The following is a 56,845-nucleotide window of genomic DNA, read 5'->3' as shown; positions in this document are numbered from 1 at the left end:
GACATAGATTTCATCGCGGCCCGGAGATGAGCCGCAATAGACGCAAACGGATCGAATCGTGTTCATGCCGATGATTGGTGATTGGGTCTGAAAGCGCGGTCAAGCCCTAGGGTTGAGAAGGCCGGGCTTTTTCTTGTCGGTCATGGCAAAACACGCTAGACCGGCGTTAGGTGGCTAAGGGGCAGGGAAATACATGGCAATCAATCCATTGAAGGCGTTCTTGTTCGCGGCGGGTGGGACCGTAGCGGCCGCGGGAACCGCCTATGTATCGGGCGCACTCGACCCGTATCTTCATCGCACACCGCCGGCGGAAGTCGCGGCGTTGACGCCGCCCGCGGCGCCGAAGCCGGCCGATCCTGGCACGGAAGGGCGCCTGCCGGCTCCGACGATGCCGGCCACGCCGGGCGCGGCACCTCAGGCGACGGCCCCGGCAGCACCTGCAACCGACGCTGCGGCGCCTGCGGCGCCCGCGACGGCGGGTCCGATCGCGCCGACTTTCGATGTCGTACGGGTCGAGAGCAACGGCTCGATCGTCGTTGCCGGCAACGCGGCGCCCAACTCGAAGGTCGAAATTCTCAACGGCGCGACGGTGATCGGCTCCACGGTTGCTGGTCCCGATGGCGCCTTTGTCATCGTGCTCGAAGACCCGCTGAAGCCCGGCGACTATACGATCGCCCTGCGTTCGACGGTTGGCGCGGTCGTGACCGCCTCGGCGCAGACCGCAGTCGTCTCGGTGCCCACGAATGCGGCTGGCCAGGTGCTGGCCATGGTCGAGGAGCCGGGCAAGCCGGCCGAACTGCTGACGGTTCCGGCATCTGAGCCAAAGCCGGCGCCGGCAACCGGCGACCAGGCTGCCGCTCCTGCTGCTGAAGCGCCCGCCGCGCCGGCGACGGCCACGCCAGCCGTGGTTGAAGCAAAACCCACTCCGGCGGCACCGGCCGCGCCCGCGGCAGCCGTGGCCGAACCAAAGATCGTGGTCGAGGCAGTCGAGATCGACGGCAACAAGATCTTTGTCGCCGGCCTCGCCGATCCGGGCCGCAAGGTGCGCGCCTACGCCAACGACATCCTGCTCGGCGACGCGCAGACCTCGTCGGACGGCCATTTCCTGGTCGAGGCGACGCGCGATATTCCGGTCGGCAGCTATACCATCCATGTCGACGGCCTCGATGCCGATGGCGTGAAGGTGGTGGCCCGCGCCGCGGTGCCCTTCGAGCGCGAACCGGGCGAGGCGGTCGCCGCCGTTGCCCCCGCCGAGACCAAGCCCACCGAGACCAAGCCCGCCGAGGCCAAGCCCGCGGCGCCCGCTGTTGCCGCCGCTGCTCCGGGCGAGACCGCGCCGGCTCCCGCCGCGCCAGCCACCGAGGCTCCGGCTAACGTCGCAGCAGCCACGCCGCCAAGCGACGTGCCCGAAATCGTGTCGCCCAAGCTCGAACATGCCGACAGCGCGATCATCATTCGGCGCAACGACACACTGTGGCGGATCTCACGGCGCGTCTATGGTCACGGCGTGCGCTACTCCACCATATACCTCGCCAACCAGGACCAGATCAGGAATCCGAACCGCATCTGGCCGGGGCAGGTGTTCAAGGTTCCGGAAAAGTCGAAGGAAGGCGAAGCCGCCGACCTCAAGGCAATGGGCGAGCAGGCGACGACCGCACCGATGAAGACGGAATAGGGATAGACCGGCAATTCCGGCGATCTACCCATCGGCCTAGCTTGCCCTGTCATCGTTCATCGTCTATCGCCGATGAACGATGACAGAATGCGTTCCCTTACCAGACCATGCCGCCTCGGCACTGCCTGGCTGCATGCCGGACAGCCGCGCTGTCGCGGCGCGGTTCGCAGCACTTTCGCATCCGGCGCGGATCGAGATACTGAGGCATCTGTCGGCCAGCAATTCCTGCTGCTGCCGTGAGGTCGTCGACCGTTTCGCTCTGGCCCAGTCGACGATCTCCCAGCATCTGAAAATATTGGTCGAGGCGGGCCTCGTCCGGTTTGAGCCCGACCGTCAGCGATCGCGCTATGCGGTCGATCGCGCGGCACTTGCCGACGTATCGGCATCGCTGGGCGCGCTCATCAATTCCTGCTGCTCCGGCCGCTGACCCTCTCACCCAAAAGGCAAGAAAAGTGGCCGAAAAAACCGTCTCCGCCGACACCTCGACACTCACGACACTGCGCAATCTCTGGCCCTATATGTGGCCGGCCGACCGCGCCGATCTCAGGGCGCGGGTGACCTGGGCGACGCTGCTGCTGGTCGTCGCCAAGGTGACGCTGGTCGCCGGTCCCTATTTCTTCAAATGGGCGACCGATGCGCTGGCGGGCGGCTTCAAAACGCCACCGCCGCTGCCATCGTTCATGCTTGCCCCGGTGATGCTGGTCATTGCCTACAATGTGCTGAGGCTCGTCCAGCTCGGCTTCAACCAGCTGCGCGATGCGCTGTTTGCCCGGGTCGGCCAGCATGCGGTTCGCCAGCTTGCCTTCCGCACCTTCGTGCACATGCATCAGCTGTCGCTGCGCTTCCACCTGGAGCGCCGCACCGGCGGCCTGTCGCGCATCATCGAGCGCGGCACCAAGGGCATCGAAACGATCGTCCGCTTCATCATGCTCAACACCGCGCCGACGATCCTCGAATTCGCGCTGACCGCGGGCATATTCGGTTTCACCTATGGCTGGAAATATGTGGCCGTGGTGGCGGTCACCGTCTGCCTCTACGTCTGGTTCACGGTCAAGGCCAGCGACTGGCGCATCTCGATCCGCCGCGACATGAACGACAGCGACACCGACGCCAACACCAAGGCAATCGACTCGCTCCTCAACTTCGAGACGGTCAAGTATTTCACCAATGAGCGCATGGAGGCCGAGCGCTTCGACCGCTCGATGGCGCGTTACGAGATCGCCGCAACCAAGACCTGGACCTCGCTCGGCTGGCTGAACTTCGGCCAGGGCTTCATCTTCGGCGTCGGCACGGTCGTCGTCATGTGCATGTCGGCGCTGGAGGTGCAGGCCGGCACCCAGAGCGTCGGCGATTTCGTTTTCATCAATGCCATGCTGGTACAGCTTTCCGTGCCGCTCAACTTCATCGGCTTCATCTATCGCGAAATCCGCCAGGGCCTCACCGACATCGAGCACATGTTCGACCTCCTCGACGTGCCGCAGGAGATCGTCGACAAGCCCAACGCCAAGCCGCTGGCGGTCAGCGCCGGCAAGGTCGAGTTCCGCGACGTCCACTTTTCCTATGATCCGAACCGCAAGATCCTGAAGGGCGTCTCCTTCGAGGTGCCGGCCGGCAAGACCGTTGCCATTGTCGGGCCGTCGGGTGCGGGCAAGTCGACCATCTCGCGGTTGCTGTTCCGCTTCTACGACGTGCAGGGTGGCCAGGTTCTGATCGACGGTCAGGACGTGAGGGACGTGACGCAGGACAGCCTGCGCGCGGTGCTCGGCATGGTGCCGCAGGACACGGTGCTGTTCAACGACACCATCGCCTACAACATCCGCTACGGCCGTGTCGGCGCCGGCGAGGAGGAGGTGCGCAAGGCCGCCGAACTCGCCCAGATCGGGCCGTTCATCGAGAAGCTGCCCGACGGCTACAAGTCGATGGTCGGCGAGCGCGGGCTGAAACTTTCCGGCGGCGAGAAGCAGCGCGTGGCGATCGCCCGCACCATCCTGAAGGCACCGCCGATCCTGATGCTCGACGAAGCGACCTCCGCACTGGACAGTCATACAGAGCAGGAGATCCAGGCCGCGCTCGACCTCGTCAGCAAGGGCCGCACCACCATCGTCATCGCCCACCGCCTGTCGACGGTGATTGCCGCCGACGAGATCATCGTGCTGAAGGACGGCCAGATCGCCGAGCGCGGCACTCATGTCGAGCTGATGCGAAAGCACGGCCTCTATGCCTCGATGTGGGACCGCCAGCGCGAGGCGACCGAAGCCGAGGAGCGGCTGCGCATTGCCCGCGAAAGCGACGAACTGGGTGTCGTCGTACGCCGGCGCACATCGGAGATGTCGTAGCTCAAAAAAGTCTCTTGACCTCAACTTAGGTTGAGATTGTAGACCGTCGCCCGAGAGCCGCAAAACAGCATCGTCGAGGACGGAATCAAATGGATATGAGCCTTACGAATCAGGATGTTAACGGCGGCAGCGTGTTCAGGGTCGACAAGTTCGTCGTGCCCGCCAATGCCCGCGATGAAATCCTCGCAAAGGTGAAGATGACGCACGAGTTGCTGCGTCTGCAGCAAGGCTTCGTCCAGGACTTTCTGCTCGAGCAATTCTCAGGACCGGGCGAATTCAACCTCGTCACCATCGTCGAATGGGAAAGCCAGGCTGCGGTCGACAACGTGGTGCCGATCGTCAAGGCTGCGCACGAGCGCATAGCCTTCAACCCGCAGGAGACGATCGCCCGGCTCGGAGTGCGAGCTGATATCGCCAATTATCAGCGCGTGCCGGGACTCTAGCCAGGCCACCCCACACCCGGTGCCGGCGCTTTAATGCCGAGCACCTTGCCGGTGCGGGCCTCGCTTGTCATATGCTCGAAGCCGCGCCACTCGGCGGCGGTGATGAACAGCGTTTTCCGGTCCGCAGCGCCCAGCATGCAGGCAAAGCAGCCGCGATCGGCGGTGACGGTCTGCAAGACGTCACCGCCTTCGCGCACCCGCACGCAGTGCTTGTTGGGAACGTCGGCATACCAGACCGCCCCGTCCGCATCGAGGCAGATGCCGTCGGGATATCCGTCGAGATCGGCCCAGGTGCGTCTGTTGGACAAGGAACCGTCGGCGGCAATGTCAAACGCGCTCAGCCGGTTGGCATGGGATTCGGCAATGATCAGCGTCTTGTTGTCCGGGGTCACCGCCATGCCGTTCGCAAAGGCGATAGTGTCCGCCACTTGCCTGACCGCGCCATCCGGTGTGACCAGCACGATGGTGCCGGGACCGAAATGCTGGCCGGCCGCCGGCGCCGGCCCGCCGCCATTGACGTAGATGTTGCCGCCCGTCGACGACGATCTCATTCCACGGGCTTTTCGACAGGCCGCGCAGGTCGGCGTGGATGACGAGCGAGCCATCGGCTTCCTGCCGCAACAGCAGGCCCTCGCGGCCTGAGACAACCAGCAGACGACCATCCGGCAGCCAGTCGATTGAGTAGGGCAGGACAGCCGGAATCGTGAGCATGATCTTGCGGCTGCCGCCGGCATCGACGGCGATGATCTCGCCGGTGCCCCAATTGCAGACCCACAGGCGTCCGTCATGCCAGCGTGGCGATTCCCCGAAGGCGAGACCTTCCATGACGATGTACGGTTTGTCGCCGGACGATATTCGCATGATCAGGAGCCTCCGTTGCGCGCGTCATCGGCCCTTGCGATGAAGCGCTTCCCACCAAGGACGGGCGAGATGAGAGTCTCCCGACAGCGGACCGCTGTATTTTCGCGCAGGAAGAACGCCGCATCGGTGTGACGTTGACGCCACAGGTGCCGGTCTGCGCAAGGGCGGCGTCGGCGCAGATAGGTTTTTCGGCCATTCTGGCTGCCTTGGCGCAGTCAAGGGATGGCTTTTGACGGCACGACAGGCATGCGACCCGGTATCCATTTCACGACACACGGAGCGCCAGGCTATCCGCGGTCACAGGCCCGCACTTGCCCGTTCATCCGCGCCGGCGATTGTCGCGTTGCGGGCAGGGGGTGTTTCGGCTATTGAGGCCGGACCTGAAACAGGGACCGCCCCCAGCCCATGAGCCTTGTCGACACGGTCAAGAACGCGTTCGTACCGATCCATCGCGAAGGCTATCCCTTCATCGCGGCGTTTGGCGCGGCGACGCTGTTCCTCGGCTATTTCTCCTCGATCCTGTTCTGGATCGGCCTGATCCTGACCGCCTGGTGCGTCTATTTCTTCCGTGACCCCGAGCGCGTCACGCCTGTTGACGATCGCCTGGTGGTAAGCCCCGCCGATGGCATCGTCTCGGCGGTCGGGCCGGCCGTGCCACCGCGCGAGCTTGGCCTCGGCAATGTCGAGATGACCCGCATCTCCGTGTTCATGAACGTCTTTTCCTGTCACGTGAACCGCTCTCCGGTGCGCGGCCGCATCGCCAGGATCGAACATCGGCCGGGAAAATTCCTCAATGCCGAGTTGGACAAGGCGAGCACGGAAAACGAGCGCAACGGCCTCGTCATCGAGAGCCCCAACGGCACGGTGGCGGCAGTCCAGATCGCCGGCCTGGTGGCGCGCCGCATTGTCTGCTGGACCGAGGCCGGCGCTTCGATCGGCACCGGCGAGCGTTTCGGCCTGATCCGCTTCGGCTCGCGCGTCGACGTGTTCCTGCCCTTGACCGCCACGCCGCGCGTCGCCGTTGGCCAGACGGCGGTCGGCGGCGAAACCGTGCTCGCCGAATTCGGCGGTGTCGCCGGCACGCCCCTCGTGCGGATTTCCTGACGGTGGGCACGCAATATAAAAAATTCGAGGCCCATGCCAGCGGCGGTCCGCGCATCCGCGAGATCCCCATGCGCATGGTGCTGCCCAATCTGGTCACCGTGCTTGCCATCTGCGCCGGCCTGTCCGGCATCCGCTTCGGCTTCGAGGGGCGTTTCGAGCCGGCGGTGGTAATGGTGCTGCTGGCCGCTTTTCTCGACGGCATTGACGGCCGCCTGGCGCGGATGCTGAAGGCGACCTCCAAATTCGGCGCGCAGATGGATTCCCTGGCCGACATCGTCAATTTCGGCGTTGCGCCGGCACTAGTGCTCTATGCCTTCCTGCTCGACCGCGCCGGCTCGCCAGGCTGGATCGCGGCACTGCTGTTTGCGATCGCTTGCGGGCTGCGGCTGGCGCGTTTCAACGTGCTCGACGACGAGAAGGCCGACCGCCCGATATGGCAGACCGAATATTTCGTCGGTGTGCCGGCGCCGGCAGGCGCCGTTCTGGTGATGCTGCCGCTCTATCTCTATTTCCTGCGGCTTGGGGTGGAGCCCAGCCGGCCGGCCGCCTTCGTCGCCACCGGCTTCACCATCCTGGTGGCCTTCCTGCTGGTCAGCCGCTTGCCAGTCTATTCAGGCAAGAGCATCAAGATCCCCGGCGACAGGGTGCTGCCGGTCATCCTCGCCGTCGTCCTCTACATTCTCTTGCTGATGACCTATCCCTGGTACACGCTGACGGCATCGGTCGCGGGCTACCTGATCTTTCTCCCATTCAGCGTGCGCGCCTACTCCAAGCGGGCCAAGCTGGAAGGCGAGAAAGTGCCGCCTTCGGACATAGGTTAGAAAGTCGGCCGAAGTCCTTGATCCGACTCAGGCCGCCACGCCAAGCCCGAGCCGGTCGATCGCCAGCTTTCTCGTCGACACATAGTCGGTCTTGCCGGAACCGAGCACCGGGATCTCCTCGACCTTGACGATGTCGTTAGGCACCATCAGTTCGGCCGCTCCGGCCTTTTTGCCGAACTGACGCAACTCCTCGGCGCTGGCATCGTCGGCGGTGGTGACCAGCACGATGCGCTCGCCCCGCCTCTTGTCCGGCACCGCCACCGCCGCATGGCGTTCTTCCGGCCAAAGCGACTGCACCAGCATCTCGACCGCACCCAGCGACACCATCTCGCCAGCGATCTTGGCGAAGCGCTTGGCGCGGCCGCGAATGCTGATGAAGCCTTCGCGGTCGACGGCGACGATATCGCCCGTGTCGTGCCAGCCGGTCAGCGGCTGGAGCTCGCCGGGGCGGTCCGCGGTCATGTAGCCCATCATCATGTTCGGCCCGTCGAGCCACAACTGGCCGGCATCGTTGATGCCTTCGACTGGCTCCAGTTTCATGCGAATGGCCGGCAGAAGCCGGCCGACCGTGCCGTCGCGGCCGTGGATCGCGGTGTTGACGGCAACCACGGGCGCCGCCTCGGTCAGTCCGAAGCCCTCGATGATCTCGGCGTGGAAGCGTTCGCGATAAACGCGGCGGGTATCCGGCTTCACCGCCTCGGCGCCGGCGACGACGAAGCGCAGACTGGAGAAATCCCCGTCCTTGGCGGTACGCGCATAGTTGGCGAGGAACGTGTCGGTGCCGAACATGATGGTCGGTTTCACCTTGCGCGCGATCTCGGGGATGAGCTTGTAGTGGAGAGGCGAGGGATAGAGGAACAGCTTTACCCCGGTGACCAGTGGCAGGATGGTGCCGCCCGTCAGGCCGAACGAATGGAACACCGGCAACACGTTGAGCAGGATGTCCGCCGGCGAAATGGTGATCCGCGCCTCGGCCTGCATGGCATTGGCGAGGAGATTCTTTTGCGACAGAACAACGGCCTTCGGCGTGCCTTCGGAGCCCGAGGTGAACAGGATCACGCCGGGCTTTGCCGCGTCCTGTCGCTGCAGCGGCAGGCGCCACAGCAAGGCGGCTGCAAGCTTGTCCAGCGTGGTGACGCTTTCGCGTACATCTTCCAGCCACAGCAGCCTGGCGCCGCCCTTCTCGACCGCGGCGACGATATCGGCGAGATCGGCCTTCTCGACGAAGGCACGCGAAGAGACAACGGTGCGGATGACGGCGGTGCGGACAGCCGCGGTGACGCTTGCCGGCCCGGCCGTGTAGTTGATCATCGCCGCCACACGGCCCGCCGAGAGCAGGCCGACGAGCGACAGCACGACGCCGTTGGCGTTGGGCAGCATCACCCCCACAGCTTCGCCCGGCGCCGTCACCGCCTCGAAGCGCCTGCCCAGCACCCGCGCGCCGATGAACATCTTGCGGTAGCTCAGCGCCCCGGAAATGACGTCCTCGATGATCGCATGCGAAGCGCCGATCCTGGTTGCGGCGTCGCGCATGGCAAGGAACAGGCCGCGGTCGAGGTCGGTGCCAAAAAGCCGGGCCTCCGCGACGCGGTCGAACAGCGCATTGGTGTTGGAAGCCTGGTCCGGATTGCGCGCCACCAGTTCGGCGATCGTCATCGGCTCCAGGACACTGACCGACAGCCGTGGAAACCAGTGACGCGGTGCCTTGTCCGCCGACGTCAGCGACACCGGCAGGTTGCGGGCGCCGGCGACGAAGATCGGCACGATGCGGGCGTCGGCCTGCATGGCGATGCGGGTGACGGCGCGGAACAGCCGAAACGTCTTGACGTCGGGCTCGACCGCGTCCGGCAGATAGACGGCCAGCCGGCCCTTGCCCTTCAGCACGCGCACCAGCCGGCGGCTGACGAAGACATGTTCGGCGTTGAAGGCAATGGTGCGGCCGAGTTCGCGCCATGGTTCGAGCCAAGGCGAACGCGCCGAGACCTCGTCGAGTATATGCAGCGTGTCGTCGGGCAGCAGCGACAGCATCAGCGCCGGCTCGAAGCGCGACTGGTGCGAGATGACATAGATGACCGGCACCTGCGCCTTGCGAGCGATCTTGATGCGATTGTCGCTGATCCGGTAGGCGAGCTTGAACGGTGCGTAGAGCAGCGCTTGGGTGAAGCGCAGGCCGAGGCGGAATTTTTCCACCACGCCGATCAGCAACCAGGCCACAACCAGACCCGCAAGCAGCGCCAGTGTCAGGATCATGCCGCGTCTCTCCCAACGATTTTGTCATTGCGGCTCTTGTGCGGCCGCTTCGGGGGCAGAGCCTAGCGGAAGTCGAGGCAAGGTCAATGCGGAAGGGGCGCCCTCACGCCGCGTTCAGCCGCCCGCTGATGAAACGGAACTCCTGCGTCTTGCCGCCGTAGCCATAGGCCGCTGCCGGAACCTCATGCACGAAAGCATAGCTCTCCTGGTGCACGCCGCTTAGCAGGCGGCCAAAGGCATCGAAGATCGCCTCGAGATAGGCCTCCAGTTCGAGCTTTGTGTTGGTGCCATCGACCACCTTGATGTCGAGCCAGAACGTGTTGGTGCCGTGCTCGGCGAGCGACTTGCCGCCGGCGAACCAGTGCTGCGGATCGAGATAGGACACGGCAACTGCGGTGATCGTCGGATCCTTGCGCAGATGCGTGGCGGTGATCTCGGTTATTTCCCTGGCGATGCTGGCCGACAGGGTGGCGTCGGGCTTGCCGGTGACGCTGACATTGATGATGGGCATTTTGCTCTCCTTGGTTTTTTAGCGGCGTGGGCGCCGTTGAAGACCATGCCATCATCTTTTGATCGAAAAAACTGAATTGTTTTCAACTGATGATTTGATAAAATCGAATTATGGAAACGCTTGATCCCGACCTGCTCAGAACCTTCCTTGCTTTCGTCGACAGCGGTTCGCTGGCGCAGGCGGCGGCCAATGTCGGCCGCTCACCCTCGGCGGTGACGGCGCAGATGCAGCGCTTGGAAGAGATCGTCGGTGAGCCACTTCTGGCGCCGCAGGGCAGGGGGCGCGGCCTGACGCCGGCAGGCGAGGATCTTGTCGGGCACGCCAGGCGTATTCTTGCCGTGCATCGCCAGGCCTGGCTGGCGCTGAAGGGCGCGCGCGCTGCCGGGCGCGTCGCCATCGGCACGACGCAGGATTTCGCCGATAGCGGCCTGCCGGACCTGCTGCGTGCCTTCGCCTCCAGCCATCCCCGCGTCAGGATCGAATTGCGTGTCGGCCGCTCCGCCGAACTGGCGCAGGCGTTACAAGCTGGCAGCCTCGATCTGGCGATCGTCATGCGCCAGGCTGCCGTGCCGGACGAGGTCGGCGTGTTGCGCGAGCCGATGACATGGCTGTGTTCGCAGAAGGGACTGGCCTCGCGGCAGGAAGAATTGCCGCTGGCGCTGCTCGACCCCTATTGCGGGTTTCGCGAGGCGGCGCTCGCCGCGCTCGACGCCGCCGGCCGCCGCTATCGCATCGCTGCCGGCAGCGCCAGCCTGGCCGGTCTGCGCACTGCGGTAAATGCCGGTGTTGCGCTGACCTTGCGAACCCCGCGCTTTGCCCATTCCGGCATTGTCGAAGCGCCCCGCGAACTTGGCTTGCCGCCGGTTCCGATGGCTGAGTTCGCGATCCGCCTGCGCGCCGGTGCCGATGCGCCCGCGGGCGATCTGGCGACGCTGCTCGGCGGTAGCCTCGCTTTGTCCGGACCGCTTGGTTGATTTGACTAGGCGCGAAGTTCCGTCGCCGGTCTATTGGCTGGAAAGCCGACTTGCGGTCGACCCGTCTGTTGCAAAGCAAAAGCTGTCGCAAAGAAAAAGCCGACCTTGCGGTCGGCTTGGAGTAGGACGGGCCGAGGGGTTTGGGGGGACTTGGGGGGTGGCCCGTCGCACTAATAATGTCCGGGCACGGTGATGGTTCCGTGACTTGGAAAATTTTTTACGAAATATTTGAAGACGCTTGCCGGGAGCGTGCCTTCAGCCAGTCACGGCCGGCATGGGCAAAGACGGCGCCGAGTACGATGGCACCGCCGACCATGCTGGCCAGCGGCGGGATTTCGGCCAGGAACAGAAATGCAAACAGGATCGCGAACGGCACTTCCGCCGAACCGAGCAGGCCCGATTCAGGCGCCGGGATCAGCCGCGAGCCTTCCGTCCACAGAATGGAAGCCAGTGCGAAGGACGCGCCGAAGGTGGCAAGCAGGATAGCGTCCCTTGATGAGACCGCCAGGGGATCGGTGACGAACCATCCGAGTATGAACAGCAGGAAGGCCGAAACCGCGCCGGCCCACACAACGGGCGTGTCACGGAACGCGCGAACCATGATCATGTACAGCGCGCTGCCGGCCGTCATCAGCAGCGCCAGCCCGTCGCCGAACAAATTGCCGGTGGCAAAACCCGACCACACCATGATGGCGACCCCGCACAGCGACACCGCCGCCGCCACCATCGTCTGCAGCCGGAAAGGCTCGCGCACGAGCATCCAGGCCAGTACGGCGGCAATGAAGGGCGACGTCGCGTAGATGACCGCGACATTGGCGACGAAAGTGAACTTGAAAGCGGAAATGAAGGCGATGCTGGCCAGTGCGCCTTCGATGGCCAGCAGCCAGCCGCGCCAGCCAAGCCGCAGCGGTTCACGGTTGCCGGCACGGCGGCGGCGCCACAATACGTAGAGGCTGATCAGGATCGCGCCGACAAAGCCGCGCCAGCAGGTGATCGTCAGCGGATCGGCATGGATCGACTTGGTCAGAACGCCGGTCAGCCCGAATACAGCCGCCGAGGATGATACCAGCAGGATACCCAGCGTGCGTTCGGCGGTTTCCGCGGTGGCCGTGATCTCAGTCATGCCGGCAGCCTACCTTGCCTCGTCCTGACATCGTCGTGTCGGGAGTAATGACCATCCACGTCAAAGCCGCTTGCGGAAATGTTCGCCGCCGACGATCAGCAGGCCGGCGGCGACGATAAGGGCGGCACCCAGGAACACTTCGCGGCGCGGCACGTCGCCCCAGATCGCGAAGCCGAGCGCGAACGCCCACAACAGCGAGGTGTACTCGAGCGGCGCCAGGATCGATGCCGGCGTACGCTTCATGCCCTCGAAGAGAAGATATTGCGCCAGGCCGCCGAGCGCACCGACGCTGGCAAGAAGCAGCAATTGTGCCGGGTCCGGCGTATGCCACCACGACAGCGCCGGCACCGCCGAAAAAACCAGGAAATAGAAATTGTTGAGGAGGAGCTGGATCGTCGAGCGCTCGGCAAGCGCCGTCTTGCGCAGAAGCACGATGGCGATGCCCCAAAGGCAGGCCGCCGTCAGTACCAGCAACACGGGCACGGACAGGCCAAGATGGGCGGGATCGCAGGCGACAAAGACGCCGGCAAAGCCGATCAGAACCGCCAGCCAGCGCAGAACGGGCACCTTTTCGCCGAGCAAGACCACCGATAGCACGGTGACGATGATCGGAGCCGCGTAATAGACGGTGGTCAGTTCGGCGAGTTGCAGGCTGCGGGCGGCATTGTAGTAACAGAGCCAGGCGGCGAGCGTGAAGGCGCTGCGCACCAGCATCGGCCGCACGATCGGCGAGCGCACCGTATCGGCGAACAGCGGCCGCCCGCCGATCACCGCGCAGGCGCCAAGAATGGTGATGCTGCGGAAGAACATGATCTGCCAGACGGTCATGCCGGTGACCAGCAGTTTGATCGAGGCGTCCTGCGTCGAAAACAGCAAATAGGCGGCGCCCGTCAGCAGGATTCCGGCGAAGACCCTTTCGCGTGTATCGAGAATGGCGATATCGGCCATAAGGCGTGCGCCTGCTTGAGTGAAGGCGGCCCCAGCCCCCGGCGGCTCCGCACCTGCCAGCTATACGGGCGAAATCCCGCACGGCGCTGCTCCAGCACCGCGCTTGCTTTTGGGGCAGGCGGCAGTGGTGCGAAATGCAGCTTGTCCCGGATGCGGCTTCTGGCGCGGCACGGTCGATTGGTTTAGCATCATCTTATAAAGCCGGAGACGAAGGCAGGCGCGCAGAACGCCGGGGGACGGACATCGAATTGGCGCTCAGCTCATGCCAGATGTAGCTTGTGCGGGCGCGGCGTGACGGGCCGCTTCTGCTAGAGCGGATATTGCGGGGAGAAGGCCGATGCAGAAACTGCAGTCGCAAGGCGTCCATCACATCACGCTGGTCGGTGCCGGTCGCCAGACCTCGATCGATTTCTGGGAAGGGGTGCTGGGCATGCCTTTCATCTTCGAGCAGCCCAATCTCGACAAGCCGAGCGAAAGCCATCTTTATTTCGATCCGGGCGACGGCCGGCTGATCACCATCTTCACCGACGAGACCCGCACGGCCGTGCAGCGCCGCACCCCGACCGACCCGGGCTGCGTGCATCACATCGCCTTTTCGGTGTCCCGCGTCACTTTCCTGCAGGCGGTCGCCCGGCTCGACGAGCGCGCCATCAAACACAGTGGCGTCAAGGATCGCGGCTTCATGGATTCAATCTATTTCGAGGATCCGCTCGGCCTTCTGATCGAGCTTGCCTCTTATCGTTTCGAGCCGCCTGCAGGCTTCACCCATGCCGATGTGCTGATGGAGGCGCATAAGCTTCGCGTCACGCGTGGCGACTACAACATCGCCGAGGTGCATCTGGCTGATGCGATCCAGGCGCTGGTGGAACGCGCGCGCGCGACATTGTCGGCGGACCGGGCGCCCAAAAATCCATACTGAAGGCTGAACAGGCAAGGGAGGAACACGTGGCAAAAGCAGTGGCGAAAAGCGCAGGGAAACCGGCCGCCAAACCAGCGGCAAAAACGACCGCGAAGCCGGCAGCAAAAGCTGCGACCAAGACGGCGTCAAAGGCCGCCGGCAAGACCGCGGCCAAGGCCAAGGCGAAACCGGCAAGGAAATCGGCGCTGACCATCAGCATGCTGAAGCCGAGCGTCAACAACATGACCGTTCGCGTCTTTGCCCGCGCCGCCGGGCTCGACCATGCGGAGACCGATGCGTGGGGGCACACGCGCTCGCCCGAATACATGGCGCGCAATCCGGCCCATCTGACGCCGATGATCGAGGACAAGGGCCTGCCGCGTGGCGTGCTGTGGGAGAGCTGCGCCATCATGCAATATCTTTCCAACAAGCATGGGCTGGAGAAATTCTACCCCAAGGCGCCAGCCAAGCGGGCGATGATAGACAGCGCCATGTTCTATCTGATCGGCACGCTCTATCCCTATGTCGCGCGCGCCACCTATCCGGCGCTCGGCTTCCCGCAATATGCCGGCGAAGTCGGTCACAGCGACGCCCACCCGGATAGGAAATCGGAGGCGCAGAAGGCCGCGGTCGCCGCCATTGCCGAGCCTCTCGAGGTCTTCCACTCCTTCTTCCGCGACGGCAAGCCGTTCATCGGCGGCAAGAACCCGTCGATCGCCGACATCCGTCTTGCGGCGACGCTCGAATTCCTCGCCGTCATCGACTACGCCCTGCCCAAATGGGCGAAGGAATACATGGCTGCGATGGAGAAGAAGCTCGGCAAGGCCTATGCTGGTCCGGCCGGCGACGTGCGCGGCTACATCGCCCATGTGAGGTCGCAGGCCAAGGCGTGAGTCCAACCAGTCGATGGGGCGATGAGCTGCGGAAGCGGCCACGGGATTGATCTCACCGGCGACGTCGCGTTCCCCGCCAGCTTGAAGTTGGCGGGGCTTGCTTTAGTCTGGGCGCGGATGCAGTCGATTTTTTCTCTCGACCGGCTTGAACGCTGGAGTGGTGGCGTGGCCGCCGCGGCCCTGGCGGCAACGCCCGAAGACTTGTCGGCCCGCTTCAGCGCGGCGGCGAGGGTGCTGCTTGGCTCGGATCGTGTCTATGTTGGCTTCTATCGTCGCGACATAACATCCCTGACCATCGACGATGCCGGACCCGATCGCTGGAACCGGGACTATGATGCGCGCGTCTATCGCCAGGATCCGTTCTTCCAGAGGTTCGCCAGCACCAGACAGGATTTCCTGCTGCCGTTGTCGGCTCTCAGCCAAGGCGATTTCCAGCGCACGCCGTATTACCGCGAATTCTACGGGCCCTCCGGCAGCTTCGATGAAATAACCGGCGTGTTCAACCTCGACGGACTGACCGCCGGCTATGTAACCTTTCTTCGCCGGGAAGGCGCACCGCGTTTTGGCGAGCATGATCTGGCCGTGGCCGGCGCGGCGAGCAGCGCGACAAAGCTCATTCTGCAAAGGCTGCTTCATTTGTGCCGTCTTCGCGACAAGGGTTCCGCAATCGAAGCCGCGGGGTCGCAACTCAGCGCCCGGGAAAGGCAGATCGCGCGGCTCCTGATCGAGGGTGGCAGCGCCAAGACGATTTCGCGAAACCTGTCGATTTCACCCGGCACCGTGCGCAACCACATCAAGCAGGTCTACCGCAAGCTCGGTGTGCACTCCCAGGTCGAGCTGTTGGCCATAGGCTGGAAGGCCTCGCCCAACTGATGGTTCGCCAGCTTCACTGTCCCGTCACGACGCGTGTCCACATGCGGTTTTGCAGTCGCAGCAGCTTTGCGTCGTTGTTCTCGACCACGAACAGCTTGGCCTTTACATCGTCGGATGGGAAAACGCCGGGATCCTTTGCGACGGCCTGATCCATCAGTGGCAGGGATTCCGGGATCGCATTGGCATAGGAAACATAACTGGAATTGGCCGCTGCGATATCGGGCCGCAAGTTGAAATCGATCCAGGCTTGGGCATTCTCCGGATGCGGCGCATCCTTCGGCACGGCCATCGTATCGAAGTTTATCAGCGTGCCTTCCCTTGGAATGGAATATGCAATCTCCAGCTTCTTCGCGGATTCCGCCGCACGGGTCTTGGCCTGCAATATGTCGCCCGACCAGCCCAGCACGACACAGATGTCGCCATTCGCCAGGTCGTTGATGTATTTCGACGAGTGGAAGTAACGGATATAGGGACGCACCTTGCCCATCAGCTCTTCGACCTTGGCGAGGTCGTCCGGACTGGTCGACCTGGGATCGATGTGGAGATAGTTCATAGCCATAGGAATGATCTCCGCCGGAGCATCGATCATGGCGACGCCGCAATCGGAGAATTTCTTGACGACGTCGACGTCGAAGACCATGGCGAAGGAACCTGTCGGCGCATCCGGCATCCGTTGCTTGACGGCAGCGACATTGTAGCCGATCCCGTCTGTGACGGCCATATAAGGCACGGCGTACAGGTTCTGCGGATCCGCACCCGCGATCAGCGACAAGGCTTGCGGATCGATTTTCGAGTGGTTTGAAAGCTTCGATCTGTCGAGCCGCAGGAAAGCGCCTGCCTTCACCTGGTTCTTCAGGAACGGAAAGGCCGAGGGATAGACCACGTCATATCCCGAGCCGCCGGTGAGCAGTTTCGTCTCAAGGACCTCGTTGCCGTCATAGACATCGTAGCGGACCTTGATGCCCGTCTCCTTCTCGAATTTCTCAGCTGTGTCCGGGGCGATGTAGTCGGACCAGTTGTAGACGTTGACCACCTTCTCATCGTCCGCCCGGGCGACGCCGAAACTGATGCCGCAGGCAAGCGCGGCGGTCAGGATTGGGAAGAGCAGAGCGCGCATGGGTATCTCCTTTTGCCTGGCGGGCCGACGCGGCGCACCGTTCTGATTTCACTTCGGCACGCTTGCCGCTCAACGCCGGTGGGGCGCATAAACGGGTAACGTGATACAGGCGACATTGCCGCCTCCGAGCAGAATTTCGCGGGAGTTCTCGATGCCGACGAGCTTGTGATCGGGAAACAGCGTGGCCAGCTGTTGCTTTGCCTTCCCGTCGAGATTGCAGCCGAATTCCGGCACGACCACGACGCTGTTGCCCGGATAATAGTTGATGTAACTCGCCGCGATCCGGTTGCCGGTCGGCCGTGCCCAGGTCGAATCGACCCGGTCCACGCTCTCGCTTTCTTCCATCGTCATCTCGATCGGCAGGGGATGGTGCAGCCGATGAACCTCCAGGCGACGGCCACGCGCGTCGCGGGCCGAGCGCAGCACCTCTTCGGCTTCGCGTACGATCTCATATTGCGGATCGTCCCGCTCGTCGGTCCAGCTCAGCGCCACAACGCCCGGACGAACGAAGCAGCAGAGGTCGTCGACATGGCCATCCGTCTCGTCGAAAGCAAAACCGCGCGGCAGCCAGATGATTTTGTCGACGCCGAGATAGTCGCCAAGCTGTTGTTCCACCTTCGCCTTTCCGAGATGGGCATTACGGTTGCGATTGAGCAGGCACTGCTCGGTCGTGATGAGCGTGCCTTGGCCGTCGCATTGCAGTCCGCCGCCCTCGGCGATCAGCGGTGCGCGATAACGGTCCATCCTCTCGATCTCGAGGACCTTTTGCGCCACGAGGTCGTCGAGATCCCAAGGCGAGTAGAGGCCGCCGTCGAAACCGCCATAAGCGTTGAAGATCCAATCGACGCCGCGCACTTCGCCTCGATCATTGACGACGAAATTGGGGCCACTGTCGCGGAGCCAGGAATCATTGGTCGACATTTCCACGACGCGCACATGGCTGGGCAATCGCGCTCTTGCGTTCTGCCACTGGCGGCTGGACGCCGCCACCGTCATCGGCTCGCTTTGTGCGATCGCCGCAGCGACATTGGCGAACAGCCTCTGCGCGGGCTTGGCGCCCAGCCGCCAGGTGTCCGGCCGTTCTGGCCAGATCAGCCAACAGCCCGATTTGGGTTCGAATTCGCCAGGGGCGCGAAACCCATCCTGCCTCGGTGTGGTCGGGAGCGTATGTGACATTGTGGGACCACCGGAAAATGGAATGACGAAACCTTGCCCGATCAGACGGTTTTGGGGCCTTGTCCGTCAATGTCCCATTTGGGACAGCTTGATCACTGCGCCCGCCACCGGGCCTGCATCGGCGCCTTGGTTGCCCGGGGACTCGATGTCCTGTCGTTTACTGGGTTGCCTGGTAAAGCTGTGAAGCGGCCTGCTTCAGCGCGCGCCGTCCATCCGGTTCGAGATACATCATGTGCCCACCTTCAACGACGTCGAGGCGGATCGGCCTGGCGCCGGCGAGCGACGGGATCTGGCTGACCAGATAACGCGACGCCAGATAGGGAGTGACGAGATCGGTGTAGCCATTGACGATGACGACGCCCAGCGCGGGATTCAAGGACCGCGCCCGTTGCAGGTCATCCATCACGCCGGCATAGCCCTGGCGCGAGGCGCTCGTCCCATAGTCCCAGTTGTGGCTGATATCGCCGTTCAGCAAGCGGTAGCTGACATCGGTGCGAAAGTTCAGCTCGTCGCGCGCGTAAGCGACAAAGGCTGAGGTCAGCGCCGGCACACTACGGTCCAGCACCGGATCGGGGCCAGCGATACGGGCGCTCTGGGGAGCGATGTCCGCCGTCGCGATCATGCCGTCATAGGGGCTGAGCACCTTACGCATGGCACGGCCAAACTCCCTTGCGAAGAGCGAGGTCGGGACGCGGGCGAAGTTGCGGTGAACGAGGTCGAGAGGCAGGCCGGTGATCTCGGCCACGCGATCACCCGCCAGCCGTCCGCCTTGCTCCAGCCCACTGGTGAGCGCACTGAGGTACTCGCCAAGTGCATAATGCTCGACCTCGGCGAGCTTTTTCCGCAAAGTGTCGCCGCTGACACCTTCACTGCGCAGGCGAACCGCGGCGAGGGAGGGTAGTTCGAGAGCCCAATGCAGCGGCTCGAATTCGTCGGGCTGCACCAGGGTGAATTCCAGCGCCGGCGAGATCAGCACGATGCCGCTCGGGCTGATGCCGATATCTTCCTGCAGCGTCCTGGCAAGCAGTGCCGCCCGGAACCCGCCATAGCTCTCACCGGCGAGGAACAGCGGAGATCCCATGCGGCCGTTTTGGGCGAGATAGAGCCTGATGAAGGCGCCGACCGAACTGGCGTCCTGGCTGACGCCCCAGAAGTCGTGCGTATCGTGGCCGGGCGCCTCGCGGCTGTAGCCGGTTCCCACCGGGTCGACGAAGACGAGGTCGGTCATGTCGAGCCAACTGTCGGGATTGTCGATGAGCTTTTGCGGCGAGGGGAGGAATTCCCCGCCGGCTCCGGTCGCCACGACGCGCGGTCCGAGCGCGCCGAGATGCAGATAGGCTGAAGCGGCGCCCGGGCCGCCGTTGAACACGAAGGTGATTGGCCGCGGTGCTTCCGTCGCCACGCTCTCCCGCGGCTTCAGCGTATAGGCAACATAGAAGATCTCCGCCGTGATCTCGCCCTTGCCGGAGAGCAGCGGAAGCGTGCCGGCCTTTGCCTGATACCGCAGGCTGCGTCCGCCAATGGTGATCGAATGGTCGGTGATCTCAGGTGACGGCAGCAGTGAAAGCACGCCGCCCGCGGGTGCCGGCCGCTCCGCCGTTTCGGCCAGGAGAGGCTGCGCGAAACCGGCAAGCATGAAGAGGACAAGGGAGACGAGTTTCAGCTTGGAACGCATGAGACCTCCGCGGAAAAGACTCCCGCATAGCTATGGCCGAGGCGGATGAAGTCAAAGGGATCAGACGATGGCGCGCCCACTGCTGTTGTTTCGGCCGAACCAGTTCCTGACAGCTTGGGTCGTCATGTTTGGATTGCCTCACACGTCTCGCAGGACCATGCTATCAAGGCAGAAAGCCTGTCGGAGGAACGAAAATGGACGCAACCGAGCTGAAGGCCATGCAGGCGCCGCTGAAGCAGGCCTACCGCGACGACGCCACGCAAGCACTGATCACGCTAAGGGCAAAGGGCTCGATCGACGAACAGTCGGTGGCCTGCAAGGTGGAGACGGGCAGGGCGTTGGCAATCGCCGGCCTTCATCCGGCAACAGGCGGCTCGGGGCTCGAACTGTGCTCCGGCGACATGCTGCTCGAGGCGCTGGTGGCGTGCGCCGGGGTGACGCTGAAGGCGGTGGCGACGGCGCTCGAATTCAAGCTCGGCGCCGCTACCGTTGAAGCCGAAGGCGATCTTGATTTTCGCGGCACGCTTGGTGTCGCCAAGGATGCGCCGGTCGGCTTTCGCGCCATTCGGCTCAATTTCAATCTCGACACGGCGGAGCCTCCGGAGCGCATTGATTCGCTGCTGAAGCTGACCGAGCGCTATTGCGTGGTGTTCCAGACCATCAAACAAAAGCCGGAACTGACGGTGAGCGCGCGGTGATGAATCGCAAGGCCCGCGGCAGCGGTCGGGGGCCTTGCGATCTGATGCTTACTGAGCTGCCGGCTCTTCGGCGTCGCCTTCGTCGGTGAAGGGCGAGGCGCTCGGCACGCACTGCACGGACCAGCCGGCGGGTGTCGGCTGCTTCTGATACTCGGTGATGGCGGCGGTGCACTGTTCGCGCTTGTCGAAGGTGCTGGGCAGCACGACCATGCCGCCCTGCGGGCCGGCGATTACCAGATACCAGACCAATGCTGCGGTCGTAGCCATGGAGTTTTCCTTGTTCTGCCCAGATCGGGCTCTCGTTGCGGGATTCGCTCGATCCTAACAACTCCTCGGAAATGACGAAAGCATGACCGCCCAGCGGCTTCTCCTCTCAGATCACAGCCGCGTGATGATCCGTCGGGTTCCTAGCTGCGGTATTGCCCTCCGCCGTGGTTCAGTCGGTCGCAAAGCAATAGAACAGGCCGTCGCCGCCTGTGCCTTTCAGCGCCTCCTGGCTGCAGCCGCCACGCGAGGCATGCGAAGAATTCCACGACTTCGCCGCCGCCGAATCGTCGAGACCGGTGCGGTCGTGATGGCCCATCATCGCCGCCCCTTCGGAGCCGCTCATCGTCCAGTCGCCGCAGGTCTGGTCGGCGATCCTGGTGCCGTCGGGCTTGGAGCCGGTCAGCATGTCGTGTCGGTTGGGCGTATCGCCGCGGCCGTTGACCGTCTCACCCTTCTCGTTCAGCGCGGTTTGCTTGGTGATGCCGTTGGCGTCGCTGTGCAGCGAGGCGACATCATCGGCGATCTTGGCGCCCTTGGCGTTGAACCAGGGACCCTTGCCGATGCGATCGCGCGCATCCTCCGCGCTGGTCGAGAGATATGCGTGCCAGGTCTTGCCGGTGACGCCGGCGGCTTCCGCCAGCGACGCGCAATGGGCATCCGCGCCCTTCAGGCCGCCGAGATCGCCCCCCTTGCCGGAGCCGACGCTGGTGACGAAGAAACTCATCTTGGTATCTTGGGAAACGGCCACGCCCACCGTAGCTCCAAGAGCGGCGGCAAGGGCGGTGGCGGCAACGATGGCGAGTCTTGGCATGTCGGTCCTCCGGTTTCGAATGTCCCACGTCAGAAGAACGTAGCCGAAGGCTGTTTTAATCCATTTCGAACCGGCTTTTATTCCGGTTGTCGGTAGGCGACGAAGCGGTTGTGCTTGGCCTGGAAGATCAGGCCGGTCTCTTTGAGATCCGGGCTGGCCAGCGGCACGATGCGTTTGGCGATCTCGGAGGGGTGCGGCAATGTCTCGGGATCCTCACCGGGCACGGCTTGTGCGCGCATCGCGGTGCGGGTGGCGCCGGGGTCGGCTGCATTGACGCGCAGCGGCAGATTTTGCGTCTCATGCGCCCAGGAGCGCATCATGGTCTCCACCGCCGCCTTCGATGCCGCGTAAGGCGCCCAGAAGGCGCGCGCCGAATGCGCCGCGTTGGACGACAGGATAATCGCCCGGCCGGCATCCGAAAGCCGCAGCAGCGGGTCGACCGAGCGGATCAGCCGCCAGGTCGAGGTGACGTTGATGGTCATCACCTTTTCGAAGGTCTTGGCCTCGACATGGCCGATCGGCGAGATGACGCCAAGCACGCCGGCATTGGCGACGAGGATGTCGAGCTTGCCCCAGCGCTCGTGGATGGCGCCGCCCAGCCGGTCGATACCGGCCATGTCGGCGAGATCGAGCGGCACCAATGTCGCCTGGCCGCCGGCCGCCTTGATCTGGTCGTCGAGTTCTTCCAGCCCGCCGACGGTGCGGGCAACCGCGATGACATGCGCGCCGGCCGCAGCCAATTCCCTGGCGATGAAATAGCCGATGCCGCGCGAGGCGCCGGTGACGACCGCGACGCGGCCGGTAAGGTCGAGGGTCATGCGATGGCTTCCGGAACTCTGGCTAAGGCTGATGAGGATCCGCCAATTCTACGACCCGCTTGTCGCCAGCAGCGACAGCGTGCGCACATTGTCGTGGCCTTCGAAGTCGAGCAGGCGGGTCGGGTACTGGCCGGTGAAGCATGCATCGCAGAACTGCGGCTGCTCGTCGTCGCGGCTGGCCTCGCCGACGGCGCGGTAGAGACCGTTGATACTGAGGAAACCGAGCGAATCGACCCGGATGAACTCGGCCATCTCTTCCACCGACATGCGCGAAGCCAGCAGCTTCGACTTCTCCGGCGTGTCGACGCCATAGAAGCACGATGCGCTGGTCGGCGGCGAGGCGATGCGCATGTGCACTTCCTTGGCGCCGGCATCGCGCACCATCTGCACGATCTTCTGGCTGGTGGTGCCGCGCACGATGCTGTCGTCGACCAGCACCACGCGCTTGCCCTCGATCATGCGGCGATTGGCGTTGTGCTTGAGCTTGACGCCCATATGGCGGATCGAATCGCCAGGCTGGATGAAGGTGCGGCCGACATAGTGGTTGCGGATGATGCCGAGTTCGAAGGGAATGCCCGCCGCCTGGCTGAAGCCGATTGCCGCCGGCGTGCCGGAATCCGGCACCGGTACGACGATATCGGCGTCGACCGGATTTTCCTGCGCCAGTTCCGCGCCGATGCGCTTGCGTACCTCATAGACGTTACGGCCCTCGACCGAGGAGTCGGGTCGGGCGAAATAGACATATTCGAAGATGCAGAAGCGGGTCTTCTGCGGTTCGAACGGGAACAGGCTCTCAATGCCCTTGGAGGTGACGACGACCATCTCGCCGGGCTTCAGGTCGCGCACGAAACGCGCGCCGATGATGTCGAGCGCACAGGTCTCGGAGGCCAGGATCCAGGCGCCGTCGAGATCGCCCAGCACCAGCGGGCGGATGCCGAGCGGATCGCGGCAGCCGATCATCTTCTTGGCCGTCATCGCCACCAGCGAGAAGGCGCCCTCGACCTGGCGCACCGCGTCGATGAAGCGCGAATTGAGGTCGCGCTCCTTGCTGGTCGCGACCAGATGCAAAAGCGTCTCGGTGTCGGAGGTGGAGGAGAAGATCGCGCCTTGCTTCTGCAGCGCGCGCTGCACCGTCATGGCGTTGGTGAGGTTGCCGTTATGGGCGACGGCAAAGCCGCCATCGGCCAATTCGGCGAAGAAGGGTTGGATGTTGCGCATGCCGGCGCCGCCGGTGGTCGCGTAGCGCGTGTGGCCGATGGCGCGGTTGCCTTGCAGGCTGTCGATGACGCGCTGCTTGGTGAAGGTGTCGCCGATCAGGCCGACATGGCGTTCGACATGGAACTGGGTGCCGTCATAGGAGACGATGCCGGCCGCTTCCTGACCTCGATGCTGCAGCGCATGCAGACCGAGTGTGACGATGGCCGCCGCGTCCTGCCGGCCAAAGATGCCGAACACGCCGCACTCGTCATGGAAATGATCGTCAGCCTCGGCGGAAAGCACGTCGTCTGCGTCTGCCATCTTAAGCTCCGCTAAAATCGCCATATAAGGCGGTCGCACGTCGAAAGCAACGCACTGCATGCGATCGTTCACATGGATCGATCGTCAGACGCCCCGTTCCGACCTCAGTTCGCCGGCGCTGGCGCCGGCTTGGCGGTGTTGTCGGCAGGACCGGCGTCGTTGTCGTCAGGAGCCGGCGCATTGGCGTCGTCGCCGCCGGCTGGTGCATCCGCCGCCGGTGCGTCGGGCGCGACGGGGGTCTCGGCGGCCGGCTGATTCGGATTGAGCTTCTTGAGGATGGCGTTTTCCGGGTCCTCTGGCAGCAGGCTCTCGAGCTTGGCGCCGATCTGTTCCAGCAGCGGCCGCGACTTGGCTTCCGTGACCCAGGCCGGGGCCTTGGCGCCGGCCAGCCAGTTGAAGAACAGCAGCGCGACAGCGACGACCAGGACGCCGCGCGCGGCGCCGTAAAGGAAGCCGAGCGTGCGGTCGAGGGCGCCGATGCGCGAATCGATGATCCAGTCGGCAAGCTTCATGGTGATGACCGAGACGACGATCAGCGCGATGATGAAGACCACGCCTGCGGCCGCCGCCATGGCGATCTTCTCATTGTCGATATAGGGCTTCAGGTAGGGCAGGACCGGTTTGTAGAAGAAGAAGGCCGCCGCCGCCGCCGCCGCCCAGGAGACGACCGAAAGCACCTCGCGCGAAAAGCCGCGAACCATGGCGAGCATCGCCGAGACCAGGGTGAAGCCGACGAGAATTCCGTCAAGCAGCGTAATCGGCATGTCTTTGGCCCCACTCCGATCTCTTGTTCACGACTCGACGAGCCGCGTCATTCTTCATCGTCGGCACGGCCGCGCCGTGAGCCGGCTATGCGCGCCACGAGGTCGGCAAGCTCGGTGGGCTGGAAAGCGCCGGCCCCAATCCCCCCAGCAAGTTCCTCGCTGCCCACGGGCAGAACCGCGCTACCAAAACCCAGCTTTTCGGCTTCCTTGAGACGCTGCTGCGCATGCGCAACCGGCCTCACCGCGCCCGAAAGGCTGATTTCGCCGAAATAGACGCAATCGGCGGGGAGGGCAAGACCAGTGAGCGAGGAAACCAGTGCGGCGGCGACCGCGAGATCGGCCGCCGGCTCGCTGATGCGGTAGCCGCCGGCGACGTTGAGGTAGACGTCATGCTGCCCGAAACGCACACCGCAATGCGCCTCCAGCACTGCCAAGATCATCGACAGCCGCGCGCCGTCCCAGCCGACCACCGCCCGGCGCGGCGTGCCGAGCGAGGAGGCCGCGACCAGCGCCTGGATTTCGACCAGAACCGGCCTGGTGCCTTCCATGCCGGCGAAAACCGCTGCTCCCGGTGATTTCGCGTGCCGTTCGCCAAGGAAAAGCTCGGATGGATTGGAGACCTCGCGCAGACCTTTGTCCGACATTTCGAAGACCCCGATCTCGTCGGTCGGTCCGAAGCGGTTCTTCACCGTGCGCAGGATACGGAAGTGGTGGCCGCCTTCGCCCTCGAAATAGAGCACGCCATCGACCATGTGCTCGACCACGCGCGGACCCGCGATCTGGCCTTCCTTGGTGACATGGCCGACCAGCACGATCGCGGCACCCGTGGATTTCGCGTAGCGGATCATCGCCTGCGCGGCGGCGCGCACTTGTGTGACGGTGCCCGGCGCCGAATCGGCAAGGTCGGTCCACAGCGTCTGGATCGAATCGAGGATGACCAGATCGGGCCGCTTGCCGTCGGCGATCGTGGCAAGGATATCCTCGACATTGGTTTCGGCCGCGAGTTCCACCGGCGCCGAGGCGACGCCGAGCCTCTGCGCACGCAGCCTTATCTGGGCAACTGCCTCTTCGCCCGAGACATAGACGATGCGATGGCCCTTGGAGGCAAGTGCGGCCGCGGCCTGGGTGAGCAGCGTCGATTTGCCGATACCGGGATCGCCGCCGACCAGAAGTGCAGAGCCCCGAACGAAACCGCCACCGGTGGCGCGGTCGAGTTCGCCGATACCTGAGATGATGCGCGGCGCGTCCTCGATATCGCCTGAAAGTGTGGTCAGCACCACCGCGCGGCCCTTGCGGGCGTTGCGCGTGTTGGCAGGACCCGAGCCGATGCCGCCAGATGTGCCTTCCTCGACCAGCGTGTTCCACTCGCCGCAGGCATCGCATTTGCCGGCCCAGCGCTGATGCACCGAACCGCAATTCTGGCAGATGAACTGGACGCGGGATTTGACCACGCTTTACCTTCCCGCCCTCTGGCGGGCGCCGCGCGCGACAGCCAATCTCCCCCCGTGCGGGCGGGACGTCCGGCATGACAGAGGGGGGCGCCGCAGAGCGCCGAGACCCGTTACGGCTATCGAGGTCGCTGGCAAGGGGCTACTCAAACCTTTCCGCGATATGGTGCTCTTCCGCGAGATCGGAGAAGCGGGTGAATTCGCCGTGGAAGGCAAGCGTGACAGAGCCCGTCGGCCCATGGCGCTGCTTGGCCACGATCACCTCGGCCTTGCCGCGCATCTCGTTCATCTCGTTTTCCCACTTGACGTATTCCTCGGTGCCGAGCTTCGGCTCGCGGTTCTTGAGGTAATATTCCTCGCGATAGACGAAGATGACGACGTCGGCGTCCTGCTCGATCGAACCGGATTCGCGCAGGTCGGAGAGCTGCGGACGCTTGTCGTCGCGGCTTTCGACCTGACGCGACAGCTGCGACAGCGCGATGATCGGCACGGCCAGTTCCTTGGCCAGCGCCTTCAGGCCCGTGGTGATCTCGGTGATTTCCTGCACGCGGTTCTGCGAAGACTTGGCGGATGAGCCCTGCATCAGCTGAATATAGTCGATGACGATCAGATCCAGGCCGCGCTGGCGCTTCAGACGACGCGCGCGGGCAGACAACTGGGCAATGGAAATACCGCCGGTCTGGTCGATGAACAGCGGGATCTTCTGCATGGTCTGCGAACAGGCGACCAGCTTTTCGAAGTCCATTTCGCTGATTTCGCCACGGCGGATCTTGGAGGACGAAATTTCCGTCTGTTCGGAAATGATGCGGGTTGCCAGCTGTTCGGACGACATTTCGAGCGAGAAAAAACCGACCACGCCGCCATTGGCCGCCTTGAATGAGCCATCGGCCTGCTGCGCCGGCTCATACATCTCGGCAATGTTGAAGGCGATGTTGGTGGCGAGCGATGTCTTGCCCATGCCCGGACGGCCGGCGATGATGATCAGATCGGACGACTGCAGGCCGCCCATGCGGCGGTCGAGATCGCGCATGCCGGTGGCGAGGCCCGACAGACCGCCGTCACGCATATAGGCGGCGTTGGCCATGTCGACCGCGGTCTTGACCGCGTCGGTGAAGCTCTCGAAGCCGCCGTCATAGCGCCCTGTCTCGGCCAGCTCGAACAGGCGGCGCTCCGCGTCCTCGATCTGTTCGGAAGGCGACATGTCGACAGGGGCGTCATAAGCGATGTTGACCATGTCCTCGCCGACGGTGATCAACGCCCGGCGGGTCGCCAGATCATAAATGGCGCGGCCGTAGTCGGTGGCGTTTACGACGGTGACGGCTTCCACCGCCAGCCGCACCACATACTGCGCCACCGTCATGTCGCCGACCTTTTCGTCGGCGGGCAGGAAGGTCTTCAGCGTGATCGGCGTCGCCGCCTTACCCATGCGGATCAGCTCGGCCGCGACATCGAAGATCTTGCGGTGCAGGGGTTCGTAGAAATGGCCGGACTTCAGGAAGTCGGACACCCGGTAGAAGGCATCGTTATTGACAAGTATAGCGCCAAGCAGCGCCTGCTCGGCCTCGATGTTGTTGGGCGATTCGCGATAGAGCGGTTGCTCTGCCACGCCGAATTTTCGTGCTGCCTCTGCCATGATGTCCCCGATTTCGATCCCCGTCTGTCGATATCAGAACTGGACAAGTCAGTGCTGACTTATCTGCAACAGCCCGTGAAGAAGCGGCTTTGGTACTCGCGATTCACAGCCAAAATTTTTCCGTGGAAAGAATCGCAATTGACTCGAATCGAGAGTTGGCAACTTAGCGTTTTTCGCAGGAGAACAAAACAGGAAGGTGAGCGCTGGCGACACCGGATTGCGAGGCTGTCGTGTCTCTTTCATCCTCATGCCAGTGCATCGCCCCAATCCGCCCGCCGCGCCACCTTGAACGCGTCACCGTCGCGCTTGGTGAAGAGCCTTTCGCCGGCGCTGCCATTTGCCTCGCAAAGCTTGAGCACGACCTTGCCGGAACCGGATTTCGGCGGCGCGACGACCCGCGCGGCGCGGAAGGCAGCCGGCTGGCGCGAAGCGGCTACATAGATGAATTTCTCATCTTCCCACGGTACTTCCGCCTCTTTGGCCAGGCGGTGCAGGCGCGAGCGGGCGACGCGGCGGGAAAAGTGGCACCAGTCCGGCGGGTTGAGCGGGCAGGGCGCCTCGTGCGGACAGGGCGCCAGCACATGCGCGCCGGCCGCGATCAATTGTGCGCGTACAGCTAGAATGCGCAGCCAGCCCGCCGGCGTGCCCGGCTCGACGATCAACAGCGTGTCCTTGGTGAGTTGCCATAGCCGGTCGACCATTTTGGGCAGGGACGTCGGCGCGATCTCGTCCAGCACATAGGCACATGTGACGAGGTCGGCGGACTGGAGGTCGGCAATGTCGGTCGTGACATCGCCGGCCCGCCAGACGGTCTGGGCCGTGATCGCATTGGCGGCAAGCCTCTCACCGACCTTGCGCACCGCGGCACTCGCCTCAAGCAGCGTGGCCAGTTCCAGGTCAGGCCAGAGATCGCTGGTGGCCCAAAGCACGGTGCCGGGGCCGGCGCCGACGTCGAGCAAGGTCGCGGGTGTGAAATCCGGCCGGGCTTCGGCGAGCGCATCGAGGCTGGCGCGGACCGCGGCGTAGGTCGCCGGCATGCGCGTCGCCAGATAGGCCTTGACCGCCATGTCCTGCGCCATATGCAGCCGACCGTCGCGCAATTCGGCGCGGTAGCGGTCGGACAGGGTTTTCGCCGCCTGCTTCAGGTCCGGCAGCGCCACCTTTTCCAAAAGGCGATCGACGCCCTGTCGAAGAGCGGCCGGCAGCTCCATGGCCTATGCCCCCCTGGGTGCAAGCAGGATAATCGAGGCGCCGGCCATGCAGAGCGCCGCGCCGGCAAGGTCCCAGCGATCGGGCCGCACGCCATCGGCCAGCCACAACCAGGCGAGCGAGGCAGCGATGTAGATACCGCCATACGCGGCATAGGCGCGGCCGGCTGCATTGGTGTCGACCAACGCCAGAAGCCAGGCGAACACAATCAGAGAGGCAAAGCCAGGCAGCAGCCAGAGCGGCGATTTCTCCAGCCGCCACCACGCCCACACCGAAAAGCAGCCGGCGATCTCGGCAAGCGCCGCGGCTGTGTAGAGGAGATAGGTCATGAAAAAAGGCCTCGCGACGATCACGAGGCCTTTTTCGGGGCAGGAGCCTATAATGGCAAGCGCCAATAATGCGTCCCGTCAGCGCTGTCCCTATTCCGCCACCTTGCGTCGGCGGGCGGGCTTGGCGGACTTCTCGACAGGAGCCGCCTCGCGGCGGCCCATGTCGCGCAACTCCAGCGCCTTCTCGCATTTGGCCATATAGTCGCGCGTCATCGGCAGCGTGTCGTTCTTCTTGGCGATCTGGAACTGGAAAATCACCAAGTCCTGCCAACGGAAGGCAGCTTCCGAGGCGGCCAGATAGAACTCCCACATGCGGCAGAAGCGTTCGTCATAGATCGCCTTTGCCTTGTCGCGGTTGGCTGCGAAGCGCTGGCCCCAATGCTTCAGCGTGTCGGCATAATGGAGCCGCAGGATTTCGACGTCGGTGACCACGAGGCCGGACTTCTCGATCGCCGGCAGCACCTCGGACATTGCCGGGATGTAGCCGCCCGGGAAAATATACTTGCGGATGAAGGCGCTGGTCGCCCACGGCACGCCGGAGCGGCCGATCGTGTGCAAAAGCATGACGCCATCAGGCTTCAGCAATGTTGCCGCCTTGTCGAAGAAGGTGCGGTAATGGTTGACCCCGACATGCTCGAACATGCCGACCGAGACAATGCGGTCGAAGCGTTCGTTGAGCTCGCGATAGTCCTTCAGTTCGAAATGGACGTGGTTTTCCAGCCCTTGCGCATGAGCCCGGTCGGTGGCGACGCCATGCTGTTCCGTCGACAGCGTCACGCCTTGCACGTCGACATCGAAGGCCTTGGCCAGATAGAGGCCGAGCCCGCCCCAGCCGGAGCCGATGTCGAGCACTGTCTGGCCGGCCTTCAGCCTGAGCTTGGCGGCGATGTGACGTTTCTTGGCGGCCTGCGCCTCGTCGAGCGTCATGTCCGGCTGCTCGAAATAGGCACAGGAATACTGCATGTCCTCATCGAGGAAGAGCCGGTAAAGCTCGCCCGACAGATCGTAGTGGCGCTGCACGTTGCGGCGCGAGCGCGAGGTGGTGTTGATCTGCTGCAGGCGGCGGAAGGCGTGGCGCAGGCCCTCGATGGCTTTCGACCACGTCGCGTCGATGCCGCCGCTGCCCATGTTCTGGAAGGCAATGCGCATCAGTCCGAGAACGCCGCCTTCGAGAATGTCCAGCTCGCCGTCCATGTAGGATTCAGGCACCGCCAGCATCGGATCGAAGGTGATGGCGCGCTCGGCATGCCTGGTCTTGATGTGCATGTGCACCGGCTCGCCGCTGCCGTCGCCGAAGATGAACGTCGTGCCCTTCGGCCCGGTTACCTTGAGGCTGCCCGTGCGCACCAGGCGGTCGAGAACGCGCTTCAACAGAATATTCATGGTCCGGTGTCCCCTCACGGTCAGACAGGCTGTCCTACTCTGCATCAATATATAGGGTTTCGAAAAGTTCCTTTTGGCACAAAAATGCCCGGGCGAGAGGCCCGGGCATTGGTCCAGAAATGACTGGAAATCGACAGCACGATCGCAGCGCCGGTCCGGCGCTCGGAGCGTATGTGATCAGGCGTTTTCTTCGCCGCCTTCGAACTCGGCATTCGGATCGAAGAAGTTTTCCGGCCGCGCATTGTCGTTGATGTCGTCGCCATAAATGGCTTCGGCGGTGGTCAGCGTCTCGCCCTTGGCCTGGCGCTCGGCTTCGTCAGCCGTGCGGGCGATGTTGAGCGTGATGGTGACTTCGACTTCCGGATGCAGCGCGATTGCCACATTGGTGACGCCGATGGTCTTGATTGGCTGGTTGAGCTGGATCTGGTTGCGGTTGACCGTGAAGCCTTCCGCGGTCAGCAGGTCGGCGATATCGCGCGTCGACACCGAACCGTAGAGCTGACCGGTCTCACCGGCCGAGCGAACGGCGATGAAGCTCTTGCCGTCCAGCTTTTCGGCAACCTCTGCGGCTTCCGACTTGCGCTCAAGGTTGCGGGCTTCGAGCTGGGCGCGCTGGCCTTCAAACTTCTTCTTGTTGGCTTCGTTGGCGCGCAACGCCTTGCCCTGCGGCAGCAGGAAGTTGCGGGCGAAACCGTCCTTGACCTTGACGGTATCGCCCATCTGGCCGAGGCGGGAGACGCGTTCGAGAAGGATAACGTCCATGATTATGTTCCTTTCGGTTGGGCGTCCGTCCACAAGGCCGACGCCGAATTCTTTGGAACAGGTCAGGAAGCAAAAGGGCGTTGCCGCCGGTGTCGCTGTCCTGCCTGTCGCGGCAGTTAGAGGTTTTGACCTCAACTCGGGATTTGACGCTAACCGGTCATGCCCGTCATGGCCGGTGACAGGAACGGGCGGCGAACCGCCCGTTCGGAAGAATTAGCGAACCACGTAGGGCAGCAGGCCGAGGAAACGGGCGCGCTTGATCGCCTTGGCGAGCTCGCGCTGCTTCTTCTGGCTGACCGCGGTGATGCGCGACGGCACGATCTTGCCGCGCTCGGAAATGTAGCGCTGCAAAAGACGCACGTCCTTGTAGTCGATCTTCGGGGCGTTGGCGCCGGAGAACGGGCAGGTCTTGCGGCGGCGATGGAAAGGGCGCCGGGTCGGGATCTGGTTGATGTCGACCATTATTCTGCACCCCCTTCAAAACCTTCGCGTGGACGGCGCGGACCACGGTCGCCGCCTTCGCGATCGCCGAACGAACGCGGGCCACGATCGCCGCGGTCGCCGAAGCTGCGGGCCGGCCGATCGCCACGGTCGCGATCGCCGAAGCCACCACGCTCGGAGCGCTCTTCGCGCTTCTGCATCATGGCCGAAGGGCCTTCCTCATGCGCCTCGACCTTGATGGTCAGGAAGCGCAGCACGTCCTCGGACAGACCCATCTGGCGCTCCATCTCGTTGAGCGCTGCCGGCGGGCAGGTGAGGTCCATCAGCGTGTAGTATGCCTTCCGGTTCTTGTTGACCCGGTAGGTGAGGGACTTCAGTCCCCAGTTCTCGACCCGGCCGACGGACCCGCCATTCGCTGAGATGACGCCCTTGTACTGTTCGACAAGCGCATCGACCTGCTGCTGCGAGAGGTCCTGCCGGGCAAGAAACACATGTTCGTAAAGAGCCATTATGTCTTGGTGCCTTTCTTCGTTTCTCTCCCGGTTCCCGGCGGCAAAAGCCTCTGCAACTTCTCTGACCCGCATGTGCCTCGAAAGGCGCGGGGAAGAAAGGAGCATGACGAGACGGTCGAGAGCGGAGACACGGGAGGCGGAAACGCTTCTGGCTTCACACGAAGGTTCTCGAAAAAACCTCCGGCCCTCCGTTCAGCCCCCAGCTGGGACCGGCAGATTGGCGGCGTCTATAAAGCAATCCGCTGATAAAGCAAGGCCAAGCGGCATCCCTGATGTCGCAGGCCGCAGGAACCCAGGTAGCAGCGCCCGGCAGGCCGGCGATTTTCCCGGCAACCGGCCCTTAACCGCAATGTCAGGTCGCACAGGGTTGAGCCATGCCGTCAACGGTCGCCAACCGCACCCATTACAGCGCCTCCGCCTCGAATCCCAGCGACTATTATGCCATCGATGATCCGGCCAAGCTGCCGAACGTGTTTCTGCAGATCGCCAACAAATTTTCGAAGCTGCAATTGACGAACTGAGCGGCTGCTCCGAAGGCGGGCGGCAGGGGAAATTAAGCGCCCGCCGATCGGCTCAACTCGTATGGGCGACGATCTTGTCGACCGTTTCGGGGAAGAAGTCGGGCGCGGCATGGCGCTTGCCGAACATCATGTCGTACTGGATCAGCCGGAAGTCGCGGATCGCCGGGTCAATCTCTTTCTGACGCGACCAGTCTGGCGTGGCCGCCCCGGCCGGCGTGAGCAGCAGGTTGCGGTCGACGACGCGATAGCGCTCCCGCATCTCGCCCAGGAAACCGGTGTAGTAAGGGTGGGTGATGCCGGCGGCGGTGAGGATATGATAGGGCAGGAACGCGGGGCTGACCGTGCCCAGATTCTCGACCGGGCCGGAGCGGTTCGACCAGATGATCAGCGGTGTCGCGTGATGTTCGAGGGCGGCTTCCGGCGTCGGTTCCTTGCGCGGCGCGACGTTGTCCTTCAGGAAGCCGGTCTCGACATAGACCGGTCCGAGCGGCGGCAGGTGGTCACCGAAAAAGGCGACAATCGTGGGCCGCTCGCGCCTCTTGGCCCATTCGATCAGCCGTTCAAGGCCGCGGTCCGCGTCGGCTGAACCTTCGGCGTAGGAGAGCAGCGAGTCGCGCGCCCACTGGCTGATCGGCGCTTGCACCGAATGGGTCGGATTCGAATAACGGTTCGGTTCATAGGGGCCGTGGTTCTGCAGACTGACGGCGAAGAAGAACACCGGGTCCTCGCTGGCGTCCGCTTCGCGTATGATCTCGTCGGTCATCGCCGCGTCGGATGCCAGCGGTCCGCGCTTTTCCATGGGCGGCAGCGTCTCTTCCGATTTGAAGTCGTTGAAACCGAAATCGGCATAGACCGCGCCGCGGTTCCAGAACCAGTTCGTGCCTGGATGGATGGCGCGTGCCCTGTAGCCTTGGCTCTTCAGGAAGGTCGCCATCGACGGCGTCGGGGTGCGGACATATTGCTGGTAGGGGATGCTGCCGGCCGGCAGGAAAGCATTGGAAAAGCCGGTCAGCGCTTCGAATTCGATGTTGGCGGTCATGCCGCCGAATTCGGGCGAGAACATCGAGCCCGAGCGGAGCGCCCGCACATTGGGCATCGGATCGGGAGTGATGGTGACTCCGGGCAGCTTGGTTGGATCCCAGAAGGATTCGCTCATGACGATGATGATGTCCGGCTTCTGGGCCGGCACCGAGGCGGTCACCTCGGGCCGCTCGATCGCCGCGATCGCCTTGTCGGAATAGCCCGGCGGTGCCGAGACATGCGCCATCGGCACGTTGAGCGCGAAGGCGAGCGCGAAGCCGTTGGAGGCGTAGTTTTCCTTCTGGTCCCACATGATCGGGATGATCTGCAGCCGGTCCCTGGTCCACGAGAAGGTGGCGTAATCCATGATCGAAACGAAGAAGGCGAGCAGCGGCACCGCCAGCGTCAGCCGGGCAAGGCGGCCCTTGCGGCTGAGGGCCGGAACCCTGCGGCGCCATAGCCGCCAGCCGTAGACGAGCAGGGACAGGCCGGCGACGATGCCCGCGACCATGGCCAGCGCTGTCATTGGCCGCTCGCGCACCAAGAGCGGCAGCAGGGCGAAGATCTGGCGGGCGTAGAGGAAATCCGTCGGGTAGAGCGGATCGCCGAGATAATGCGACTTCTGGTGGCCGACAAAGGCCAGCGACAAGGTCAGCGGCGCGACGATCATCAGGCTCTGATGGCTGCGGCCGAGCACCGCGTCGAGACCGATCAGGACCAGCGCGAAGACGACGATAGTTGTCCAGCCCGGCTTGAACGGCTGCAGGAAGAAGAAAACGGTGCCGGCGACATCGCCGCGCACGATCAGTTCGATGGCGAACACCAAGACGGCCGAGATCGCCAGGCTGATCAGCCCGTAGCGGACAACAGGCCATCTACGGCCCGGCAGATAGCCGGTGGACGGATCGTCTTCCAGGAACTGCGGCGCCGCGTTGCCGGCACGTTTGAAACTCTTTGCCACTTCAACTTCCCGCCCAAAGACAACCCACGTCATTCGATTGTCATATAATTGTCACGCAAAGCTAGCGCCTGTGGCGGAAATAAGAAGAGCCAGCGAACGATTCGTGAGCGGTTTTCATCAGGTGTGATCGCCAAAAAGCCTTTCGGAACAGGCACTCGCGCGGGGATAGGCCCATTGGCATGGGCTGAAGTGGCTTGACTTGGCGGCCTGCCTTGCGTCACAGGCAGGGAAAATTCGTAGTATCAGGCAAGCAAAACCAGTCAGGGGAGCCCTCGCATGGCCGTTGCATTCACCTTTCCGGGACAGGGTAGCCAGGCTGTCGGCATGGGCAAGGATCTTGCCGATGCCTTTCCCGAGGCACGCAGGATTTTCCAGGAAGTCGATGACGCGCTCGGCGAAAACCTGTCGAAGCTGATCTGGGAAGGTCCCGAAGAGACGCTGACGCTGACGGCCAACGCGCAGCCGGCGCTGATGGCGGTGTCGCTTGCCGCCATCAGGGCGATGGAATCGCGCGGCTTCTCGCTGAAGGACAAGATCGCTTATGTCGCCGGCCATTCGCTGGGCGAATATTCGGCACTCGCCGCCGCCGGCTTCGTTTCCGTTGCCGATGCCGCCCGCCTGCTGCGCATCCGCGGCAACGCCATGCAGGCAGCGGTGCCGGCCGGCGAGGGCGCCATGGCGGCGATCATCGGGTTGGAGCAGGCCGATGTCGAAGCCGCCTGTGCTGAGGCCGCCCTGGGGGCTGGCAGGGGGGCCGTCTGCCAGGTGGCGAACGACAATGGCGGCGGCCAACTGGTCATATCAGGCGCGAAGGCGGCGGTTGAACTGGCAGCGAAACTGTGCACCGAAAAAGGTGCCAAACGGGCGCTGATGCTGCAGGTTTCGGCGCCCTTCCATTCCGCCTTGATGACGCCGGCCGCCAATGTCATGCGCGAGGCACTTGCCGGCGTGACAAAGACCGCGCCAATCGTTCCCGTGGTGTCCAACGTATCGGTGCAGCCGTTGACCGATCCCGACGGGATCGCCGGGCGCCTGGTCGAGCAGGTGACCGGTCGCGTCCGCTGGCGCGAAACGGTGGAATGGTTCGGCGCCAACGGCGTCACCACGCTTTACGAGATCGGTGCCGGCAAGGTGCTTTCAGGACTGGCTCGTCGCATCAACCGCGACATCGCCACCGCCTCCGTGGGTTCCGCACCCGAGGTCGAGGCGGCTGTGGCTGCGCTGTGACTTGAATTCTTCGCCGCCGACATCTTCTTTGACGACTTTTTGGAGATATCGGATTGGGGATTACCGCGTAATCTGCGATGTACAGGACAAGCGGCTGGTCATTCTGGTGGTAACGATTGGCCATCGGGGTGATGTTTATCGATAACCGTCCGTACGATTTGAGAAGAGGACAAGAGATGTTCGAACTGACCGGCCGCAAGGCGCTTGTCACCGGCGCATCGGGGGGCATCGGCGAGGCGATCGCCAGGGTGTTGCATGCGCAAGGCGCGACCGTCGGCCTGCACGGCACGCGCGTTGAGAAACTGGAGACGCTGGCCTCCGAATTGGGCGACCGGGTCAAGCTGTTCCCGGCCAACCTGTCGAACCGTGACGAGGTCAAGGCACTCGGCCAGAAGGCGGAGGCGGATCTCGAGGGCGTCGACATCCTGGTCAACAATGCCGGCATCACCAAGGACGGCCTGTTCGTGCGCATGTCGGACGCCGACTGGGATACGGTGATGGAGGTCAATCTCACCGCCGTTTTCCGGCTGACCCGTGAACTCACTCACCCGATGATGCGCCGCCGCCATGGCCGTATCATCAACATCACTTCGGTGGTCGGGGTGACCGGCAATCCCGGCCAGGCGAATTACTGCGCCTCCAAGGCCGGCATGATCGGCTTGTCCAAATCGCTGGCGCAGGAGATCGCCACCCGCAACATCACCGTCAACTGCGTCGCGCCGGGCTTCATCGAATCGGCGATGACCGACAAGCTCAATGACAAGCAGAAAGAGGCGATCATGGCGGCGATCCCCACCAAGCGCATGGGCACCAGTGCCGAAGTGGCGTCCGCCGTTGCTTATCTGGCTTCGAACGAGGCCGCCTACGTAACCGGGCAGACCATACATGTGAATGGCGGTATGGCGATGATCTGAGCGAAGCCCGACAGCAACGCCGACGGGCTGTGAAAACCCACCATTTCGGCTTGGACCTCGGCTATTTTTCGTGTAATGCGGCCCGCAACCCGGCGGTTCGGGCAAAAACCGGTCCGTGGCCGTTGCGTTTCCGGCAGGACCATCTTTCAGCTTGATTAGCGGCATTCCGCCCGCTAACGAAGACAGACAAACAATAGACGAGGATGCCCCAAATGAGTGACACCGCAGAGCGCGTCAAGAAGATCGTCATCGAGCACCTTGGCGTCGATGCCGACAAAGTGACGGAGCAGGCGAGCTTCATCGATGATCTGGGCGCTGACAGCCTCGACACGGTTGAACTCGTCATGGCGTTTGAAGAAGAATTCGGCGTCGAGATCCCCGATGACGCGGCCGAGACCATCCTGACGGTCGGCGATGCGGTGAAGTACATCGACAAGGCTTCGGCCTGACGCTTTTCGCAGTCGTCACCGGGGAGGACCTGCGATGAGGCGTGTCGTCGTCACGGGCCTTGGCCTGGTTTCGCCGTTCGGTATGGGCTTCGAGCACGGCTGGAAGGAACTGCTGACCGGCCGCAGCGCTGCCAAGCGCGTCACCGAGTTCGAGGTGGACGATCTTGCCTGCAAGATCGCCCACGTCATTCCGCGCGGCGACGGCTCCAACGGCACGCTCAATCCCGAAGCCATTCTTGAGCCGAAGGAACTTCGCAAGATCGGCGACTTCATCCTGTACGGGATCGCGGCCGCCGATGAAGCGCTGAAGGATTCCGGCTGGCAGCCTTCAACCGAGGAGGAGCGTTGCGCCACCGGTGTGCTGATCGGCTCCGGTATCGGCGGTCTTGAGGGCATCGCCGAGAACGCGATCATCCTCAAGGAACGCGGCCCGCGTCGCATCAGCCCGTTCTTCATTCCCGGAAACATCATCAATCTCGTGTCGGGCCAGGTTTCGATCCGGCACGGGTTGAAAGGCCCCAACCACGCTGTCGTCACCGCTTGCTCGACCGGCGCGCACGCCATTGGCGACGCCGCCCGGCTGATCATCTTCGGCGATGCCGACATCATGCTGGCTGGCGGCGCCGAATCGCCGGTGACCCGGCTGTCGCTCGCCGGCTTCGCCGCATGCCGGGCGCTGTCGACCGAGCGCAACGATACCCCGCAAACGGCCTCGCGGCCCTATGACCGCGACCGTGACGGCTTCGTCATGGGCGAGGGCGCCGGCGTCCTCGTGCTGGAGGAGCTTGAGCATGCCAAGGCGCGCGGCGCCAAGATCTATGCCGAGGTGACCGGCTACGGCCTGACCGGCGACGCCTACCACATCACCGCACCGGCTGAAGATGGCGACGGTGCTTTCCGTTGCATGACGGCGGCGTTGAACCGGGCAAAGCTTACGCCGGCCGATGTCGACTACATCAATGCGCACGGCACCTCGACCATGGCCGATACGATCGAACTCGGCGCCGTCGAACGGCTGGTCGGCGATGCGGCGTCGAAGATTTCGATGTCGTCGACCAAGTCGTCGATCGGCCATTTGCTGGGAGCGGCAGGCGCGGCCGAAGCGATCTTTTCGATCCTCGCCATCCGCGACAATATCGCACCGGCGACCATCAATCTCGACAATCCAGAACGCGAAACCGCTATCGACCTGGTGCCGAACAAGCCACGCGCCCGCCAGATCGACGTGGCACTGTCCAATTCCTTCGGCTTCGGTGGCACCAACGCCTCGCTCGTCTTCCAGCGGTATAATGGCTGACGGTCCGGTTACCGGGCAATGCTTTGGCGTGTCGTCAATTTTGCCATATTCGCCCCTACTCTGCCGCAGGGGATTCGTTGAGAGATCGAACGGTAGGGCGACATGAACACTAATCCGTCGGGCAACGGAGAATTCGGGCAAAGGCCGGCGAACACCGGGCCGATCGTGCCGAAGACGGCCAGCGAAGCCTTGCGGCCCGAAGCCGGAACACCGCCGCCGAAACGCTCGCGTGCTTCGCGCAGCCAGGTCGTCGTGTTCATGAACTTCGTCATCTCGGCGGTGATGCTGATCGTTCTGGCGGCGGGCGTGGCCCTCTATTTCGGCAAGCAGGAGTTTACCGAACCCGGCCCATCCGCCAATGGCGACACTTTCCTCGTCAAGCCCAGCACCGGCGTCCAGGACATTGCCGACCAGCTCGAGCGCCGCGGATTGATCAGCGACGCCCGCGTATTCCGCCTCGGGGTGCGTGCCTTCGGCAACGATTCCGCGCTCAAGGCCGGTGAGTACGAGATCAAGCCCAGGGCATCCATGCGCGACATCATGGAACTGCTGAAGAGCGGCAAGTCGGTGATGTATTCGCTGACTATTCCCGAGGGGCTGACGGTCGAGCAGGCCTTGCAGCGCATCGCCGACGAACCGGCTTTGAGCGGCGATATGCCGGCGAAGACACCCCCTGAAGGCAGCCTTGCCACCGACACGCTACGCTTCACGCGTGGCGCAACGCGTCAGCAGATGGTCGACAAGCTGCTCGCCGATCAGAAGAAACTGGTCGATGAGGTGTGGCAGCGGCGCGCGCCGGATCTGCCCCTGGCCAGCGTCGAGGACTTTGTCACCCTGGCCTCGATCGTCGAGAAGGAAACCGGCAAGGGCGACGAACGCTCGCGCGTGGCCGCCGTCTTCCTGAACCGCTTGGCCAAGGGCATGCGCCTGCAGTCCGATCCGACCATCATCTACGGTCTGTTTGGCGGCAAGGGCAAGCCGGCGGATCGCCCGATCTATCAGTCCGACATCCAGAAGCAGACGCCTTACAACACCTATGTGATCAGCGGCTTGCCGCCGACGCCCATCGCCAATCCGGGCCGCGCGGCCCTCGAGGCCGTGGCCAACCCGTCGAAGACCGACGATCTCTATTTTGTCGCCGACGGCACGGGCGGTCACGTCTTTGCTTCGACGCTGAACGAGCATAATGAAAACGTCGCCCGCTATCGCGCGCTGCAGAAGAAGCAGGCCGATGAGGCAGCCAAGGCCGCTGCTGCCGCCGGTGCCAGCGGCAGTGCCGACAAGCCAGCTGACGACAAGCCTGCCATTGACAGCGGCACCGATGGCGACAATGGCGATGCTGGCGGTGATGCAGGCGCGGCCCAGTAAGGCGAAGAAAAGCGTTGCCTGGAAGGCGGCGGCCTGACATTTGAAGGAACGCCAGGCGTCCAATTTCGACGTATTCGCGGAATGGTCATTTTAAGTTAAGCCGCACTCGTCCCTCCGGAAAACCGGTTTCGGGGTGAGGCGCCAGGGATGTGCAGGCGACATGAATTTGCAGAGCATGACCGGTTTTGCGCGCGCCGTCGCCGAGCATGACGGCACCTCCGTTGCCTGGGAAGTCAAATCCGTCAACGGCAAGAGCGTCGAGGTGCGGTTGCGGCTGCCTCAGGGGTTCGAGCGGTTGGAGCCTGTGCTTCGGCAAACGCTGCAGAAGCGTTTCGCGCGCGGCAACTTCCAGGCGACGCTGACCATCGGCCGTGCCGCCGGCGCGCAGGCGCAACCTGTGGTCAACGAGGTTTTTTTGAAAGATCTTGCCGGCCTGGCCAAGCGATTGCAGGAACAGTTCGGCGTTGCGCCCGCAACGGCTGACGGTTTGCTGTCGCTGCGTGGTGTGCTCGACGTTCCCGAAACCATCGAAACCGACGAGGCGCGGGCCGCGCTCGACACCGCCATCATGGCCGCGCTCGACGTGGCGCTGAACGGCCTGGAACAGGCCCGGCAGGGCGAAGGTGCCGCATTGGCCCTGCTTTTGTCCGGTCATATCGACGTCATCGAGACACTGACCCTGCGCGCGGAAGCGGATCCGTCGCGCGATACGGCGGCGATCCGCGAACACATCGCCGAGCAGGTCAGGCTGTTGATGGATGCATCCGCCAATCTGGATGCAAGCCGATTGCACATGGAGGCGGCGTTTCTTGCCACCAAGGCCGATATTCGCGAGGAGATCGACCGGCTGAAAACGCATGTCGCGTCTGGCCGGGCCTTACTCGAGGGCGGCGGCGCCGTTGGCCGCAAGCTCGATTTTCTGGCACAGGAATTTAACCGCGAATCGAATACGCTGTGTTCGAAGTCGAATGCCGCCGCCGTCACCGCGATCGGACTGGAACTGAAGGCGGTCGTCGACCAGTTTCGTGAACAGGTCCAGAATCTGGAGTAGCCGATGGTTGCCAAGGAACCGATGGTTGCCAGGGATTTGGGGTCCCGCATCCGCCGCCGGGGGTTGATGCTCGTCCTGTCGTCACCATCGGGTGCCGGCAAGTCGACGATCGCGCGCAATCTTCTTGAGAGCGATTCCAGCCTCGAACTGTCGGTCTCGGTCACCACAAGGCCTCGCCGCGGCTCGGAAATCGAGGGCGTTCACTACCATTTCCGCACGATGCGCGAATTCGAGCGGCTGCGTGATTCCGACGCGCTGCTCGAATGGGCCGAGGTGCATGGCAATTGCTATGCGACGCCGCGTGAACCTGCCGAACTGGCGCTGGCGCAGGGACGCGACATGCTGTTCGACATCGACTGGCAGGGCGCCCAGCAGCTCAAGGAGAAGATGCGCGCCGACATCGTCTCGATCTTCATCCTGCCTCCGTCGATGAAGGAATTGAAGGCGCGGCTGAAGCGCCGCGCCGAGGATCAAGAAGCGGTGATCGAGACGCGGCTGAAGAACGCCCGCAACGAGATCGAGCACTGGAAGGAATATGACTTCGTCATCGTCAACGACGATCTAGACCGTGCTTTCGCCGAAGTGCGCGGCATCGTCGTGGCAGAGCGGCTGCGCCGCGACCGCCGGCCAGGTCTTTTCGATTTCGTGTCGGGCTTGCTGGACGAGAAGACGGATTGACCGCTTTTTTCCTTCTCCCGGATAGCCCTGCGTGAGCGGCGAGAACAGAGCTACACTGCATTGGTCAGCCGCACGAACTCCTCGACGCTAAGCGTTTCGGCGCGTCGTGTCGGGTCGATCCCCACTCGTTCGAGCAAGGCCTCGCCGCCGAGGCTTTTCACGCTTTGCCGCAGCATCTTTCGGCGTTGGCCGAAGGCGGCTTCAGTGACCCGAGCGAGTTTCTTCACATCGGCGGGCAGGGGTGTCGCGCGGGGCTCGAGATGCACCACCGAAGAGGTGACCTTGGGCGGTGGCGTGAAGGCCTGAGGCGGCACGTCGAAGGCGATCCTGGCCTGCGTGCGCCAGCCAGCGAGCACACCCAGCCTGCCATAGGCGTCGCTGTCGGGCGCTGCGACGATGCGCTGGGCGACCTCACGCTGGAACATCAATGTCATGGAGGCGTAGAAGGGCGGCCAGTCCGTGACCGTCAGCCATCTGACCAGCAGTTCCGTGCCGATATTGTAGGGCAGATTGGCCACGATCCGCACCTGCCCGCTATCTCCAGCCGCCTCCGCGGCGAGGGCGGCGAAGTCGGTCTTCAGCGCGTCGCCCGAAATCACCTCCAGCCGGCCGGGGTAATGAGCCGAGACTTCGGCAAGCGCTGCCAGGCAGCGTTCGTCGCGCTCTATGGCGACGACCCGGCGGGCGCCGTTGGAAAGCAGCGCCCTCGTCAGCCCTCCGGGCCCGGGCCCGACCTCGATCACCGTGGCATTTGTCAGGTCGCCGGCGCTGCGCGCGATCTTGCCTGTCAAATTGAGGTCGAGCAGGAAGTTCTGCCCAAGCGCCTTTTTCGCCTGCAGTCCATGACGCTCGATGACGTCGCGCAGCGGCGGCAGCCCATCGATGCTCATGCGGCCGCCGCGCTTGCGTCGGTGTCGGCGAGTTTTCTGGCGAGCTTCAGCGCCGCGATCAGGCTGTCGGGCCGCGCAATGCCCTTGCCGGCGATGTCGAAGGCGGTGCCATGGTCGGGCGAGGTGCGGATGAAGGGCAGCCCCAGCGTGACGTTGACCGCCTCGTCGAAGGCCAGCGCCTTGGCCGGGATCAAGGCCTGATCGTGATACATGCAAAGCGCCACGTCGTAGCCCGCCCGCGCCCGGGCATGGAACAGCGTGTCGGCGGGCAGGGGGCCGAAAGCATCGATGCCTTCGGCGCGCAGGATGTCGACCGCCGGGCGCACGATGTGCTCGTCTTCCGTGCCCATGGAGCCGCCTTCGCCGGCATGCGGATTGAGGCCGGCAATGGCGAGCCGCGGCCTGGCGATGCCGAAGCGGCTGGCAAGGTCGGCCGCGGTGATGCGCGCGCTCGCGACGATCAATTCGGTGTTCAGGACTTTCGGCACCTCGGCCAGGGCGATGTGGATGGTGATGGGAACCGTGCGCAGGTCGGGGCCTGCCAGCATCATTACCGGCATCGCCTCGACGCCGCTGTGCCGAGCCGCGAGATGCGCCAAATATTCGGTGTGGCCGGGAAAAAGGAAGCCCGCATCATAGAGCGGCTTCTTGGCAATCGGGCAGGTCACGACCGCGGCGGCCTCACCGGCAAGGCAGGCGGCGACCGCTCGGTCGATCGCTTCGACGGTGCCGGCCGCATTGGCCGGGTCCGGCCGGCCGGGGCTGTCGATGAAGCGCGCCGTCAGCGGAACGATGGGCAAGGCGTGGCCAAAGACCTCGATCGCCTGCACCGGCGTCACCTCCTCGACGGGCAGCAAAACGCCAAGGCGGCGCGCGCGCGCGGTGACCACAGCCGGGTCGGCCAGCAGATAGAACGGGGGCAAGCCGACAGCGTCACGCGCAAGGAAGGCGGCGATGGCTATTTCAGGGCCGATACCGGATGGGTCGCCGACACTCAACGCCAGCGCGGTCATCGCGCTACTCACGTCAGCGCTTGACGATGCGGGCTTTGGCCTTCAGTTCGTCGACATATTTCTTGCTGAGATCGTCGGCGGCCTTGTCGTTGGAGCCTTCGCTCTGGAACACCATCTGGGCGGTCTTGTCGTCGGACACTTCGCGCGACGAGCAGATGCCGATGAATTCGACGCCGCGTTCGGTCTCGCGCGTAACGGTGGCGCCGCCGACCTTGGTCGCTTTGATCTGCTCGGCCCAGTCTGGCGGCAGTTGCGGCGCCAGAACCCGGCCGAGATCACGAACCGTGACGTCGATCAGGCCCTTGGCGAACTCGCGCGTCGTGTTGCAGCCGTTGAAGCGAGCGCGCATGGCGTCGGCCTCGCGCTTGCGCTTGGCCAGCGTCGCGCTGCGTTCGGCCGCCGGCACTACGAAGATGACCTGCTGCAGCATGTATTCCATGGCGCTCGGCTTGGCGCCGCCCTTGTCGAGCATGCGTCGCACCGCGTCCTGTTCGGTCACGCTGCCGCCTTCGCCGGAACGGTAGCGCGCGCTCAAGGCCTGGTTCCAGGCCATCTGGGCGCGGATGAACTCCTTGAAATGGTCCTTGCCGACGCCGGATTTTTCCATGACGCCGTCGAGCTGGCCGCGCTGCATCTTGTTGTTGGTGGCAAAGCGCTGATAGGCGGCCTCGACCTGTGCATCGCTGATGCGGATGCCAAGCCGCCTGGCCTCGGCGAGCCGGAGCGTCTGGTCGATCATTTCCTGGCCAGCATCCCCCTTTTTGCGCTGCAGCTTCAGGAAGGCGGCACGATGGGCGATATCACCGGTGGTGATCGGTATGTCGTTGACGACGTATTTGATCTCGCTGGCGAAAGCCGGCGGCGTCATGACGGTCATTGACACGGATATCGCCGCCACAAGCAACGCGAACCCTGCTGAAAAGAGGTATTTCCTCATCCTTGGCATCCCAATTCTATTCCCGGCTCCGCCAGTTCCGTCCCCTTCCGGATGCGCGAATCCGTGCCAGCCCTATGCGGCGAAACGATGTCGCCGCCTATTGGATGGTGTCGACTCCGTTGCTCGACGAGCCGAAGTCGCCGAGGGTGCGGAACGAGAGGTTGAATCCGATGCTTTGCGTCACTTCCCTGGTGTTCAGGTCACGCGACTGCGCGTACGTCATCAGGTAGGTGAAGCAGGAATCGTTGTAGGCGAAGCCCACCCCGTCCTTGACCAGCAGGCCCTCCTGCAAATCGTAGGTTCCTGTCCCGAACACGCGCCAGTTCTCGGCAAGATGCGTGGATGCGCCGAGCGTGACCTCGTGACGGTCGGTGGTGAAACCGTAGAGCGGCTGCGCCTGGATGAAGGCATACTTGGCGCTCAACGACACCGGCAGGCCGGAGTAGGCAGCTTTCAGCTCGGCGCGGCGGATCTCGAAGCTCTGTTCGTCGAACCGGCCGCTGACCGAAGCCGCGAATCCATTGGGGCTGGTTATGCCAAACAGGCCGACATAGTCGGACTTGGTAGTCTCAAGGCCTGAATTTGCGCCGACATTGACCAGATCGGGTGCCGCGAAGGAGTTCTCGCCGCCAATTTGATAGGATTGGCCGAAGATGGCATTGGTGCCCCAGCCATTGATGTAGGAGCCGGAATAGCGCAGCCCGACATTGGCACGCGAGCCGCCCTCGATACGGTCATAACCGGAGAACTTGTCGCGCTCGAACAGCGTGGTCGCATCGAAAACCATGCTCTGCGCGTCTTCGTTCGGAATGGAGAGGCCGCCGACATACTGTTCGTTCGGACGCAGGAACACCTGTGCCATAGGCTCGACAACGTGGCTCGAGCCGCTGGCCAGCGAGAACAACAGGGGCCAGCTCATCTCGAGCCCGGCAGTCGCCATGTAGCGGGCAAAGGACGAGCGCATGTCGTCCTGCTGGCCCAAATTCGTCGCCATCTGGTTGATCGCGGTGAGCGAGGCCGACGACGCTCTGACATAGTCGACGTCGCCTTGCAGCGCCAGCAACGGTGTCAGCACCAGCCCGTCGTCGGTGACAAAGCTCCGTTTCCACTCGGCCTCGGCGGTGAGGCGGCTGGACTCGCCTTCGATGCCGCGCACGCGTTGCGTACCCGAGCCGGGCACGTACGGGGTAAAGTAGGTCTCGTCGAGATCTTCGCGGCGGATGACGCGCGTATTGACGTTGAGCGACAACTGGCCGCCGCCGACCGATGTGTCGGGGATATAGGCATAATCAAGCGAGGGCAGCACCCAGGGCTGCTGGCCACTTCTCGCGGCGGCATTGTCGTTCGGCGTGTTTTCCTGAACTTCGAAATGCATGGCGCGCACGTCGAAATAGTTGCGGTCGTTCAGACCGGTCAAATAGACCGACGACTGGTGGACGTATGAATTGTACTTGGCGATGTTGTAGGTATTCGAGAAGTTCTTGTCGGTCTGCAGCAACACGTCCCAGCCGAAATTCCAGCGTTCGTTGATGGCGAACTGCCCCTGCGTGCCCATCATGCCGCGGAACTTGTTCGGATCGCCGGCCGCGCCTGAATTCACATTGTTCCCGGAGGGCGGAAAACCGGCGGCATCGAGAAAAGCGTCCGGATCCTGCTGCTGGATCCCGGCGACCTTAAATGTGTATTCGCCGTTGTTGAAGCGCTGGCGCCATTCGGCTTCGCCGAGGAAGCCCTGCTTGGTGTAACCGCTTCCGGTCACCGTCAGATCATACGTCGGCGAAAGGGCGAAATAATAGGGAACCTTGACGCTATACCCCAGATGGCTGTTGTAGCCGATGCTGGGGATCAGGAAGCCGCTCTTGCGCTTCACGGTGGGATCGGCGATCTCGAACGCCGGCAGGTAAGCCAGCGGAAAGCCGAAGAACTCGAAATTCGCGTTCTCGAAGCGAACCGTCTTCTTCTCACCGTTCCAGATGATCTTCCTGGCTTTGACGCGCCATGTCGGCGCCTTGTCGGGCTTGTCCTCGCACGGTTCGCAGGCGGTGTAGACACCATTGTGGAAGGTGGTCAGCACGCCGCCCATGCGTTCGGCGCTTTCGGCGGCGAAATAGGCCTTGTCGACCGTTTCAACGCGCAGCGCGTTGACGAAACCGTCGGCGAAATCGTCGGTGATGTCGATGTGTTGTGAATTGATCTTCGTGCCGTCGCTGTTGACGATTTCGACATTGCCACTGGCAACCATCCGCTTGGTGTTGCGGTTGTAGACGACCTTCTGGGCGACGAGGCGGTTGCCGCCATAGTCGATCTGCACGCCGCCGACGGCGGTCACGGTCTGGTTGTCGTTGTTGTATTCCAGCGTGTCGGCGGCCAGCAGCATCTGCGAACCGGATGGAACGGTGGTCGCCAAGTTGCCGACCTCCTGCGCGAAGGCCGGCAGCGGCACGCCGCAGGCAAGCAGGCACACCAAGGCGCTCGCCGCATAAAGGCGCGCCAAATGGGCCTGCCTGTCGCTGGGCAAAAACGCCTCCCTCACTAGCCGTCTTCCTTGTATAGCAGGAAAGTCACCCCGAAGAACATAGCTACCACGACCGGCACCCAGGCGGCTATGGCAGTCGGCACGAACCCCGCCACGCCGAACGCCTTCACCAGCACCGAAACGACATAAAGCAGAAACCCGGCAACGACGCCACCCAGAATCATCGTTGCCGATTGTCCCATCCTCGCAAATCGCATTGAAACTGTTGCCGCAATCAGCGTCATGGCGACGAGCAGGAACGGCAACGCCACCAGCGAATCAAACTGCATGGCAAAGGCATTTGCCTTGAGGCCGAAGGAACGGGCAACCTCGATTTTTCCGGGCAGGTCATAGAAGGGAATTGTCTCCGGGCGCGCCAGCCGCTCCTGCACGAATTCCGGCTTCAGATTGGTCGGCACACGATCGCTCGCGACGGGCTGGATGGTGCCGTTCCTGAACGTCTTTACATCCTGCAATTCCCAATAGCCGTCGCGCAGGTAGGCCCGTGCGGCGTCCTTGCGCTCGACAATGTTGCCTTGCTGGTCGAGGATGAAAAACACGGCGTCGGCCATCTCCAGGCCCTGGTCGAGGATAGCCCGCGCGCCGATGATCGTGTCGCCGGAACTGGTTTTCTGGCGAATCCAGGGCGCGGCATCTGCTGAAACGGTATTGGACTTGCCGGAGCGCAGCTCGGTCTCGATCTGTTCGGACAAGGAGAAAGCGTGGGCGGCAAGCGGGTTGATGATCCCGACCGACACGACGCCGAACAGCAATGCGCCGATGCAGCACGGCAAAAGGAACTGCCAGGCGGAGACGCCCGCAGACCGCGCGATGACGAGTTCATAACGCCGGTTGAGCGAAACCAGCGTCGCCATCGCCGAGAACAAGCCGACAAACGGCACCGTCTGCAGCATGATCATGGGCATTCGAAGGCCTGAAATGGCCATCGCCGTCCCATAGGTGAAGCCCGGCAGGCCAGTGGTGCGGCCCGACAATTCCGTGAAATCGATCAGGAACACCAGCGCCAGAAGGCCGATGAAGAACCAGATCGTGATCGCCACGTAACGGAAGAAGAAGTAACGGCCCAGCGTCCAGCCCATCAGCCGACTCCCTGGCCCGAGGTGTCGCGCCTGGACAAACGAGATTTGAGGGCATTCCACCCGTCACCGATGCGGCTGGCCAGGTTTGTCATCCAGTCCGCCCAGGCAACCGGCAGTTCCATGGTCCGGTTCGACACGATGAACCAGATCGCCACCGCGGAAGCCGCGATCGGTATGCCATACACCACATAGGAATATTGCGGGACCTCGTCGGCCTTGCTTGCGGCGAAGAACCCCAGCCAGCGTACGAACAGCGATATCGCGATGGCGGTGATCAGCGGATTGACGCGCGCCTCGCGATGCGAACGCGCGTCTCCCGCGACCGCGAGCGCGATCAGTGCGAAAACCATGGAGTATGTCCATTCCGAAAACCGCTGGTCGATCTCCGCCCGGTACTCCTGCGGACTTTGCTGGTAGTTCTTGTCGTTGGGGCTTGGATTGAGCAGGTACTGGGTGGTCTGGTCTTTTGGCAGGAGCGTCACCTGGTTGGCCGCCGACATGAAGGCCGACATGTCGAAGGCATAGGACGTGAACCGGATAACACTGAGGTCGCCTGTCAGCGTCTTGCGATGGATGACGCCGTCATTCATCATCAGCACCTTTTCGCCGCCCCGCTCGATGATGCTGCCGGTCTTGGCATAATAGACGAGATTGACGCCTTCCTCACGGGAATCGGCGACGAAGATGCCACCCAGCCGGTTGTCGGGAAGCCGCTCGCCAATCTGCAGGAACAGTCCTTCCTCGATCTTGCGGAAGGTGCCTTCCTGAATGATCAGCGACAAAAGGTCGGCGCGCGACTCCGCCACCAGGGCGCGGTTCTTCTGTCGTGCATAGGGGTCGATGCCGTTGTCCACGGCGAATGAAAAGACGCTGGCGGCCAGCGCCAGCAGCATGATCGGCCGCACGATGGTCCAGCGCGAGGCACCCGATGCATTGACCACCGCGAGTTCCGAATCCGAATTCATCACGCTGAGTGTCTGCGCGACCGCCACCACGAGCGCGAAAGGCACGACGATCGGAACGATAGAAGGGAGAATGAGAGACGCGACCTCGAAGAAGGTCAAGGCCGACTGGCCGCTGTCCGTGACCAGATTGATCTTGGCCAGCACCTGCGTCGTCCACACGATGGCCAGCGTCCAGACCAGCGCTGCGATGAAGACAACGAAAGTGCGCCGCATGATGTAGCGTTCAATGACCTTCATGAAGGCTTTACTCGATTTTCTCGAACGGCATCATGCCACCACGCTAAGGGTAGCTGTCCGGCGACGCCCGCACAACTGGCTCCGTTGGGCTGCATCAGGCAGGCGATCCGGTTCCCGTCCCACGTCGCGTGCCGCAGCGGGTCGGAGTCTCGGCGGCAATGGATAAGAAAGGACGAACATCGATGGTTAACAACAGGTTGCGGCATGAAGCGGGGCCGTGCCGCGACGAATCGCCTTCGATTCCACGTCTCATATGGGTAGCCATTTTGGCAAAGTCTTGCCAAATGCCGGAAAACGACCAAATGTCGCGGATCACTTCAAACCGCTTCGCGCAAAGTCGCCCAATCCCCGAAAGCAGGACATGATGAACCCGAGACCGTCGATCGCCTTTGCGAAATTCGCCGCGCCCCAGGCGGCGGCGAGCAGGAAGGGCACGGTCTTCGTGCTGTCGGCGGATAATGGCGGCCTGAGCGATGCGGCCAGGGCCTACGATCCGGGCAAGACGCTGGATCGGGCTTTCCCGATCGCCGAGTTTACCGGCAAGCTCGCCGGCATCGTCGAAATCCTGGCGCCGGAAACGACGGCGCTCGACAGGTTGGTCGCGATCGGCGCCGGCAAGGTCGCGGGGCTCGACGAATATGCCTGGCTGAAGCTCGGCGGCACCATTGCGGCATCGCTGCGCAAGGCAACCGACGTGGCCGTGGTGCTCGACCTGGCCGGCGCTTCGCCCGATGGCAAGGACGCCGCGAACCTCGCGGCGGGCATTCTTTTGCGCAGCTATTCCTTCGACAAGTACAAGACCAGGAAGGATAAGGACGACGGCCAAGGGGGCGGCCAGGGGGGCGGCCAAGGGAACGGTAAGCCCGATCCGAAAAAGCCGGTCAAGGTGACCATCCATACCGCCGACCCCGCAGGCGCCAAGAAAGCATTCAGCGATGCCGAGGCGGTGATCGACGGTGTGCTTCTGGCACGCGATCTCGTCAACGAACCGGCAAACGTGCTGGGACCTGTCGAGTTCGCCGCCCGCGCCAAGGAACTCGAGGCACTCGGCGTCAACGTCGAGATCCTGACCGAGAAGGAGATGAAGAAGCTCGGCATGGGTTCGCTGCTCGGCGTCGCGCAAGGCTCGCCCCGGGGTGCCCGCATGGCGGTCATGCAGTGGAACGGCGGCAAGCCGAAGGACAGGCCCGTCGCCTTCGTCGGCAAGGGTGTCACATTCGACACCGGCGGCAATTCGATCAAGCCGGCCTCGGGCATGGAGGACATGAAGGGCGACATGGGCGGGGCCGCCGCCGTGACCGGGTTGATGCATGCGCTTGCCGCGCGCAAAGCCAAGGCCAATGTCGTCGGCATCATCGGTCTTGTCGAAAACGCGGTCGATGGTCATGCCCAGCGCCCCGGCGACATCGTCACCTCCATGTCCGGACAGACCATCGAGGTGCTCAACACCGACGCGGAGGGGCGCCTCGTTCTGGCCGACGCGCTGTGGTACTGCAACGACCGCTTCCAGCCGAAATTCATGGTCAACCTGGCAACGCTGACCGGCGCCATCATGGTTGCGCTCGGCCTGCATTATGCCGGCCTGTTCTCCAACGACGACGAACTGGCGCAAAGGCTGACCGCGGCCGGACAGTCAACGCAGGAACGGCTGTGGCGCATGCCGCTCGGCGCCGAATACGACAAGCTGATCGATTCCAAGAACGCCGACATGAAGAACATCGGCGGCCGCTACGGCGGCGCGATCATTGCCGCGCAGTTCCTGCAGCGCTTCGTCAAGGACACGCCCTGGGCGCATCTCGATATTGCCGGGACCGCGATGGGCTCGCCGTTGAACGAGATCAACCAGTCCTGGGGTTCGGGTTTCGGCGTTCGGCTGCTGGACCGGCTGGTGCGTGATCACTACGAGAGCTGACGTTCGTCCATGGCCGATGTGCTGTTCTACCATCTGACCGAATCGACGCTGGAGGATGCGCTGCCGGGCCTGCTCGAGCGCAGCGTCGATCGCGGCTGGCGCGCCGTGGTGCAGACCGGCACCGAGGAGCGGCGCGACGCGCTCGACCAGCATCTGTGGACTTTCCGTGACGATTCTTTCCTGGCGCACGCGACCGATCGCGAAGCTTATCCCGGTGAACAGCCAATCCTGTTGACCACCGGCGACGGCAATCCCAACCAAGCCAAGATCAGGTTCCTCGTAGACGGCGCGGCTCCGCCCGACCTTGCCGGCTACGAGCGTGCGGTGTTCCTGTTCGACGGCCATGACGCGGCCCAGGTCGAGATGGCCCGGGCGCATTGGAAGACGATGAAGGACGCCGGCCACGCCGTGACCTACTGGCAGCAAGCCGCGGACCGCCGCTGGGAGCGCAAGGCGTAGAGCAATTCCACGGAAAGTGTGGACCTATCCCGGGAAAAGCGCGCAGCGCCTTGCCTGGCGAATTGCGCTAGAACGAAGAGCAGTTCGACGTTCGCCTGGAACGATGAACAACTCCAGCCCGGCGGCTTTCGCGGATGACGGTTCTAAAGCCTTGCCTTGATCCGTGTCTGTTTCCTGGTGACGTAGTCGCCGTATTTCAATTTCGCGGACTCGTCCGACCGGTTCCGATGCGAACTCCTGAAAACGTACCACTCGCCATCAGGCGACTTGCGCTTGTAGATCGCCTTGCCGGTCTGGCGATGCTCGAAGCAGGTCATTGAGCCCTTCACGCCCCAGGAGCCGTGCCATTGCGCGCGGTAGCACAACTTGCCGCCGCCGGGGATGAACCATATCCCGTCGCCATAGCCCGGCTGGCCCTTTTCCGTCGACCAGGCGTTAAATTGCCGCTGCCTGACGGCAAAGAACGCGGCCCCGTGATTGCCCCACATCCACGAACGGTTCTGATAGATCTGGTAGACGCCTTCGTCGGGCACCACGGCGCCCTTTTGCGCCTGCTCGGCGATTTTGGCCGCTGTCTTGGCTGTCGCGGGGACCTGTAAGGCAAGAACAAGAACGGAGCAGGCGAATGCCGCTCCAAGACAATTACCCAGCACTCGTTTCACGGAACTACTCCACGGACTGATTCACGCCACGCCTCATCCATCATGCCGAAACGCTGGTTCGGCATGGATGGCAAACAAACAGAAAGATGGAGATCCATCCCGATCGTGTCGGGACGCATCGGGACGACGCGTCTACGGCAGGACGTGCTGGGTCACCCTCCAGTCGGGCAGACCATAGCCCCCCAGCCACGGCCACACTTCCTTCTGGTTGAAGTAGACAACTGAAGTCAGCGCCGGGAACTCCGCATAGGACTTGCGGGAATCGGCCTGCCACTTCGAAACATAGTCCTGCTTGCCGACATAGCCGAGTTCCGCCACCACGATCGGCTTGTTGAACCCCGCAACGCGATCATAGCCTGGCTTCAGCAACTCGGCGAACGTACGGTCGTGACCGGCCTCGTCATTGTCCTTTTTCTGCAGGCCGAACACCGACAGGCCGATCACGTCGACATAGTCGTCACCAGGGTAGTATTTTTCCAAGCCTTCATCGCCTTTGGGCGACCACATATATTTGGCCGTGGGGGCGGCCTTGCGGCAGACATCGACTTCGCGCTTGTAAGCGGAAATCCAGTCCTTCGGTGCCCAGTTGGCCCAAGTGAAGCGGCCGTTCTTGTCTTCCATTTCCTGCGCCCAGCGAATGGTCACCGGGCTTTTCATCTGTCCCACCAGGCCGCAGATCGCCTGCATATTGGCATCATATCTGCCGCCCAATATGCCGTCTCGCAGCTCGGGCGGGGTGATGCGCCAGTCCTTCGACCAGGTCCACGGCTCGATCGTGATCAACAGCGAGCGCCCGCGCTGCTGGGCATAAGCATCGGCCAGAGGCAGCGTCGATAAATCGACGTCTTCCCAAGGCAGGAACAGTTCCTCGATGCTGGCGGTCTTGTCATTGGTGAAATCGCCATACGGATCGTACGAGCCGAATGCCGACGCGGCGCTGCTCGTCTGAACGGGGTCCGTCACGGGGACGGAGCCGGCGCCTCCCGCCGTGGGGAACGCGGCGCTTCCGCCCAAAACCAGCGTGACTACAAGCGCATTTGCTGCGGAGCGTTTCATTGTTTGCCTCCCAAGGCCCGACTTCCTACGAAAGCCAAGGCTTCGCCCGGCGCGTCGATGCCTGATCGACACGCCTATCCAACACCCATCGGCTCTATTGGCGTAATCTGCGGGATTTCGGAGCGACCATTGGCGAGTGTGCGAACTTGGCACGGACCCACCCAAAATTATCCCTCAAGGCTCCGATACTGAAGAGCTTCAGAGAGAAAGTTCGCCGCGATACTCACAAATTCGCGTCAACATCCCGATATATCATCCCTAGCTAATTTAAGAGCCGGTCGGGGCCAAGAGTCAAGCACAATTAACGGTTGCTTAACCTTGGCGCTCGCAACGTGGTTAACGCTGCTTGTCCTCATCCAGACATGGGAACCAGCCCCTCTCGGTGAATTCCTCAACGCAAAACGTCCGGCTTGCCCGTCCAGCGCTGGTCGGGGGCGCGCGACCGCCGGATCGGCCCGGCGATTCAAAGGCGTTAGGTTAACCAGTTCCCAAGAAGCATAGTTAAGAAGCTCTTAATTTAGTTGACTCTAATAAGTTTAGGATGGATTCTGGCGCCGGGGTTGAAGGTTGTCGGCCGTCGTCGGCTGACGCTTAGAGTGGCGGCGGTACGTGTATGAGTGTTTCCGCGGACGTGGCGACCATCAGCGGTAAGACGAGGCCGAAACGCGGGTCTCGGGCGGCTCTGGCCAAGGCGGCGCAGAAGGGCCCTTTTCTGGTTCCCGTCCTGTCGGCCACTCAGCAATGGATCCTGAGGCTGGCGCTGGCATTCTGGTTCGTCACGCTCGGTTTTTTCTGGATCTGGTGGCTAAGGCCCGAGCATGTCGAGTACATCGGGCCATACGCCTTCGCGACGACGGTGCTGGCCTGGCTGACGCTGATGCCGATGTATTTCCTGTTATTCGTGCTTGTGTCGAAAAGGCCGTCCAAATTTTACACGATCGCTGCGAGTTCGAGGGTGGCGATGGTGGTGACGAAAGCGCCATCCGAACCGTTTTTCGTGGTTGCGCGCACGCTAGAGGCGATGCTTGCGCAGGATTATCCTCACGACACCTGGCTTGCCGACGAGGACCCTTCCGAGGAGACGATCGCATGGTGCGAGGCGCGAAACATCCAGATTTCGACGCGGCGAGGCCGGGAAGACTATCATCGCAAGACCTGGCCGCGCCGAACCCGTTGCAAGGAAGGCAATCTCGCGTTCTTCTATGATCACTACGGCTATGAACGCTACGACTTCGTCGCCCAGATGGACGCCGATCACGTGCCGACGCTGACCTATCTGCGCGAGATGCTGGCGGCCTTCGCCGATCCCGCTGTCGGCTACGTCTCGGCGCCGAGCATTTGCGACAACAATGCCGCCGAGAGTTGGTCGGCCCGCGGCCGACTGTTCGTGGAGGGAATGCTGCACGGCCTGCTGCAGTCGGGCTACACGAGCGTCGGAGCGCCACTGTGCATAGGCTCGCACTATGCAGTGCGCACCGCCGCATTGAAGCAGGCGGGCGGGCTTGGCCCAGAACTGGCCGAAGACCACTCGACCTCCATGCTGATCAACGCGGGGGGCTGGCGCGGCGTGCATGCAATCGACGCCATTGCGCACGGTGATGGCCCGCAGACTTTCGCCGACCTCGTCACTCAGGAATTCCAGTGGTCGAGGAGCCTGACCACCATCCTGCTCGAATACTCGCCCATGTATCTCTCCAAGCTGAGGTTGCGATTGAGGTTGCAGTTCGTTTTCTGCCAGCTTTGGTACCCGCTGTTCGCACTGCTCGCGCTCTCCACGTATCTCATGCCGATCTACGCGCTGTTTTCTGGCCGGAACTTCGCCAATGTGACGTATCTGGATTTCATTCTCCACTATGCGCCGAGTTCGGTTACGCCGATCGTCTTGGTGATGATGTTGAAGGCGTTCGCGCTCTCACGACCGGTAACGGCCAAGGCACTCAGCTGGGAAGGTATGCTGTTTCATTTCTTCGCGCGCTGGCCGTGGGTGCTGGCGGGCACGCTGTCGGCCGTCCGCGACTATCTGACCAAATCGTTTGTCGATTTTCGCGTCACACCGAAGGGCCGCGGCCCGAAGGATCTCCTGCCGGTTCGTGTCGTCATCCCCTATGTGGCGCTTGCCGTCGGTGCGTCGTTGCCCGTGCTCCTTGTACAAAATCCGCAGAGCGCCACGGGTTTTTACTGGTTCGCCGCGTTCAATGCAGCTTTATATAGCCTGCTGACCATCGTGATCATTGCCAAGCACGTCACCGAGAACAAGATTTCCCTGCGGCCGAGTATCGGCAAATTTGTCTTGCAGGCTTCGCTCGCCGGCGTGGCTTTAACGGCTCCGCTCGCGGGTTTTTACGGCCGCGGCCTGGAGGGCATTTACGGACTGCAGCAGGGTGCCGGCGCCGTTCATCTCGTCAAGATGGCTTTCCCAGTTTCGGGCGCCGGCATGGGCGAAATCGGCGCCCGCAATTTCTACTTCGATCCAGGTTGGGAAACGCAGCGCTGAGCGTCCCCTAACACCTGCAACAGCCCTTCGACTCTGCCAGCCTGAGCGCCGATCGCCGTCGTTGCCACCGGTGCGGAGGCTTCGTTTGCCGAAGCACCCCACGCGCCCTGCTAGGCTCCGATCCAATCAATCGAATTTTCATCATATTCGAACGAACACCGAAAGACTGTGTTCATTATGCTGTTTGCACGAATTTTAATAAGTTCGTTCTAATATACGTATGCAGATTGAGTGGCGATGATCACTTGAAAGTGCGGAAAGAAGCCGACTATAAAGTATATCACCCGCACATAACCGAATTATGTTTAAGGGTAGGGAGCCGTAGATGAACAGGGTTATGGAAAATTTGGCCAACAACGGCAGAAAATATACCTGTGCTGTTGCTGCTTTTGTGCTCGTCTCGATGGTGTCCGGCTGCCAGACCATGGATACAACCAAGACCGGCTCGATCAACGGGCGAACCATCGACTACGGGTTCGGCAAAATGGCCCATCACGCCGGGAAGGTCCATCACGTCAAGACAAAGCTTCTCTACCGCAAACCGCTTACACAGATGAGTGTCGTGACGCGTACCAGGGAGGAGGCCTACGCGGCCTTCGTGCGGCCGCAACGGATTGCCAGGCCGGCACCGGTGAAGGTTTCCTACAGCCCGGGCAATGGCGGTCAGTTCCTCGGTCATTCGCCCTGGATTTGCGGCCCGAGCGGTTTCGGCCAGCGCGCCAGCTGCCGTTCGCGTTACTAGAGCATTGGACCTGAATGCATGTCGCCCGGAAGTGTGCTCGGTTCCGGGACAACGATATGCAGATCAGAAGCTTAAAGCAGGTCGGGCGAATCCTATTCGCCGCGAC

General features: G+C 63.1%; 53 protein-coding genes and 2 pseudogenes (1 of these 55 only partly in view). 24 read left to right on the top strand and 31 right to left on the bottom strand.

The genetic code is table 11. From position 1 onward, the window contains the following. A protein-coding gene (locus FJ543_RS29210; protein ID WP_140878621.1) for a TIGR00730 family Rossman fold protein crosses the window boundary here: on the bottom strand, positions 1–66 show its start. It extends 546 nt beyond the left edge of the window; 66 of the gene's 612 nt are visible here — the first part of the coding sequence; its start codon is at positions 64–66; the stop codon falls past the left edge of the window. A 127-nt stretch (positions 67–193) separates the two neighbouring features. Here FJ543_RS29210 and FJ543_RS29205 point away from each other — a divergent pair, with 127 nt between their 5' ends. The 4 genes from FJ543_RS29205 (at position 194) to FJ543_RS29190 (ending at position 4,454) form a co-directional block, all read left to right on the top strand. Then, on the top strand, positions 194–1,675 hold the full coding sequence (locus tag FJ543_RS29205; protein WP_140878620.1) for a LysM peptidoglycan-binding domain-containing protein: 1,482 nt from the start codon (positions 194–196) through the stop codon (positions 1,673–1,675). A 133-nt stretch (positions 1,676–1,808) separates the two neighbouring features. After that, the gene (locus tag FJ543_RS29200; RefSeq protein WP_085986606.1) at positions 1,809–2,102 is read left to right on the top strand and encodes a metalloregulator ArsR/SmtB family transcription factor; all 294 of its coding nucleotides are present in this window, start codon (positions 1,809–1,811) and stop codon (positions 2,100–2,102) included. Between the two features lie 25 nt (positions 2,103–2,127). Beyond that, a complete protein-coding gene (locus FJ543_RS29195) occupies positions 2,128–4,011 on the top strand; it encodes an ABC transporter ATP-binding protein/permease (RefSeq protein WP_140718280.1) in 1,884 nt (627 codons plus the stop codon). 95 nt (positions 4,012–4,106) lie between these two features. Further along, entirely contained in the window at positions 4,107–4,454 is a 348-nt protein-coding gene (locus tag FJ543_RS29190) for an antibiotic biosynthesis monooxygenase (RefSeq protein ID WP_140878619.1), read from the top strand. On the opposite strand, the pseudogene FJ543_RS29185 reads toward FJ543_RS29190, so the two are convergent. Beyond that, positions 4,451–5,315 (bottom strand): annotated as a pseudogene (locus FJ543_RS29185) (SMP-30/gluconolactonase/LRE family protein). The gene FJ543_RS29190 and the pseudogene FJ543_RS29185 sit on opposite strands and share 4 nt — an antisense overlap. Positions 5,316–5,720: 405 nt before the next feature. Here FJ543_RS29185 and FJ543_RS29180 point away from each other — a divergent pair. Beyond that, entirely contained in the window at positions 5,721–6,419 is a 699-nt protein-coding gene (locus FJ543_RS29180; protein WP_015318533.1) for a phosphatidylserine decarboxylase, read from the top strand. A gap of 74 nt (positions 6,420–6,493) precedes the next feature. Then, positions 6,494–7,240, top strand: a complete 747-nt coding sequence (locus FJ543_RS29175; protein WP_224584719.1) for a phosphatidylcholine/phosphatidylserine synthase — start codon at positions 6,494–6,496, stop codon at positions 7,238–7,240. Positions 7,241–7,267: 27 nt separating this feature from the next. Here the strand turns inward: FJ543_RS29175 and FJ543_RS29170 are convergent, their stop codons facing one another. Both FJ543_RS29170 and FJ543_RS29165 read right to left on the bottom strand, forming a co-directional pair. Beyond that, positions 7,268–9,490 (bottom strand): AMP-binding protein, encoded by a 2,223-nt coding sequence (locus FJ543_RS29170; protein WP_140878618.1) that lies wholly within the window; start codon positions 9,488–9,490, stop codon positions 7,268–7,270. Between the two features lie 103 nt (positions 9,491–9,593). After that, the gene (locus FJ543_RS29165) at positions 9,594–10,001 is read right to left on the bottom strand and encodes a 4-oxalocrotonate tautomerase family protein (RefSeq protein ID WP_140823747.1); all 408 of its coding nucleotides are present in this window, start codon (positions 9,999–10,001) and stop codon (positions 9,594–9,596) included. 110 nt (positions 10,002–10,111) lie between these two features. On the opposite strand from FJ543_RS29165, the gene FJ543_RS29160 reads away from it, so the two are divergent. Beyond that, positions 10,112–10,975, top strand: a complete 864-nt coding sequence (locus FJ543_RS29160) for a LysR substrate-binding domain-containing protein (protein ID WP_140823746.1) — start codon at positions 10,112–10,114, stop codon at positions 10,973–10,975. Between the two features lie 217 nt (positions 10,976–11,192). Here the strand turns inward: FJ543_RS29160 and FJ543_RS29155 are convergent, their stop codons facing one another. Together FJ543_RS29155 and FJ543_RS29150 are read right to left on the bottom strand one after the other, a co-directional pair. Further along, the gene (locus tag FJ543_RS29155; protein WP_140823745.1) at positions 11,193–12,098 is read right to left on the bottom strand and encodes a DMT family transporter; all 906 of its coding nucleotides are present in this window, start codon (positions 12,096–12,098) and stop codon (positions 11,193–11,195) included. Positions 12,099–12,158: 60 nt separating this feature from the next. Next, on the bottom strand, positions 12,159–13,046 hold the full coding sequence (locus FJ543_RS29150) for a DMT family transporter (RefSeq protein WP_140617238.1): 888 nt from the start codon (positions 13,044–13,046) through the stop codon (positions 12,159–12,161). 337 nt (positions 13,047–13,383) lie between these two features. On the opposite strand from FJ543_RS29150, the gene FJ543_RS29145 reads away from it, so the two are divergent. The 3 genes from FJ543_RS29145 to FJ543_RS29135 all read left to right on the top strand — a co-directional run bounded on the left by FJ543_RS29145 (position 13,384) and on the right by FJ543_RS29135 (position 15,710). Beyond that, the gene (locus tag FJ543_RS29145) at positions 13,384–13,965 is read left to right on the top strand and encodes a VOC family protein (RefSeq protein WP_015318526.1); all 582 of its coding nucleotides are present in this window, start codon (positions 13,384–13,386) and stop codon (positions 13,963–13,965) included. A 26-nt stretch (positions 13,966–13,991) separates the two neighbouring features. Beyond that, on the top strand, positions 13,992–14,837 hold the full coding sequence (locus FJ543_RS29140) for a glutathione S-transferase family protein (protein WP_140878617.1): 846 nt from the start codon (positions 13,992–13,994) through the stop codon (positions 14,835–14,837). 165 nt (positions 14,838–15,002) lie between these two features. Further along, on the top strand, positions 15,003–15,710 hold the full coding sequence (locus FJ543_RS29135) for a LuxR C-terminal-related transcriptional regulator (protein ID WP_224622140.1): 708 nt from the start codon (positions 15,003–15,005) through the stop codon (positions 15,708–15,710). 13 nt (positions 15,711–15,723) lie between these two features. Here FJ543_RS29135 and FJ543_RS29130 read toward each other — a convergent pair whose 3' ends face one another. The 3 genes from FJ543_RS29130 to FJ543_RS29120 all read right to left on the bottom strand — a co-directional run bounded on the left by FJ543_RS29130 (position 15,724) and on the right by FJ543_RS29120 (position 19,678). Continuing rightward, on the bottom strand, positions 15,724–16,827 hold the full coding sequence (locus FJ543_RS29130) for a polyamine ABC transporter substrate-binding protein (RefSeq protein ID WP_140726384.1): 1,104 nt from the start codon (positions 16,825–16,827) through the stop codon (positions 15,724–15,726). A gap of 69 nt (positions 16,828–16,896) precedes the next feature. Beyond that, a complete protein-coding gene (gene aguA, locus FJ543_RS29125) occupies positions 16,897–18,003 on the bottom strand; it encodes an agmatine deiminase (protein ID WP_140726381.1) in 1,107 nt (368 codons plus the stop codon). 157 nt (positions 18,004–18,160) lie between these two features. After that, positions 18,161–19,678: an alpha/beta hydrolase gene (locus tag FJ543_RS29120; RefSeq protein WP_140726378.1), complete on the bottom strand. Its 1,518-nt coding sequence runs from the start codon at positions 19,676–19,678 to the stop codon at positions 18,161–18,163. A gap of 194 nt (positions 19,679–19,872) precedes the next feature. Here FJ543_RS29120 and FJ543_RS29115 point away from each other — a divergent pair, with 194 nt between their 5' ends. Beyond that, positions 19,873–20,376 (top strand): OsmC family protein, encoded by a 504-nt coding sequence (locus tag FJ543_RS29115; RefSeq protein WP_140617232.1) that lies wholly within the window; start codon positions 19,873–19,875, stop codon positions 20,374–20,376. A 48-nt stretch (positions 20,377–20,424) separates the two neighbouring features. Here FJ543_RS29115 and FJ543_RS29110 read toward each other — a convergent pair whose 3' ends face one another. The 13 genes from FJ543_RS29110 to rpsF all read right to left on the bottom strand — a co-directional run bounded on the left by FJ543_RS29110 (position 20,425) and on the right by rpsF (position 32,268). After that, complete coding sequence (locus FJ543_RS29110; protein WP_015318519.1) at positions 20,425–20,643, bottom strand: hypothetical protein; 219 nt, start codon at positions 20,641–20,643, stop codon at positions 20,425–20,427. Between the two features lie 169 nt (positions 20,644–20,812). Then, positions 20,813–21,454, bottom strand: a complete 642-nt coding sequence (locus FJ543_RS29105) for a hypothetical protein (protein WP_140726375.1) — start codon at positions 21,452–21,454, stop codon at positions 20,813–20,815. Positions 21,455–21,531: 77 nt separating this feature from the next. After that, positions 21,532–22,272 carry an SDR family NAD(P)-dependent oxidoreductase gene (locus FJ543_RS29100; RefSeq protein WP_140726372.1) on the bottom strand — a complete coding sequence of 247 codons (741 nt, stop codon included), beginning with the start codon at positions 22,270–22,272 and terminating at the stop codon, positions 21,532–21,534. A 48-nt stretch (positions 22,273–22,320) separates the two neighbouring features. Further along, a complete protein-coding gene (gene purF / locus FJ543_RS29095) occupies positions 22,321–23,790 on the bottom strand; it encodes an amidophosphoribosyltransferase (RefSeq protein WP_015318516.1) in 1,470 nt (489 codons plus the stop codon). Between the two features lie 104 nt (positions 23,791–23,894). After that, positions 23,895–24,554, bottom strand: coding sequence for a CvpA family protein (locus FJ543_RS29090; protein ID WP_015318515.1), 660 nt, complete (start codon positions 24,552–24,554; stop codon positions 23,895–23,897). Between the two features lie 47 nt (positions 24,555–24,601). Next, positions 24,602–26,005 (bottom strand): DNA repair protein RadA, encoded by a 1,404-nt coding sequence (gene radA, locus FJ543_RS29085; RefSeq protein ID WP_140823737.1) that lies wholly within the window; start codon positions 26,003–26,005, stop codon positions 24,602–24,604. Between the two features lie 139 nt (positions 26,006–26,144). Continuing rightward, positions 26,145–27,635 carry a replicative DNA helicase gene (locus FJ543_RS29080; protein WP_015318513.1) on the bottom strand — a complete coding sequence of 497 codons (1,491 nt, stop codon included), beginning with the start codon at positions 27,633–27,635 and terminating at the stop codon, positions 26,145–26,147. Between the two features lie 245 nt (positions 27,636–27,880). Then, on the bottom strand, positions 27,881–28,846 hold the full coding sequence (locus tag FJ543_RS29075) for a small ribosomal subunit Rsm22 family protein (RefSeq protein WP_140878615.1): 966 nt from the start codon (positions 28,844–28,846) through the stop codon (positions 27,881–27,883). A 3-nt stretch (positions 28,847–28,849) separates the two neighbouring features. Further along, complete coding sequence (locus FJ543_RS29070) at positions 28,850–29,173, bottom strand: YnfA family protein (RefSeq protein WP_015318511.1); 324 nt, start codon at positions 29,171–29,173, stop codon at positions 28,850–28,852. A gap of 90 nt (positions 29,174–29,263) precedes the next feature. Continuing rightward, positions 29,264–30,556: a cyclopropane-fatty-acyl-phospholipid synthase family protein gene (locus FJ543_RS29065; protein WP_140617226.1), complete on the bottom strand. Its 1,293-nt coding sequence runs from the start codon at positions 30,554–30,556 to the stop codon at positions 29,264–29,266. A gap of 177 nt (positions 30,557–30,733) precedes the next feature. Beyond that, on the bottom strand, positions 30,734–31,318 hold the full coding sequence (rplI, locus tag FJ543_RS29060; protein ID WP_015318509.1) for a 50S ribosomal protein L9: 585 nt from the start codon (positions 31,316–31,318) through the stop codon (positions 30,734–30,736). Between the two features lie 213 nt (positions 31,319–31,531). Further along, the gene (rpsR, locus tag FJ543_RS29055) at positions 31,532–31,780 is read right to left on the bottom strand and encodes a 30S ribosomal protein S18 (RefSeq protein WP_006203718.1); all 249 of its coding nucleotides are present in this window, start codon (positions 31,778–31,780) and stop codon (positions 31,532–31,534) included. Next, a complete protein-coding gene (gene rpsF, locus FJ543_RS29050; protein WP_015318508.1) occupies positions 31,780–32,268 on the bottom strand; it encodes a 30S ribosomal protein S6 in 489 nt (162 codons plus the stop codon). The genes rpsR and rpsF overlap by 1 nt, the downstream gene beginning before the upstream one ends. A gap of 377 nt (positions 32,269–32,645) precedes the next feature. Here rpsF and FJ543_RS31640 point away from each other — a divergent pair, with 377 nt between their 5' ends. Then, entirely contained in the window at positions 32,646–32,792 is a 147-nt protein-coding gene (locus FJ543_RS31640) for a hypothetical protein (protein WP_181166406.1), read from the top strand. Positions 32,793–32,844: 52 nt separating this feature from the next. Here the strand turns inward: FJ543_RS31640 and FJ543_RS29045 are convergent, their stop codons facing one another. After that, the gene (locus FJ543_RS29045) at positions 32,845–34,806 is read right to left on the bottom strand and encodes an LTA synthase family protein (RefSeq protein ID WP_140878614.1); all 1,962 of its coding nucleotides are present in this window, start codon (positions 34,804–34,806) and stop codon (positions 32,845–32,847) included. Positions 34,807–35,049: 243 nt separating this feature from the next. Here FJ543_RS29045 and fabD point away from each other — a divergent pair, with 243 nt between their 5' ends. From fabD to gmk, 8 genes and pseudogenes are all read left to right on the top strand, one after another. After that, positions 35,050–36,000 carry an ACP S-malonyltransferase gene (gene fabD, locus FJ543_RS29040; RefSeq protein ID WP_140617224.1) on the top strand — a complete coding sequence of 317 codons (951 nt, stop codon included), beginning with the start codon at positions 35,050–35,052 and terminating at the stop codon, positions 35,998–36,000. A 37-nt stretch (positions 36,001–36,037) separates the two neighbouring features. Beyond that, positions 36,038–36,145, top strand: a pseudogene (locus tag FJ543_RS32040) (type II toxin-antitoxin system RelE/ParE family toxin); the annotation flags it as partial. A gap of 31 nt (positions 36,146–36,176) precedes the next feature. After that, the gene (gene fabG / locus FJ543_RS29030) at positions 36,177–36,914 is read left to right on the top strand and encodes a 3-oxoacyl-[acyl-carrier-protein] reductase (RefSeq protein WP_140617222.1); all 738 of its coding nucleotides are present in this window, start codon (positions 36,177–36,179) and stop codon (positions 36,912–36,914) included. Positions 36,915–37,126: 212 nt separating this feature from the next. Beyond that, complete coding sequence (locus FJ543_RS29025) at positions 37,127–37,363, top strand: acyl carrier protein (RefSeq protein WP_006203723.1); 237 nt, start codon at positions 37,127–37,129, stop codon at positions 37,361–37,363. 34 nt (positions 37,364–37,397) lie between these two features. Then, entirely contained in the window at positions 37,398–38,660 is a 1,263-nt protein-coding gene (fabF, locus tag FJ543_RS29020) for a beta-ketoacyl-ACP synthase II (protein WP_023773396.1), read from the top strand. A 102-nt stretch (positions 38,661–38,762) separates the two neighbouring features. Beyond that, entirely contained in the window at positions 38,763–40,028 is a 1,266-nt protein-coding gene (mltG, locus tag FJ543_RS29015; protein ID WP_140878613.1) for an endolytic transglycosylase MltG, read from the top strand. Positions 40,029–40,188: 160 nt separating this feature from the next. Further along, a complete protein-coding gene (locus tag FJ543_RS29010; protein WP_140878612.1) occupies positions 40,189–41,079 on the top strand; it encodes a YicC/YloC family endoribonuclease in 891 nt (296 codons plus the stop codon). A 21-nt stretch (positions 41,080–41,100) separates the two neighbouring features. Beyond that, positions 41,101–41,757, top strand: coding sequence for a guanylate kinase (gene gmk, locus FJ543_RS29005; protein ID WP_023773399.1), 657 nt, complete (start codon positions 41,101–41,103; stop codon positions 41,755–41,757). 50 nt (positions 41,758–41,807) lie between these two features. Here the strand turns inward: gmk and rsmA are convergent, their stop codons facing one another. The 6 genes from rsmA to lptF form a co-directional block, all read right to left on the bottom strand. Continuing rightward, positions 41,808–42,647, bottom strand: coding sequence for a 16S rRNA (adenine(1518)-N(6)/adenine(1519)-N(6))-dimethyltransferase RsmA (gene rsmA / locus FJ543_RS29000; protein WP_140717935.1), 840 nt, complete (start codon positions 42,645–42,647; stop codon positions 41,808–41,810). Further along, positions 42,644–43,660 carry a 4-hydroxythreonine-4-phosphate dehydrogenase PdxA gene (pdxA, locus tag FJ543_RS28995; protein ID WP_181174110.1) on the bottom strand — a complete coding sequence of 339 codons (1,017 nt, stop codon included), beginning with the start codon at positions 43,658–43,660 and terminating at the stop codon, positions 42,644–42,646. Before pdxA ends, rsmA begins: the two co-directional genes overlap by 4 nt. A 13-nt stretch (positions 43,661–43,673) precedes the next feature. Next, a complete protein-coding gene (locus tag FJ543_RS28990; RefSeq protein WP_181174109.1) occupies positions 43,674–44,606 on the bottom strand; it encodes a peptidylprolyl isomerase in 933 nt (310 codons plus the stop codon). A gap of 88 nt (positions 44,607–44,694) precedes the next feature. Beyond that, a complete protein-coding gene (locus FJ543_RS28985) occupies positions 44,695–47,130 on the bottom strand; it encodes an LPS-assembly protein LptD (RefSeq protein ID WP_181173072.1) in 2,436 nt (811 codons plus the stop codon). Further along, entirely contained in the window at positions 47,130–48,215 is a 1,086-nt protein-coding gene (gene lptG / locus FJ543_RS28980; protein ID WP_023795292.1) for an LPS export ABC transporter permease LptG, read from the bottom strand. The genes FJ543_RS28985 and lptG overlap by 1 nt, the downstream gene beginning before the upstream one ends. Beyond that, positions 48,212–49,414 (bottom strand): LPS export ABC transporter permease LptF, encoded by a 1,203-nt coding sequence (lptF, locus tag FJ543_RS28975; RefSeq protein ID WP_015318495.1) that lies wholly within the window; start codon positions 49,412–49,414, stop codon positions 48,212–48,214. Before lptF ends, lptG begins: the two co-directional genes overlap by 4 nt. Before the next feature lie 364 nt (positions 49,415–49,778). On the opposite strand from lptF, the gene FJ543_RS28970 reads away from it, so the two are divergent. Both FJ543_RS28970 and FJ543_RS28965 read left to right on the top strand, forming a co-directional pair. Then, on the top strand, positions 49,779–51,326 hold the full coding sequence (locus tag FJ543_RS28970; RefSeq protein WP_140878609.1) for a leucyl aminopeptidase: 1,548 nt from the start codon (positions 49,779–49,781) through the stop codon (positions 51,324–51,326). Positions 51,327–51,335: 9 nt separating this feature from the next. Then, positions 51,336–51,785 (top strand): DNA polymerase III subunit chi, encoded by a 450-nt coding sequence (locus FJ543_RS28965; protein ID WP_140617213.1) that lies wholly within the window; start codon positions 51,336–51,338, stop codon positions 51,783–51,785. 143 nt (positions 51,786–51,928) lie between these two features. Here FJ543_RS28965 and FJ543_RS28960 read toward each other — a convergent pair whose 3' ends face one another. Together FJ543_RS28960 and FJ543_RS28955 are read right to left on the bottom strand one after the other, a co-directional pair. Further along, positions 51,929–52,447 (bottom strand): DUF995 domain-containing protein, encoded by a 519-nt coding sequence (locus FJ543_RS28960; protein ID WP_015318492.1) that lies wholly within the window; start codon positions 52,445–52,447, stop codon positions 51,929–51,931. Between the two features lie 132 nt (positions 52,448–52,579). Then, positions 52,580–53,503, bottom strand: coding sequence for a glycoside hydrolase family 26 protein (locus FJ543_RS28955; RefSeq protein WP_140617212.1), 924 nt, complete (start codon positions 53,501–53,503; stop codon positions 52,580–52,582). 613 nt (positions 53,504–54,116) lie between these two features. On the opposite strand from FJ543_RS28955, the gene FJ543_RS28950 reads away from it, so the two are divergent. Continuing rightward, on the top strand, positions 54,117–55,997 hold the full coding sequence (locus FJ543_RS28950; RefSeq protein ID WP_140717923.1) for a cellulose synthase catalytic subunit: 1,881 nt from the start codon (positions 54,117–54,119) through the stop codon (positions 55,995–55,997). A 325-nt stretch (positions 55,998–56,322) separates the two neighbouring features. Further along, positions 56,323–56,739 carry a hypothetical protein gene (locus FJ543_RS28945; RefSeq protein ID WP_140878608.1) on the top strand — a complete coding sequence of 139 codons (417 nt, stop codon included), beginning with the start codon at positions 56,323–56,325 and terminating at the stop codon, positions 56,737–56,739. Positions 56,740–56,845 lie beyond the last annotated feature (106 nt).

Origin of the sequence: Mesorhizobium sp. B2-5-7, from assembly GCF_006440875.1 — a bacterium.
In the GTDB taxonomy this organism is placed as follows: Bacteria; Pseudomonadota; Alphaproteobacteria; order Rhizobiales; family Rhizobiaceae; genus Mesorhizobium; species Mesorhizobium australicum.
This window is presented reverse-complemented; position numbering and strand designations above follow the sequence as displayed.

Coding starts and splice junctions, on each gene's coding strand:
- FJ543_RS29205 (WP_140878620.1), top strand. CDS start 194: ATGGCAATCAATCCATTGAAGGCGTTCTTGTTCGCGGCGGGTGGGACC.
- FJ543_RS29200 (WP_085986606.1), top strand. CDS start 1,809: ATGCCGGACAGCCGCGCTGTCGCGGCGCGGTTCGCAGCACTTTCGCAT.
- FJ543_RS29190 (WP_140878619.1), top strand. CDS start 4,107: ATGAGCCTTACGAATCAGGATGTTAACGGCGGCAGCGTGTTCAGGGTC.
- FJ543_RS29180 (WP_015318533.1), top strand. CDS start 5,721: ATGAGCCTTGTCGACACGGTCAAGAACGCGTTCGTACCGATCCATCGC.
- FJ543_RS29175 (WP_224584719.1), top strand. CDS start 6,494: ATGGTGCTGCCCAATCTGGTCACCGTGCTTGCCATCTGCGCCGGCCTG.
- FJ543_RS29170 (WP_140878618.1), bottom strand. CDS start 9,490: ATGATCCTGACACTGGCGCTGCTTGCGGGTCTGGTTGTGGCCTGGTTG.
- FJ543_RS29165 (WP_140823747.1), bottom strand. CDS start 10,001: ATGCCCATCATCAATGTCAGCGTCACCGGCAAGCCCGACGCCACCCTG.
- FJ543_RS29160 (WP_140823746.1), top strand. CDS start 10,112: ATGGAAACGCTTGATCCCGACCTGCTCAGAACCTTCCTTGCTTTCGTC.
- FJ543_RS29155 (WP_140823745.1), bottom strand. CDS start 12,098: ATGACTGAGATCACGGCCACCGCGGAAACCGCCGAACGCACGCTGGGT.
- FJ543_RS29150 (WP_140617238.1), bottom strand. CDS start 13,046: ATGGCCGATATCGCCATTCTCGATACACGCGAAAGGGTCTTCGCCGGA.
- FJ543_RS29145 (WP_015318526.1), top strand. CDS start 13,384: ATGCAGAAACTGCAGTCGCAAGGCGTCCATCACATCACGCTGGTCGGT.
- FJ543_RS29130 (WP_140726384.1), bottom strand. CDS start 16,827: ATGCGCGCTCTGCTCTTCCCAATCCTGACCGCCGCGCTTGCCTGCGGC.
- aguA (WP_140726381.1), bottom strand. CDS start 18,003: ATGTCACATACGCTCCCGACCACACCGAGGCAGGATGGGTTTCGCGCC.
- FJ543_RS29120 (WP_140726378.1), bottom strand. CDS start 19,678: ATGCGTTCCAAGCTGAAACTCGTCTCCCTTGTCCTCTTCATGCTTGCC.
- FJ543_RS29115 (WP_140617232.1), top strand. CDS start 19,873: ATGGACGCAACCGAGCTGAAGGCCATGCAGGCGCCGCTGAAGCAGGCC.
- FJ543_RS29110 (WP_015318519.1), bottom strand. CDS start 20,643: ATGGCTACGACCGCAGCATTGGTCTGGTATCTGGTAATCGCCGGCCCG.
- FJ543_RS29105 (WP_140726375.1), bottom strand. CDS start 21,454: ATGCCAAGACTCGCCATCGTTGCCGCCACCGCCCTTGCCGCCGCTCTT.
- FJ543_RS29100 (WP_140726372.1), bottom strand. CDS start 22,272: ATGACCCTCGACCTTACCGGCCGCGTCGCGGTCGTCACCGGCGCCTCG.
- purF (WP_015318516.1), bottom strand. CDS start 23,790: ATGGCAGACGCAGACGACGTGCTTTCCGCCGAGGCTGACGATCATTTC.
- FJ543_RS29090 (WP_015318515.1), bottom strand. CDS start 24,554: ATGCCGATTACGCTGCTTGACGGAATTCTCGTCGGCTTCACCCTGGTC.
- FJ543_RS29080 (WP_015318513.1), bottom strand. CDS start 27,635: ATGGCAGAGGCAGCACGAAAATTCGGCGTGGCAGAGCAACCGCTCTAT.
- FJ543_RS29075 (WP_140878615.1), bottom strand. CDS start 28,846: ATGGAGCTGCCGGCCGCTCTTCGACAGGGCGTCGATCGCCTTTTGGAA.
- FJ543_RS29070 (WP_015318511.1), bottom strand. CDS start 29,173: ATGACCTATCTCCTCTACACAGCCGCGGCGCTTGCCGAGATCGCCGGC.
- FJ543_RS29065 (WP_140617226.1), bottom strand. CDS start 30,556: ATGAATATTCTGTTGAAGCGCGTTCTCGACCGCCTGGTGCGCACGGGC.
- rplI (WP_015318509.1), bottom strand. CDS start 31,318: ATGGACGTTATCCTTCTCGAACGCGTCTCCCGCCTCGGCCAGATGGGC.
- rpsR (WP_006203718.1), bottom strand. CDS start 31,780: ATGGTCGACATCAACCAGATCCCGACCCGGCGCCCTTTCCATCGCCGC.
- rpsF (WP_015318508.1), bottom strand. CDS start 32,268: ATGGCTCTTTACGAACATGTGTTTCTTGCCCGGCAGGACCTCTCGCAG.
- FJ543_RS31640 (WP_181166406.1), top strand. CDS start 32,646: ATGCCGTCAACGGTCGCCAACCGCACCCATTACAGCGCCTCCGCCTCG.
- FJ543_RS29045 (WP_140878614.1), bottom strand. CDS start 34,806: ATGACGTGGGTTGTCTTTGGGCGGGAAGTTGAAGTGGCAAAGAGTTTC.
- fabD (WP_140617224.1), top strand. CDS start 35,050: ATGGCCGTTGCATTCACCTTTCCGGGACAGGGTAGCCAGGCTGTCGGC.
- fabG (WP_140617222.1), top strand. CDS start 36,177: ATGTTCGAACTGACCGGCCGCAAGGCGCTTGTCACCGGCGCATCGGGG.
- FJ543_RS29025 (WP_006203723.1), top strand. CDS start 37,127: ATGAGTGACACCGCAGAGCGCGTCAAGAAGATCGTCATCGAGCACCTT.
- fabF (WP_023773396.1), top strand. CDS start 37,398: ATGAGGCGTGTCGTCGTCACGGGCCTTGGCCTGGTTTCGCCGTTCGGT.
- mltG (WP_140878613.1), top strand. CDS start 38,763: ATGAACACTAATCCGTCGGGCAACGGAGAATTCGGGCAAAGGCCGGCG.
- FJ543_RS29010 (WP_140878612.1), top strand. CDS start 40,189: ATGAATTTGCAGAGCATGACCGGTTTTGCGCGCGCCGTCGCCGAGCAT.
- gmk (WP_023773399.1), top strand. CDS start 41,101: ATGGTTGCCAGGGATTTGGGGTCCCGCATCCGCCGCCGGGGGTTGATG.
- rsmA (WP_140717935.1), bottom strand. CDS start 42,647: ATGAGCATCGATGGGCTGCCGCCGCTGCGCGACGTCATCGAGCGTCAT.
- pdxA (WP_181174110.1), bottom strand. CDS start 43,660: ATGACCGCGCTGGCGTTGAGTGTCGGCGACCCATCCGGTATCGGCCCT.
- FJ543_RS28990 (WP_181174109.1), bottom strand. CDS start 44,606: ATGCCAAGGATGAGGAAATACCTCTTTTCAGCAGGGTTCGCGTTGCTT.
- lptF (WP_015318495.1), bottom strand. CDS start 49,414: ATGAAGGTCATTGAACGCTACATCATGCGGCGCACTTTCGTTGTCTTC.
- FJ543_RS28970 (WP_140878609.1), top strand. CDS start 49,779: ATGAACCCGAGACCGTCGATCGCCTTTGCGAAATTCGCCGCGCCCCAG.
- FJ543_RS28965 (WP_140617213.1), top strand. CDS start 51,336: ATGGCCGATGTGCTGTTCTACCATCTGACCGAATCGACGCTGGAGGAT.
- FJ543_RS28955 (WP_140617212.1), bottom strand. CDS start 53,503: ATGAAACGCTCCGCAGCAAATGCGCTTGTAGTCACGCTGGTTTTGGGC.
- FJ543_RS28950 (WP_140717923.1), top strand. CDS start 54,117: ATGAGTGTTTCCGCGGACGTGGCGACCATCAGCGGTAAGACGAGGCCG.
- FJ543_RS28945 (WP_140878608.1), top strand. CDS start 56,323: ATGAACAGGGTTATGGAAAATTTGGCCAACAACGGCAGAAAATATACC.